This is a genomic window from uncultured Candidatus Puniceispirillum sp. (genome assembly GCF_963979125.1).
Taxonomy (GTDB): Bacteria; Pseudomonadota; Alphaproteobacteria; order Puniceispirillales; family Puniceispirillaceae; genus Puniceispirillum.
In genome coordinates this window covers 1-57,671 of sequence record NZ_CAXBVX010000003.1, presented here as the reverse complement: position 1 = coordinate 57,671, position 57,671 = coordinate 1, and the positions used below count along the sequence as shown (strand labels likewise).

Sequence of the window (57,671 nt, the reverse complement as noted above, 5' to 3'; positions counted from 1 at the left end):
TTTGCGTGAGGATTCCGAGCGTGAGCGGTTTGGTGTGATACCCGATTCAATCCATATTCCCTATGGACAGCTTGAAATGCAACTTGTGACATTGGCGCAGACTGATGGTCGGCCTGTCGTGTTTTATTGTGCGGTTGGTGAACGTTCGGCGATGGCGACGCGCCTTGCCCATGCAAATGGTGTTGATCATTGTGCGCATGTGCCAGGTGGGTTCCAAGCATGGCAGTCTGTTGGTGGCGCCATCAAAGAGATTTCGTAATTAAAAGCCAAGCATGACAATATGGCATGTTACAGAATGGCATGTTACAGACGAAGTCATGTCTGCGATAAAGGGAGTGATCAATGGCAAAAAAGATAGCCGTTATAGGAGGAGGCATCGTTGGTGTCTGTTCGGCGCTTGACCTGCAACAGGCCGGACATGACGTGACACTTATTGATCGAAAACAGCCCGGGCGTGAGACATCATATGGAAATGCGGGCGTTCTATCGGAATCTTCGGTGCTGGTGATTAATAATCCGGTCTTGTTACGGCGGTTGCCAGGTTTGATGCTCAACCAGAGCACAGGGCTTCGTTATAACCCTCTGTTCCTGCTAAAACGTTTGCCATGGGTGCTCAAATTTCTGTCCTATTGCACCAAGTCACATGCCCAGCATGCGTCAAAGGCTTTGCGTGCTTTGATGTTGATTTCGATCGGTCAGCATAAATCATGGATAAACGAAGCCAAGGTCAGTCATTTGCTTCGTTATGCGGGCTGGATGAAGCTGTTCCGCACGCAGAAAGGCTTTGACGGGTTTTCAGCCGAAATAGAGACAATGGCGGAGACAGGTGTAAAATTCACAATTTATGACCGCGAACAGATACGTCAACTTGAGCCAGGATTAGCCCCAATTTATGAAAAAGCGGTTTTGATGGATGAAACATGTGGTGTGTCTAGCCCAGCCGAACTCACCGACGCCTATATAGCCATGTTTATTGCTGCAGGCGGCACAGTATTAAAGACTGATGTAACTGGGCTGAAACCACTGGATAAAGGCTTTGACGTGATCCATGCCGACGGTGCTTTGGCATTTGAAGAGGTTGTTGTGGCGGCAGGCCCGTGGTCGGCGGATGTGGCAAAATGGGTTGGTTATGATGTGCCGATGGGCTGGGAGCGGGGATATCATATGCATCTTGAACCTGATGACGTGCCACAGCTTGGCCGCGCCGCGCATGATGTTGAGGGTGGCTTTGCTATCGCGCCAATGCGTCAAGGTGTGCGGATTACGTCAGGTGTTGAATTAGAGCATCGTGATGCCCCGCCCAATTATACGCAGATAAAAAAGGCTGTCGCTGAAGCCCGCAAAATTCATAAGATGAAAGGCGAAATAGATGCTGAGCCATGGATGGGCCGTCGCCCGACATTAATCGATTCATTACCTATAGTGGGGCCAGCACCACGGCATAAGGGATTGTGGTTTAATTTTGGGCATCAGCATATCGGATTGTCGATGGCACCCGGATCTGCCAAATTGATAACATCGATGATCGACGGTAAAGCCGCCCCTATTGATGCAAGCCCCTATCGGGCTGATCGCTTTCCAATTTAGATCAGGGCTAGATTTATGAGTGTAGCAAAAACAGTAAATGCTGGATCTGCTCAATTCGCTAATCTGCCACGCAAATCCAGCTATGATGTAATCATCATTGGTGGTGCAATGATGGGGTCGTCGGTAGCCTGGTTTCTATCGCAAAATTCCGATTTCAACGGGTCGGTGCTGGTTATTGAAAAAGATGCCAGCTATTCAATGTGTTCTACCGCGCACACTAATAGCTGTATGCGACAGCAATTTTCCACCGAACTCAATATCCGCATTTCACAGTTTGGCGCCAATTTTGTGCGTAATTTCCGAAGCTATATGGGGGATGACCCGGATATCCCCGACTTACATTTTCAGCCATTCGGATATATGTATCTGGCAGATAATGAAACTTTTGCTGATACATTGCGCGCCAGTCAGAAAATTCAGCAGGCATGTGGTGCGGGCACCAAAATCATGACTCCTGATGCGATTAGCGAAGCCTATCCGTTTTATAATCTGGATGACATTATCCTTGGCAGTCATAACCTTGTTGATGAAGGCTATTTTGATGGTCATTCACTTTTTGACTGGTGGAAACGCAAAGCGCGTAAAAACGGTGTTGAATATATCGAGAATGAAGTGGTCAGTATTGATGTTGCGGGTGACAAGGTTACGCGTGTGATGTTGAGCTCAGGTGAGCAGATCAATGCTGGATATATTGTCAATGCGTCTGGTCCACGCGCTGTTTTAACAGCGCGGATGGCGGGGCTTGATCTGCCAGTTGAACCGCGCCGTCGTTATAGCTTTGTTTTTGATGCTGAAACACGCCTTGACCGCGATTTGCCCCTAACCATCGATCCGTCAGGCGTGCATATGCGATCTGACGGTATCTATTATATGGCTGGTTGCCCGCCCGAAAATGACGTTGATGTTGATTATGATGATTTCGAAATGGATCACGCCATCTGGCTTGATAAAGCATGGCCAGCAATAGCAACGCGTGTACCAGCATTTGAAGCCATTAAGCTTATAAACAGCTGGGTTGGGCATTATGCTTATAACAAGCTCGATCAGAATGCGATTATCGGTGCGCATCCGGAGCGCCCGAACTTCATGTTCATCAATGGATTTTCCGGACATGGGCTTCAGCAATCACCAGCAATGGGGCGGGCAATGTCCGAATTGCTGACCCATGGTGAATATCGCAGTCTTGATCTCAGCCCTCTTGGATATGAACGTGTCATGCGGAATGAGCCATTATTAGAAAAGGCAGTTATTTAACTACTTGGCCTGCGCTGTGACATACTCAGAGGTATCACGTAATCCCACGTCACAAACGAATCAGTGAAATTATTCTGACAAATTTCACCATTTCCAAAATTATCTTGGGGATGTGTAGATTTTTCATTTGTGCAAAATTTTTTCACGATCCTATTTTATCAGCTTTGAGTGATATTCGATCAAAAAATGAAAAAGTAAAGTGGCGGTTTTATGCCGTTTTTTGCGATGTTCTGAGGAATGGGAATTAAACTGATAAACTTTATTGCCAAAAACGTCACAATTACTTTCAAAATAAGTAATTGATTCGTTTTTCGCGACAAGTAAACTCATCACAACAATTAAAATAATTCAAATGATACATAGGAGGAGTCACATGAGCGATAGTCGTAGAACATTCCTGACTGGTGCAGCTGTTGTAGGCGCGGCGGCGGTAGGTTATGCAGTCGGTGTCGGAGGGAAGGGCGGAAAAAAAGCTACGCCATCCGCACCTGCTATCAACAAAAATGAAGCTGTCAGCCTTAAGATGCAAGCATCTTGGGGTGGCGGTATATTCTTGGAAAACGCCAAGTCATATGTTGACCGCGTGCATGCCATGGCAGGTAAAGATCTGAAAATCGACCTGCTTGCAGTTAATGCCGTTGTTAAAACTAGCCAGATGCAGGATGCGGTTCATCGCGGCGTTCTGGACGCAGCGCATTACGTGCCAGCTTACTGGTATTCAAAGTCAAAATCAGCTTCATTGTTTGGAACAGGCCCTTGCTTTGGCTGGTCTTCGCAGGAAGTTCTTGGCTGGGCGCATTATGGTGGCGGTATGGAGCTGTTCAATGAATTGATGGAAAGCCTAGGCTTGAACGTTGTTTCATTCTTTAACAGCCCGATGCCAGCACAGCCACTTGGTTGGTTCAAAGAAGAAATCAAAGACGCCTCACAGATGGATGGTCTGAAATATCGTACAGTCGGATTGGCAGCTGATGTTCTCATGGAAATGGGTATGTCTGTTGTGCAGCTTCCAGGTGGTGAAATTCAGCCAGCCATGAAGTCTGGTCTGATTGATGCGGCTGAGTTTAACAACCCAACATCTGACCGTGACTTTGGTATGCAGGATGTGTCTAAGGACTATCATTTGGCATCATTCCACCAGTCACAGGAATTCTTTGAAGTGACCTTCAACAAAAAGAAGTTTAACGCGCTTCCATCTGAGCTTCAGGCTATTCTGCGGCACGCATCAGAAGCCGAAAGTTCAAACTTCTACTGGCACAACACAAAGCGTTATGCCGATGACCTAGTTCGTTTGCAGAACGAAAGTGGTGTTAAAGTTCACCGGACTCCTGACTCAGTGATGGCCGCCCAGTTGAAAGCCTGGGACGTTGTTGTTGACCGTATTTCGGCTGAAGACCCGTTCTTTGCGAAAGTCATCGAATCACAGAAGGCATATGCCAAAGATGTGATGAACTATCTGAATCTGAACCAGCCTGACTATAAGCTGGCTTACAATCACCACTTTGGCTAGGTTGTAATTTTCGAAGATTATTTGTCAGGAGACCCTTTGGTCTCCTGACTTTTATTTATTTTAGAATTATTAGCGGAGCATGCCATGACGCAGTTCATCTATGCTATCGAAAGTCTGAGTGTCTGGGTAGGGCGCGCCTTTGGGTGGTGCATTCTGGTGCTTACTTTCTCGGTATCTTACGAGGTGTTTGTGCGCTACGCACTGAATTCACCAACTGTCTGGGCCTTTGATATGATGGTGCAGATGTATGGTGCGTTATTCCTTATGGCTGGTCCCTATGCCCTGGCACAAGATACGCATGTTCGCGGTGATGTTTTGTACAGGTTATTTTCGGTCAGATGGCAGGCACGGGTCGATTTTATCCTTTATCTGCTGTTTTTCTTCCCCGGTATCCTGGCACTGTTTTGGTTCGGTTGGGAAATTGCTGCTGATAGCTGGCGCTACAAGGAAGTGAGTTGGAATTCACCTGCTCGCATCCAGATTTACTTTTTCAAGACTTTGATTCCGCTGGCTGGTTTTCTCTTAATTTTGCAGGGATTCGCCGAATTGGCGCGATGCTGGCGGGCGATGCAATCGGGTGTCTGGATGGACCGTCTTGCTGATGTCAAGGAAACCGAAGACATGCTGATGGAACAATCTAACTAGTAGATTACGTTAGTGTCAGTCACGTTACATTTTGCCTGAATGGCACAATTATTTGAAAGTTAACTAGAAATGACCGATCCACAAGTTGCCATTTTAATGTTGTGCCTGTTTATTCTGTTGGTACTACTTGGTTTTCCGATTGCGTTCACCTTGTTGGCCATGGGTGTTGGTTTTGGTTACTACGCCTATTATCAGGGCGGTATCGAAACGTTTGGTGATCTGTTCAGCAACAATATTTTCTATCTGCTGAACCAGAATACCTATTCGGTCATGGAAAATGATACGCTTGTTGCTATACCTCTGTTCCTGTTCATGGGCTATGTGGTCGAACGTGCGAATATTGTGAACAGATTATTCTATTCACTACAGATGGCCGCTCGGAATTTGCCGGGTTCAATGGCGATTGCGGCTCTTATTACATGTGCGGTATTTTCAACCGCGTCAGGTATCGTTGGTGCGGTGGTAACCTTGATGGGACTTCTCGCCTTTCCGGCGATGGCAACTGCCGGATATGACAAGAAGTTTGCCTCAGGGGTGATCTGTGCGGGTGGTACGCTGGGTATTCTTATTCCGCCATCGATCATGCTGATTGTATATGCTGCAATTGCCGAACTATCGCCTTTACGTCTCTATGCTGCGGCTATGTTCCCGGGTCTTTTGCTTGCGGGTCTCTATATCGTTTATGTGATTGTCCGGGTGATGTCGCAACCAAGTCTGGCGCCAAAGCCACGCGATGAGGACGTTCCGCCTGCGCGCAAGATCTATTGGGACTTGATGGTATCTTTCGTGCCGTTGACAGCATTAATCGGTACGGTGCTTGGGTCAATTCTAGGTGGTCTCGCAACGCCTGCCGAAGCGGCTGCTATGGGTGCGCTTGGCGGTCTGTTTCTTGCGCTTCTATATCGTTCGCTCAGCTGGGAAAAGGTTAAGGAGTCTGTGTTTCTGACGGCAAAGGCCACAGCTATGGTATGCTGGCTGTTTATCGGTTCGTGGACATTTGCGTCGGTGTTCTCATATCTTGGTGGCCATGATGTGATCGAACATTGGGTGCTGTCATTTGATCTGGAACCGTGGCAGTTCCTGGTGCTTGTGCAGATCATCATCTTTGTACTTGGTTGGCCACTCGAATGGTCCGAGATTTTGATTATTTTTGTACCGATCTTCCTGCCGATGCTGGATAATTTTGGTGTTAATCCTTATTTCTTTGCGATGCTTGTGGCGCTTAATTTGCAGACGTCCTTCCTGACGCCGCCAATGGCGATGTCGGCCTATTATCTGAAAGGCGTTCTGAAAAATCAGATCGAGCTGATGGATATTTTCAAAGGCATCCTGCCTTATCTGGCAATCGTTATCTTCTCGATGGTCTTGCTCTATCAATTCCCGGGTATCGCCCTATGGCTTCCGGACTATCTGTTCGGTGTATATGTTCAATAAAGCTGGTATAGGTTCGTTTTTTTAGAAATGGAAACGGTATGACATCTGCTTTGGAAATGGTACGCATGGTGCGTGACGGGCAGGTAACATCAGTCCAGCTTGTTACAGCCTGTTTTGACAAGATTGAAGAGGAAAATGACCAGCTAAAGGCATGGGCGCATATTGACCGCGATGCCGCACTGGCACGAGCCAGCGAGATGGATGCTATCCGCTTATCGGGCCGCCCTATGGGCGCGTTGCATGGTGTGCCTGTCGGGGTCAAGGACATTGTCGATACAATCGGGTTCCCAACCGAATTTGGCACACCAGTTATGGCTGGCCGCCAGCCAGTGAAAGATGCCCGTATTATTGCACAACTTATGGATGCGGGTGCGATCATCATAGGCAAAACGGTTACAACGCCATTTGCCTTTCTTGATCCATCAGAAACGCGCAACCCCCATAATCTGGACTTTTCGCCCGGAGGGTCGTCATCTGGTTCGGCAGTTGCTGTCGCGGCTGGGCATGTGCCAATTGCGATTGGTTCACAAACGAATGGTTCAGTTATCAGACCAGCGTCTTTTTGTGGAGTTTATGGGTTCAAACCAACGTCGGGTATTTTGCCGCGTACAGGTGTTCTGCAAACATCACAAACGTTGGATCAATTGGGCGTGTTTTCGCTATATCTTGAAGATGCTGCCTTGCTTGCTGATGTTCTGGCAATATACGAGCCTGCCGATAATGCATCATATCCTCGACCACGCCCTCAAATGTTGTCTGGTGCCCAAGCTGACGCCCCGATCGAACCTAATTTTGTCTGGCTTGAAATGCCATATTTCGGAAAGCTTGACGATGGTGCCCGTGAAGGGATGGACGAAGTTATCGACGCCCTTGGTGGACAAATTGAGAGAATTGACGCTGCGCAGTCTTTCAAGGACATGCCTGAAGCACACAAAATCATTCAGGATTATGAAATTTCACGTAATCTTGACTGGGCACTTCGTGATCATGAAGATCAGCTTTTTGACAAGTTTGCCGATATGCTACGCCGTGGTGCAAAAATCAGTACCGAAGATTATCAGGAAGCAATCGAATTTCGTATGGCGATGATGGGGTATTTCACTTCATTTTTCAAAGATTATGACGCGATCCTGACGCCAAGTTCAACGGGTCAGGCAACCAAGTTTGATGCAGGTACCGGCGACCCGATCTTTTGTACCTATTGGACGTTATGCGGTCTGCCATGCCTTACCTTGCCTATTTTAGGTTCTGTTGAGAATATGCCGATAGGTGTGCAACTTGTTGGCAATCGTGAAGAAGATGACCGTCTTATGCGTTCAGCGCGCTGGATGTTAAACAAATTATCTGCGCCACTTGACGAAGATGAAGACGCCAGTGAAAATGACTAAGGGAGTAAATAAATGATTTCGAGAACAACCAAATTGATATCAGCTTTTATTGCAACCGCGCTGGTTATGACCTTTGTGTTTGGTCTTGCCGAAAGCATAAGTTCGGGTTTTGCCGGATTTTATGGTGGGCTTCCATTCTGGGTTATTGCGATTGCGGTTATGTGCATGGCGTTTTACGACATGTATGACGAAGCCTTTAAAAAGAAGTAGGTTTCAGGCTTTAGCCTATTCGAGACTTTTATAAATATTTAACTCGTTCCAGTATTTTTCGGTAAGAATATTTGTATCTTTCAAGCGAAGCGAAAGGCTTCGTATGATAGCAATGATAACTGGGTCACTATCCTTTAGTTTTTGACGAATTTGCGCGCTGGCAATGATATTTATAATACAATTGGTCTTGGCAACGACGGTTGCTGACCGCGCCGAGTTGGTAACAGGAGCGCTTTCCCCAAAAATTTCACCAGGTCCAAGAATGGATAGCTGTAATCCGTTTTTGCTGACAATTTCCACATTGCCGCTATGGATGAGATATAATTCGTCTCCCGCATCACCTACGCTATAAATCACGTCGCCTTTTTTGAACGGACGAGACTGGTATTTGCGTGATGTTGGGCTCATAAGCCTGTCCCCATATAAGTTGATGTTAGTCATGCCAAGCACGACATTATTCAGGTGCGTTCGGCAATATTTGAAAATAGCATATTACAATAAATTAATACACAGAATGAAACGCTAATTTCATAATCTTGTCTGGTTATTCAACCCATGTACGGCTTCTGCGCGGTCCCAGATCACGGCTCATCCACTCGCTCATGGCATCAGCCAGATTTTTGGCACGTTGTCGGTTTTTCTTTAGATCCACATCAAGTGGTATGACAATGTCACCGTCAAGACGAACACGCGGTGGCGTATAGTCAGGGAATTTTTTTAGCAAATCCATCAATGCTTCCATAAGCGCAGATTCTTGCGTAGCCTGATCACTGGTTGTGTCATCAAAATCAGCATCAGGCAACAAAGCGTCGGTGGCGCGGCGGCTTTCAAATGTCATAATATCTCCTGTCTTTAATTGGTCGTTCTGCACAAAAATAGTCTATGGTAATCAGATAAGATTATTAAGAGACATTGAATTTTGCCGCCTGCGTCATATCTGTAGGTCATCACTCAGTCATGGTGCATGCAAAAAATGATCCAAATCTATTTTGATGGAAAATGTGGGCTTTGTAGCAAAGAAATCCTGTATTATCAGCACATAGCCCCAGCAGATGTTTTCGTCTGGCATGATATTGCAACTGATCCGTCCCCATTGGTGCCGCTTGACGTTGAACAAGCCGATGCATTGCGCCGTTTACATGCCAAAGACAGCATGGGCAATATGCATATTGGTGTTGATGCGTTTATTTTAATCTGGCGTCATTTACCACGGTGGCGTTTGCTGGCAGCGTTAGTGTCACTGCCCGGGATTAAACATGTAGCCCGTTTTGCCTATACACGCTTTGCCGATTATCGGTTTAAGCGGCTACCGCATTGCCAAATAGCATAGAGTCTAAAGCGCCTAGGCTAGGCAATATTCGCCAGATCGTTTATTGCCAACATGTTTTATGAGTGACTTTTCGGTCAAGGTGCGAAGACAGCGAAACAAAGTTGCACGTGGGATTAATCGTATATCAGTTTTTGATAACGTTAAATCAGCTAAGGATGTGTGAGAATTATTTGTTAATTCGTTATTGGCAATGGCCAGCAAGATGGCTGTTTCTGATGCTGTTAGATGCTTTATTCCAAGACGAATATTCAAGCTATCCAGCGATCTAATAAGATCAATATATTCAACTATTTCCTTACTAGCCACCATGATTTTGATTTCCAGTATGACTCACTATATCTACAGATTTTAAAAATAATGCAAAAGGCGACAATGCGCTAAAGAAAATGTACCAAATTCGTTAATTTTCAACATTTATGAGTTTTTAATTGTCATATTTTGCATGATTACATGAATTCGGAGCTAAGTATCAAAAGCTTGTATCGGCTCATTACATATGTTTGGATTTTCTCATGACAAATAAAGACTGGCTTCGCATTGTCGTTCTTGGCTTTTTATGGGGAAGTAGCTTTCTTTATGCCGAAATTCTCCTAGGCTATTTAAACCCACTTATGATCGTGTTTTTGCGTGTTAGTTTGGCGGGCTTGATCCTGCTCTTGATATGTTTGAAAAAACGCGCGCCAATAAAGCTGACAGGTAACGATATATTCAACATCAGCGTAATGGCGGCGTTGAATAATGTTATTCCCTTTAGCCTGATTGTGTGGGGGCAACAAACCACTACAGGCGGATTTGCATCAATCATTAATGCATCCACGGCATTTTTTTCTATCTTACTGGCTGCACTTTTCATTCCTCAGGAACGTCTTACGTGGAATCGAATTGGTGGGGTGATAATTGGTGTGGCTGGCGTTGCCATTGCGGTTGGCCCCGGCACTATATTTCAGTTTTCCAAAAACAATATTGGCGTATATTTGATTTTAATGGCGACAGTTTCTTATGCTTTTGCAGGTGTCTGGGCCAAGCTAAAGATGCAGAATCTACCGTCATTGGTGTCTGCCACAGGCATGCTTGTGGCCAGCGCGGTCATGATGATTCCCTTGCTATTTCTGACGGATAGTTTTGCGTTCACGCCAATTGATTTTTATGTGTTTTCGTTAGCATTGCAATTTGCTGTCATATGTTCGGTGCTCGCTTATCTCTTATATTTCAAAATTCTGGAGACGACAGGTGCGGGTAATTTGCTGATTTGTACGATCATTGTTCCGCCATCAGCTATTCTGCTTGAAATATTGGTGCTTGATGAAGTGATAGGCGTGAATGAGCTAGCTGGCCTGCTCATAGTGAGCGTCGGCATGGTTGTGCTGGATGGACGTTTATTGCGCCGTAGATAATTTTCAAAAAAGCGGACAATGCAATATTATTGCATTGATGAAAATATTGATAATACTGTAAACTTCATGTATGAATAAGCATCGAAAGGTTCTTATGAAACACCAAGTCAAAGACATTGCGCTGAAAAGCTGTATGAGTGCTGGTGCCGCGCTTACGCCAAGCAGATTGGTCATTTTTGAAATGATCGCGTCTCATGAGAAACCGGTTACGGCTTATGAATTGCAGTCCTATTTAAGCGCTGGAGGCAAGGCCTTCAATATTGCGACCATTTATCGTGTGCTTGATTTCTGGTGCAATATTGGCGTTGTGCATAAGATTGCCTCATTGAATAAATTCCGAATCTGTCAGGACCCAGATGAGGCGCATACGCATATCATGAATGTGTGTACGCAATGCGAAACTGTTATTGAAAGTTGTAATGAACGTATGGGACTAGATCTGAATAAAGGTTCGGCAGCCATTGGCATGACCATTCCTGCAAACTCCCATGTTGAAATACCTGTTATCTGTGCGGAGTGTCGTTAAGAATGGAACATATTTTAGAGCATTATCTTTTTGCCGAAAATGCAAATCTACGAGGCTTTGTGTTTGGCTTTGTCCATGTTGGAATCATGCTGATTGGCTATTATTCGGGATGGAGCATTAACCGTTTTATCAAAATAGCGTCTAATGGATATATTGCGGGTGTTTTTGGCGCCGCTTTATCACATATCATTGCTGATCTGATCGCTAGCTATATTGATCCGCATGTTCGTAGCATGGTTGTTGGTATCGTTGTTGGCGGTATAATCCCGCTTGCCTTTGTGCCCTTGCTTGAACGGTATGTTGTTAAAAGCAAACATCATATCGTTGTAGGCGATCATGAAGATATTGAACAGGATCTGAAATCACATTGATTTGAGCCGCAGATTGCCTGAGGATGACGTGCCTTGCTTCCAGTCAGGCATGAAACACGCGCTAGGTTACAAGCTTGAGCGTTGTGCATGTCACCATCTTTTTGCGTGGCAAGCAGTAGGTGTCTTCGTTACCTGTTTCTTTGAAGCCAAGTTTTCCCAGGACGTGCGCTGATGCATCATTGCCGTTGATATAGCTGGCTTTGATATGCTTGGCGTCATATGTGCATTTTACAACGTTAAGAAAGGCATGTGCAGCTTCGATCACATAGCCATGCCCCCAATGTGACGCGCCAAGCCAATAGCCCAATTCATAAGATTGCTCGGCGGTATCCTCGGCCAGTAGCACACCGCCAATTAACGTATGATGCCTGAAAATACTAAGATTGAAGGGGTGATCTTTTGTCATGTGCAGAAATTCATCGGCGTGACTTTCTGTATAAGGGTAGGGAACCCGCGTGAGCCATTTGGCAACGTCCCATGTGCCGATTTGTTCAATAAGAGCATGTTTGTCACTATGTGCTGGCTTGCGCAAAACGAGGCGCTGTGTGGAGATAACGGTCATGATTCAGCTGAGTTTAACAGCGTTGTGAGTTTCTATATCAATAGACATGTCGATTTACACTATTATATCTAGAGAGATAACAACAATAGGTGAGGCTATAATGTTTAAAAACCCAAAATATCTTGAATGGTTTGGCGTAATTACCGCGATTATCTATTCGATGTTGGTAGCCCTTAATATAGGTGCAGAATTTGTTGGCTTCACGCTGTTATTTGTGTCCGCAATTTCAATTGGACTTTGGGCATATGCTGGCAAGCATAGAGGCATTTTGTTTCTGCAGTTTTTCTATGCTACGGCTGGCATTGTCGGCATGCTCAGATGGTTCTAGGTGATGTCCTGAATATAAGATCAAGAGGGCTTGTGCCAAGCAGATAGCCAATAAACAGCTTTGCTAAAGAGGCGATGCCGTGACACAATATTGCAATATCTAAGGGCTATTGTCTTTCGATCACGTTACTTACTATAGGACATTTACAATGTATTTTTTAACATCAAAATCGATCGCTACTGCGGGACTGACTGCAATTGCAGGTATAATGACTGTAACCGCCGCGATGGCAGATTATTCGCTGACCATCCTGCATACCAACGATTTCCATGCGCGGTTTCAGCCGATAAGCAAATATGACAATGCTTGTGGTGCAGACGCAAACGCCGAAGGCAAATGCTTTGGTGGGTCTGCCCGTCTGGTAAGCGCTGTTTCAGATGCCAGAGCACGTGCTGGCAACTCTATTCTTGTAGATGGTGGTGACCAGTTCCAGGGTTCGCTATTCTATACCTATTATAAAGGCAAAGTCGCCGCCGAGATGATGAATAAGCTTGGATATGACGCGATGACAGTTGGCAATCATGAATTTGATGATGGCCCCAAAGTGCTACGTGAATTTATCGATAATGTGAAATTTCCGGTATTGATGTCGAATGCCGATATTACGCGTGAGCCGCTTCTGGCTTCATCTTTGCCTAAGTCGGTGGTAATTGAACGTGGTGGTGAAAAGCTTGGTCTGATTGGTCTGACCCCGATCGACACGCATGAGCTGGCCAGCCCAGGCAACAATATCACCTTCACCGATCCGGCCAAGGCCGTACAGCAGGAAGTAGATAAGCTGACCGCCAATGGTATCAACAAGATTATTGTGTTGTCCCATTCAAGCTATATGGTTGACCAGCATGTAGCCGCGCGTACGACAGGCGTTGATGTGATTGTTGGGGGACATTCAAACACATATTTATCAAATGTCAGTGACCGCGCTACGGGACCTTATCCGACAATGGTAGGTGATACGGCGATTGTACAGGCCTATGCTTATGGCAAGTTTTTGGGCGAATTGAATGTGATATTTGACGATGCTGGCAAGATTAAATCTGCCTCGGGTGAGCCTCTGACCCTTGATAAGGAGGTGCAGGAAGACGCACCGACTAAGACGCGCATTGCCACACTGGCTAAGCCGTTGGTGGAAATCGAACAGAAAATCGTTGCTAGTGCGGATGCAAAGATTATTGGCGACCGAGATGTTTGCCGCGTTCAGGAATGCGCGATGGGTAACCTTGTTGCCGATGCGATGCTGGCAGAAGTCGCCGATCAGGGCGTGACAATCGCAATTCAGAATTCGGGCGGTCTGCGTGCCTCAATCGATGCTGGTGACGTCAGCATGGGTGAAGTTTATTCGGTATTACCGTTCCAGAACACATTATCGACATTTAAGGTAACAGGCGCCACGCTGGTTGCGGCATTGGAAAATGGTGTCAGCCAGATTGAAGATGTGAAAGGCCGTTTTCCACAGGTGGCGGGCATGAAATTCACCTTTGATGCGTCGGTTGCTCCGAATGAAGGCCGCATAACGTCGGTGATGGTAAAGGCTGATGGTGGTTGGGAAAGCATCGATAAAGATGCGCTCTATTACGTTGTGTCAAACAATTATGTCCGCGGCGGCGGCGATGGTTATAAAATGTTCCGCGCGGCACAGGATGTCTATGATTATGGTCCTGATCTAGCCGATGTGGTCGCAGCCTATATGGCGACTCATGCCCCATATAAGCCGTTCACCGAAGGACGGATTGTCCAGCAATAGGGTATCGCCCCCGGATAAAGATAATTACCGCGCACTGCGATTATGGGTGCGTCTGACACGACAGAAAAGCAGGGGCGCAAGTCCCTGTTTTTTGGTTTGGTGGAATCAAGTGTCGATGTTTCTTAATTAGAGTACAATATTACTCGGTGCAACAACTACTCATTGGTAATATATGTTCGGACATGTAGAAGGTGTCAGTATAGGGCAAATTTTTGATTCAAGAGCAGCACTAGCTGAAGCTGGTGTCCATACTCCATCACAAGCAAGTATTTGGGGTGCGGCGGAGGGTGCTTATTCAATCGTGCTTTCTGGTGGTTACGAAGATGATGTCGATGAGTTGGATTATATTTTATTTACCGGTCAAGGTGGACGAGATCCATATACCGGCCATCAAGTAGCCGATCAAGAATTTATAAGAGGGAACAAAGGCCTTAAATTGAGTTGCGAATATAACTTGCCTGTTAGGGTTACTCGCGGACATCAAATTGAAGGCGGTCCTGAAAGCGGATACCGATATGATGGTCTCTATTATGTTAAAAAATACGAAAGAGTTAGAGGCTCAAGCAATTTTTTAATTTGCCGATTCCATCTAGCAAGTCAACAAAGTTGGGAAGATGTAGAAGAAAAGTTAGAGGGAACTTTTAAGAACATATATCAAAAAGTTGATCGCAATTTATCCTTGGTGTCCCGATTGAAACGTGACGTTAAGTTGAGCGAAAAACTTAAAACTATGTATGACCACACTTGTCAGGTATGTGGTGTGAAGCTTGATTCTCCTTTTGGGCCAATAGCAATTGGTGCCCATATAAAAGCGTTAGGTTATCCTCATAATGGTCCTGATATTATTCAAAATATGCTTTGCTTATGTCCAAACCATCATGAGCAATTTGATGCTTTAACTTATTATATAGACCCCAAACAATTTTTAATAAAAAATTTAATCGATCTTCATGGGCAGAGAATATATGTGCATGAGAACCACAAAATTTCCACTGAATTTCTTGATTGTCATCTGCTTCAATATAAAAAATCTTATTAAAACAGATACTTTTAGCCTCTTATACATTTAAATTGCGAGTAAAATTAACGTGAGGGTGTTCAAGTCCAAACTTTTTTCTATGCATAAAACGCACTTTAGCTTTGTTGCATCAAACGTTAGCATATTTATCAGGTAGGCTGGTTTGAAACTGGCTTGCCATGTCAAAATGCCTATTTAGATCGTCATGCAGGAAAACAGATGCCAAAAGACAATATCCCAGATCACAATGTTCCAGATCACATTATTCGCAACGGACTGGTGATTGATGGGACTGGTAATGCAGGTATCAAGGCCGATATTGGCATTTTGAATGACCGGATTGTGGCTATTGGTGATCTGTCTCATATCGATGCCAGGCAGGTGACTGATGCAACTGGTTTGGTGGTCGCGCCCGGTTTCATTGATGTGCATACGCATGATGATGCCGCGCTGATTATTCGCCCAGATATGGAAGCTAAGCTTAGTCAGGGTGTGACAACGGTGATTTGTGGTAATTGCGGTATCAGCGGTGCGCCCTATGATCTGAATAGAGAGCCCCCCGGCTTGCTTCGTCTGGTGTTCAAATCAGAAGAATTTGTCGCGCCTGATCTTGCTAGCTATATGGCCAAGGTCGATGCCGCCCAGCCATCGGTCAATAGTGCGTTTCTGACGGGGCATACCACATTGCGAATGAATGCGATGGGCGATGATCTTGATCGTGCGGCAACGTCTGATGAAATTGACTATATGAAAGGCCAGCTTGAACAGGCGATGCGGGATGGCTCCATTGGCCTGTCAACAGGGCTGTTCTATGATCCAGCGCATGCGGCACCCACCGAAGAGGTTGTCGCGTTGGCCAGCGTTCTGGCAGATTATGATGGCATCTATACAACGCATATGCGTGACGAAGCTGACCACGTTGTCGAAAGCGTTGAAGAATCCATACAGATTGGCGCTAGGGCAAATGTGCCAGTGATAATTTCGCATCATAAATGCCAAGGAAAGCAGAATTTTGGGCGTAGCGCCGAAACGCTGAAAATCATGGCTGCGGCGCGTAAAACCCAGCCGGTGGCGCTGGATATTTATCCCTATGACGCCTGTTCGACTGTGTTGAACAAAACCAATGTCATGGGTGCGTTACGTACGATGGTGACATGGTCGGATCCACATCCTGAAATGTCTGGTCGTGATCTTGACGATATTGCAGATGAACTTGGCATCAGCCCGCTAGAGGCGATGGAAAAGCTGATGCCGGGCGGGGCTATTTATTTCATGATGGATGAAGCTGATATTGACCGGATCATGACATCGGAAAATGCGATGATCGGATCGGATGGCTTGCCTGAGGATGCACATCCGCATCCCCGATTATGGGGCACATTTCCACGGGTGCTTGGGCATTATGTACGCGAAAAAAAGCTTATGCCTTTAAATGAGGCGGTGCATCGTATGACGGGCCTGTCGGCGGGCAACTTCATGCTCAAAGACCGTGGCCTGATCCGACAAGGTTATTATGCCGACATCACAATTTTTAATGCGGATACAGTGATTGATAAAGCCACCTATGAAAAGCCAAAGCAATATGCGTTGGGAATTGAGACGGTTATCGTCAATGGCCAGATCGCGTGGCAAAACGGTGGCGCATCAGGCGCACGCGTTGGCAAAGTGTTGAAACGGACAGGCACCTGATTGGCTTGTCTATCATTTCCGCGTGATTAAAAAGGTATAATCATCTTTAACCTCGCGGGTGGCGATGGCATGGGTGGCGCCAAAACGGGCGCTTGCCTTGGCAATAAAATCAGCGCGGTTCACGTAAAAAATCTGATTGCTGATTTTTGTTTCAGGCGCGCATAAAAGATTAAGTGCCATGCCCATGCGGCTGTTCTGCCAGCAGGAATCCAGACAGGCAAACATATAGGCTTCCCAGCGTTTGGTATCGTCGATATGGCATAGATTAAAGGTGCCCGAAAACACACTGAAATCGACAGGTGAAACAGGCTTTTTGCCAATTTTGAACAAATGCGCTGCGGTCGGGAAATTATCCTGACATGCGGCGATCATCGCTGGGTTTATATCCAGCCCCATATAGCGCAGATGGGTAAATTGGGGGCGTGCGCGAATGAATTCCAGCATGGCTCCGTATCCGCAACCGATATCAGCGATGCTAAGGGTGCGGGGTTTTGGCTTTGTCCAGGCAACATGGCCTGTCACGCGTGATAAAAGTGCGGCAAAGCGAACCATCTGGTTTTGCCGTGAATTCCAGAACACGCCCTGAGGTGTACTGCCGCGTTCTTCCAGCCGTTCGGCATAAGCCTTATTCAAACTACGTTCGATGATTGTGCTAGTGATATTGTGAAAAAAAGTGCTTAGCATTAGGTGCCTAATTTGATGTCAGCGCCAGACCATAATCATCAAGGCGGTCTTTGAGGAATGCATATTCGCGGCGCGCATCATGCATCATGCCTTTATTGATGGTTACAAATCTAAAATCTTCCTGTATTTCCGCAAAACGAATAGGTGTGATGGTGTCATCCATCCATGGCCAGCAGAAAAGCGAATTACCATAGTCTTTGCCTGCGCGATTAAGCGACATAAAAAATACCTGATTTTCAAGGGCGCGCGTTGTCGCAAAGGCATGCCAAGATTGAAATGACGGATCACGGAAATAGGCACCACTATGCAAGATGACATCAACTCCATGATTCACCACCAAAGTTCGCGTCAGTTCGGGCATACGAATGTCGTAGCAGATGATGGGTGCAAGGCAGAATTCTTTGACCGTGAAGGTGAATAAATGGGACCCGCGTTTGAAATAGTCCTTTTCCATCGACGCGCCATAATGTGCCAGATGAAGCTTGTCATAATGCCCGACCAATTTGCCATCTGGATTGACAACGGCAACGCAAATGAAATAGCCGTTCTGATCCTGTCGTGCAAAGCTGTAGCTGATAAATACATTATATTCACAGGCTACATCGCGCCATATTTCAAAAGATGCGCCATTCAGTGGCTCGGCAATCTCATCTAAACAGTCAAAGGTTGCGCGCGCGTAATCAATGCTTGAAAGCTCAGGTAAAACGACAAGATCAGCATGATGATGCGATAATTGCTGGCGTATCTTTGCGGCCATAACCGCCAAATGCGCATCACGTTCCCTTAATGATGTCATGGTTGGGATGTCTATTTGGCATCCCAATAAGGTCATTGTGTCTGTCGCTGTCATATCCAGTGCCCTCAAACTTGACAGGCCACTATGTTTTGGCGGCAATAACAGTCACTTCGACAAGCAATTCTTCAGATGCCATTTCGACACGACCACAGGCACGCGCTGGCGCGGTGCCATCGGGAACCCATGCTTCCCAGACTTTGTTCATGGCATCAAAATCATCCATCGATTTTAGCCATATGACAGTCTGTAGAAGATGCTCCTTTGAACTCCCTGCCTCAGCCAGTAACGCATCTACACGTGATAAAGCTTCGGTGGTTTGCGCTTCGATTGATTCGCCACGATTGCCGACCTGACCACATAAATAGATAGTGTCGTTATGCGTTACAATTTTACTCATACGTTGGCTGGTATGCATACGTTCAATGGTCATAATGTGGACTCCTATGAAGGGTGATTGCTATTCATGGTAAAAGGCAAAGCCTATCAATGTCAAAGATCGACATAGCTAGACATATGTATCAGATAGGCTAGTCTTATTAGACTAAATTCCAGCCAAAGCCGCGTCCAGATCAGCAATGATGTCTTCTGCGTTTTCGATGCCAATGGAAAGCCGTAACAGATTGTCGCCTACGCTTGCCGCTAGGCGTTGTTCTTCGGAAAGCTGGCGATGGGTTGTCGAAGCCGGATGTACGATCAATGTTCGTGTGTCCCCAACATTTGCCAGATGTGAAATCAGATTACAGCGATGTACAACATTTTTGGCTACTTCATAGTCACCTTTGATCGAAACTGTAAAAACCGAACCAAAGCCGAATTTGAAATATTTTTTGGCTAACGCGTTATAAGGGCTGGTGGACAGGCCGGCCCATGAAACGCTTTCAACCTTTTTATGGTTATTCAGGAAATTAGCCACGGTTGCGGCGTTATCCATATGTTTTTGCATGCGAAGCGGAAGGGTTTCCATGCCCATCAATGTCAGAAAGGCATTATGCGGTGACATGGTTGGCCCCAAATCACGAAGCGCATTGGCATGGCAATATGTGATATAGCCCAGATTTCCAAACGTTTCGGCAAATGTGATACCGTGATAGGCGGAATCTGGTTCGGCCAGCGCTGGATAACCGCGTCCACCTAGCCAGTCAAAGTTCCCTGTGTCAACAATCGCGCCACCCATTGCATTCCCATGTCCAGACAGAAATTTGGTCGTTGAATAGATCACCAGATCAGCACCATAGGCACCAGGCTGGCACAAAATAGGTGTCGCCATGGTATTATCGATGATGAGAGGGATGCCAGCGTCATGAGCAATATCAGCCAATGTTTCAATATCGGAAATATTACCATCGGGGTTGGCAAGACTTTCGGCAAACAAGGCTGCAACGGTGTCGTCAGCTACCGCGGCACGCACCGCATCCATATCACGTACATCGACAAAAGTAGCGTCCCAGCCAAAATTCTTAAAAGTTGTGCCAAATTGTGTGATTGATCCGCCATAAAGACGGTTGCTAGCGATGATTTTGCGGCCAGGTGCCATCAATGGAAATAGACCAACCATTTGCGCGGCATGTCCAGATGCCACACAACAGGCACCAATAGCGTTATCGAGTGCAGCTATGCGCTGTTCAAGTGCCGCAGTGGTCGGGTTTGAAAGGCGTGCATAGATATTGCCCGGCTCTTGTAGATTATAGAGGCCACTAGCGTGATCTGTATCATCAAAAACAAAAGCAGTTGTCTGGTGAATAGGTTGAATGCGCGATCCAGACGCTGGATCGGGACGTGTTCCTGCATGTACAGCCAAAGTATCAAGATTATTTGTTTTAAACAGGCCACCATCTCGTGCTGGCGGCGGCGGCGGTGATACTGGCGCACGGTGCGATGATAAAAAGCCTGAATAGAAACCACCTAACCCCAGCAAACCTGATAAACGTGAATGTTCGATCTTGGTGCAACGGTTCATAATTGCGGTCATGCCAGCGGCCTCTGCGGCGGCGGCGGCTTTAACGTTTTCAACGCCGATCTGCATCCAAACATTTTTTGCACCAACCGCAATGGCTTCGTTAACAATCGACTCACACCGTGCGGATTGTTGAAAAATATCCACTAAATCTATTGATTCAGGAATGTCTGCTAGCGTGGCATAGCAAAGCTCACCCAAAATGTTCTGACCGGCTGAACCTGGATTTACTGGAATGATACGGTATCCATGTTTTTGTAGATAGCGCATGACAAAATAGGAAGGCCGTTTCCAATTACGGCTAGCACCCACCATAGCGATGGTTTTTGTATATGCCAGAATTTCAGCAATTTTGAAATCATTATCCGTTACAGAATGATCTGGACTCATCACGGGCTCCTTGGCTATGCGCCATTTGGAATGTTTTCTAAGGGGTATAGCAAAGTCATCATCAATAGACAGATGTGCTTTTATGGCAATTGCTAATCCATATTTAAAATATATTTCAATAATGTGGCGGCGGCACATCCTCATCGGGGCTAAGTATGCCGCTATCGGTTGGAACGTTTTGAAGCTTGCTTGATAGATTTCCAATCGCGTTGCGTAACTGCTCAATTTCTCTTTGTTGCGCATAAAGTTCGTCACTCATCTGCGAAAGCTCGGCTTGCAGAATGGCGGTTTGTTCTTCGAGTTTTTTGATTTTGCTGTCCATAGCCCTTTTTAGCATTGTTCAGCGTCTGCGCAAGGTGTGACATGCCGACTGATGCGCTTGATAGCAATGCGTTTTCTGCGTGACTTTACTGTGTACATAGCCATATGGTTTCAGTGATAACGCCGGATAGTCGGTGACTTTGACAGGAAATTCATATGGACTGGCGCACCAAGCTACTTGACCCAACCCCACAAGCACGTAACGACTTTAACGCTTTGACCACACCTGTTTATCGTGGCTCAACGGTTGTTTTCGAAAGTCAGGAAAAGGTGAGTGATGACTGGCAACATGCCGAGAATGGCTATTCCTATGGGCTGTACGGTACGCCAACAACGCTTGAGCTTGCCACGCGTATTACCACTATCGAGGGCGCGCATCGCACCTTTATCGTACCAGGCGGCCAGGCGGCTATAGCGCTTGTTTATATGGCGTTTTGCAAAGCAGGTAGCCATGCGCTTGTGCCTTTTTCAGCCTATGGCCCTAATCGGGAAATGGCCGAGGGGATGTTACGTGACTTTGGCGTAGATGTTGAGGCCTATGATCCGCTCATTGGGGCGGACATCAGCACGTTGATACGTGATAATACCACCCTTATATGGTGCGAAAGCCCCGGTTCGGTAACGATGGAAGTTCAGGATGTGCCAGCAATTGTTGCCGCCGCCCATAGCCGAAATGTTTCGGTGGCACTTGATAACACATATGCTGCAGGTGTGCTGTTTGATGCCTTTGCGCATGAGGTTGATGTCAGCATTCAGGCATTGACCAAATATGTTGGGGGGCATAGCGACCTTCTTTTAGGGTCTGTATCAACTCGTGATGCACAGGCCTATAACGCGCTTGGTTCGGTTTATCGTCAACTTGGCTTGGCAGTGTCACCTGATGATTGTTCATTGGCGTTGCGCGGCTTACAAACATTGGCAGTGCGCCTTGATCACCTTGAAAAATCAACATTGATGGTAGCGCAATGGCTTGCTGGACATGCGAAGATTGCCAGTGTATTTCATCCGGCCTTACCCTCTTGCCCTGGACACGCCAACTGGCAGCGTGATTTTACTGGCTCGGCAAGCGTGTTTTCATTTCTGTTCAATGACGATGTTGCCCCAGAACAGGTAGTGGCTTTTTTGAACGCGTTGAACATATTCAAAATTGGTCTGAGCTGGGGCGGTGTAACAAGTCTTGCGGTTGTTTATCCCGATCTTGATCGACCAGGACAAGATTTTGGTGGCCGTCTGGTCAGATTAAATATTGGCCTTGAAAATACAGATGATCTGATTGCTGATCTGGAACAGGCCATTACTGGTTAAACGATCAGCCTTACCAAAAATGCTATTTGGTAGTTGATTGAAATTTATGGATATATGGCTAGCTGGATTTTGATCCTTTGAGTCGGTTGATTAATATGGGCAGACTCATAAAGACTAGTATTGTTCTTAAGGTGTGATGAAATGCAACGAAAGCCACGTCAAACCCAAAAACAAGTGCCAGCAACGTCACTTCATATAGACCGCCTGGCACAAAAGCGAGCCAGATGGAAAGGAAGCTGACATGGCTGATATGGGCAATAATGATCGCCACAGTCACATAGCCACTAAGGATTATCATAACATTTACGGTTGCGTCTTTCAGATAGCCGAAAACGTCACGAAACGGCACTTTTGCCAGTCTTGAACCAATGGCACCCCCAATTACTAACTGCGCCAGAATAACGAATTCATTGACGCGTGGCAGTTCTGCCCAGCCAGTGAGATGGGCAAGGCTGGATAGGCCTATTGGCCCCAGCATATGTGGCATCGGAATGCGGCATAATCGCGCCACAAGATAACCAACAGTAGCCAGCCCGATAAATAGACTAATTTGGTGCATATTAAGATCAAAAATGCTTGGCATCACCTGCAAGATTGTATTTGACCGTTCAACAGCCTCATGACCTTCGATAACAGCTAGCAGGAAAGGTGTTGAAATAAAAATGATAACAACGCGAACCAGATGAAACAGTGCGACAACATAGTCTTTATCGACCATTTCACGCGCCATTGTGATGGCCTCTACCTGCCCACCGGGGATGCAACATAAAAGGGCAAGGCGCGGTTCATAACCTCGTCGTTTGTGCAGAAACAGATACCCAAGCAATGTAACAATACCTGTTACCACTATCATAGCTGTCATGGTGAGCCACCAAGCGCTTACCTGTGATATTGTTTCTTGTCGGAAAGTGGCACCAATTAAAACGCCTAGCCCGACGACAATAGGGACGTGAAACCAGCGTGCAACGCCCAGATATTGCCTTAAAGGGGGCAGGACGGCTCCAGAAATCCATACGCCGAATAACGCCCCCATCAGATAGGGTGCTGGCATACCAATCTGCAAAAATATCCACCCCACTGAAAGGGCGACAGTAAACGTAAAAAGGATGTTTCGTATATCTTGGAAAAGCCTGAAACCAGTATTTGATGCTATCATTTTTGGTTATATATCCAGCATTAGCTGAAGCAGGTTTTCATCTTGTTCAACGGAATTTGTTATCATTAAAGCGCCAAGCATGGTTGGTCACGGACAGCAAAAATTGATATATCGGGCTTCGCTAAAAATCCTTTGCCACAATATGATACAACCCTGAACGAACCGAGCCGACTTTTTGGATGAACCCATTATTGATAAGCGTTTGAAATGACCGGTACAATGTGGGGCTGGGAATAGAATTTGTCAGATCGTGATTACGAATATCATCTAGATGTACAGGCTGATCTTTATCGCCAGTGAGCAACACTAATGTTGACATAACTTTCTTGTCAATTTCTGTCAGTGAAGAAATCTTAAGATCATGCTCCATCTCGGCAAGTAGCTGCCGTAAATTTGCATAGTGGCTGAGTGAAGACATTATAATCTCCTCATCTATTTTCGAAAAATCTACCATAGCGAAATAGTATGATGAGGACAAACATTGAAATGAGTAGTCCTAGAATATCACCTATTATAAATCTAAAAATAATTTCAAATAGTTCGCGGGTACTTAAAAAAATTCCCATAAAATAAGCGTTGCCAAGTGAATTAAAAAATGATGCCAAGCAGCCAGCGAAAATGACGTTGCGCCAGCTCGTCATCATTTCACCTGTCGGATAAACATTCATTTTCATTAACTTTAAAAATTCAAATGCAATCACCGCAGATGCCGAGCTAAGTAGGCAACTTAGATAAAAAAACAGCCCATTATCAATTGTAGTGCCAAAAATATATCCAGTTATTACAGAGGCAGGGAAAAGTGCCAAAATGGCTTTTGGGCCAAGTAACCACGCCGAAATCACCCTAATAGAATGCGGCAGAAAAAGCAGGCTGGCATATGCCGTTAATTCACCAAAATAAATCTTTTCAATCGGCCATATAAAATTGAATTGAACATAGAACAAACCAATATAACCCAACATGACAACGCCAAACCAATGTGTGCCAATCGTCGTGAGTGTATTTTTGACCAAATTATGTGAAGCTTTAAAGGTAAAATTCATCCGATAAATATCAACATTATATAAAGTATTATTTAAGGTACATTTAATATTAAAGTCCTGATTTGGCATGTCAACTATGAGAATGCCTGTCCTCGATGCATCTGGTTTGCAAATTAGTCTAATTTTGGATCAATGCAGCATTCCATTCACGCAGAAAATGCGTCTTTTTCAACCGGTCAAGAAACACCAATAAACCTGCGTCAAGGCGGATAGGTTTGCGATTGGCAAGCTTGTCTATGACTGAATTATTCAAAGCGGGCAATTTGGCTTCACTATCAAGAATCGATTGCCCATCAGGGCTTACCAGAAAATTCAGAAAACGGATGCCACCAGCTGGGCTTTGTGATGTTATGGGTACAATAGCCGTACGAAGAAGAATATGCGTATAGTCTTCAAACGCGATGATCTGCGCATTGCTGTTGGCGGGCAAAATGGCGTTGGCGTAACTGCCTAGAAGGTTATAAGCAAGCGCAAGATCCCCCTTATCAACAGCTTCGATCATTTTGCTGGTGCAGCAATAAAGCTTGGCATTTAACCGCCCCATCACCTCGGCTAACCGCCAAAATGTATCTGACTGGCGGGCATCCTGTGTTGAAAATAGATAGCCAGCTCCTGACGTTTCGGGATTGTAGGTGCCAATCCGATCTTTAAAAACACTGGAATTGTTTCTTATGAGTGCCAGCATTTCATGACGTGTGCGCGGCACAGTTAGGTTTGCAAAATCCTTTTTGGAAATGAGCATAACAACAGGCTCAAGAGCAAAGCCGAATACTTCGGTGCGCCAGCGCGCCCATCCCGGGACAGCTTTGGTTTCAACTGTATCAACCGCCTGTGTGAAGCCATCATTGGCAAGCTTCATCTGCAAATCCATAGCTGAAGAAATCACCAGATCAAAAGGCTGTTTTTCAACAGCAATAGCTGTGTATATTTCAGCCGTTGACGCGGTGACATAATGCACACCAAGGTCTGGATTACGCGCAATGAAACCAGTAATTACAGGCTTGAAACGGTCACTATCGGTTGATGACAATATACGCACAATCGAGGCCGCATCAGCGGCACCAAAATGCTCTTCATACTCTATTTCAAAAGCCTTTGCTGGCTGGGCACCGCCCAGCAAGTATAACAGACTTGATAGACCTAACAGATTGGCAAATACAGAATTGCGCATGCACCATCCCCCTTGTTGTTTTTTAGAGTGAATGTGCCACTCAATGCGGAGCATATTTCCCAGACAATCGCAAGTCCAAGGCCAGAGCCGATTACATCATCGACATTGCTGCCACGTTCAAAGCGCTGTTTAAGTCCTCTTTGATTGATGCCTTCAAGGCCGCGCCCCTGATCCCTTATGCTGATTTTGGCCATATTTTTGACCACGCCTAACGTTACATGAATAGTCTGATCGGGTTGTGAATATTTGATTGCATTATCAAGCATATTACGCAGCGCCACCTCGACAAGCACCCTGTCAGCCAAGATGAAAACGGAAGAATTGGTGTCTAAATCGGATACAATATTAATATCTTTCAGACTAGCTGCGGGCTGAATATTTTCCACTAAACTTTTTATGACAATGCTTAGATCAAGGCGCAATTCATCGGACTGTTCGGTGCGGTACAGGACAATGGCATGGTCCAACAACTGACTGGCAGATCGGCTGCTTTGGTCAACTGCCTGAATGATGTTGCGCAGATGTTCTCGATTATGAGCATTGGTTGATTTGCTCAAGGCAAGCTGGCCTTCTGATTTAACCAGTGATAGCGGGGTACGGATATGGTGTGCCGCTTCGGCGATAAAGGTTTCGGTTTGTCGCAAGGTTGTTCTTAAGCGCGCTATAAAACCATTCAATGATAAAACTAGCGGCGTCAATTCTTCAGGTGTCGGATGTTTAACAGGACGCAAATCATTGGGTCCACGTCGGCTGACAGCGTCGGCAAGTAATTTGATTGGGCGCAGAAATGATGTGGTGACTAAAAGTGCCATGAAGATAGCAAAGCCAAAAAAGCTGATGCCAATGATGCTGGCACTTCGCGAAATATCCCGGATAATTGTTTCTTGAAATAGTTGTGTCTGGGCGATTGTGATACGCACAAATTTGATTTTTCCGCGCACCACAAAGCCGCGATGGATTGTTGCTTGCCTTAGCTTGCTGTTGCGGAAATCGGTCGTGCTGAAAACAGGTCGGTCTTCCTGCGGTGGTATGATATTAGGAGCCAAATCTTCGTAGCCAGTCAGAAATGTGCCATCAAGATCAATCCGGTAATAGACTTTGTCTTCGCTGGTTGCCCCTAGCATGGTGAAAATATTATAGGGTAAATCGACCTCTACATCATCTTCGATAGTGCGCGTTTGTTCGAGAATCGACAAGGCGGCAGTTTCCAATAGCGCATCCTGTGTCGCCTGGACAGCGTGTGTTGTCACATTACGCATGGTGAAAAACAGCAAAGCCGAAATAACGATAGCGGTCACCACCAATGGCACCAAAAGCCGCCAGCGTAGGGAAACAGGCTTGCGGCCAGTTGTTTTGATGTCTGTTGATCTCATGCCAGATGGTTTCATAATTGTGTCAGCTTATAACCAATACCGCGCATGGTCTGGATGTGAACATCACAGCCAATAAGCTTTTTGCGGATGCGGCCAATATAGACCTCAATCGTGTTTTCGCTGATTGATTCGGAAATATTGAAAATACGATCCGTCAATTGCTCTTTTGTGAACAGAATATCAGGTGCATTCATGAAAATTTCCAGCAAGCGCAATTCACGGTTGCGCAGGGTATGGTTGGTTTCGGGTGTCTGCAATTCGGCTGTCAACGGATTAAGCGCGATATTGCCAAAGACAAGCTGTGTTTGCGTGCTGCCAGTATGTCGCCGCAGAACTGCCCGACACCGTGCTTCCAACTCGGCAAAGTCGAATGGTTTGATGATGTAATCATCAGCGCCAATATCCAGCAGATCTACTCTGTCGGATACTTCTGAACGCGCGGTCATGACAATGATAGGCACTGATATTTTCTGCAACCGCAGTGACCGCAGAAATGTGCGCCCGTCTCCATCGGGAAGCATAATGTCAAGAAGCATGATATCGTAATGCGAAAGCGATAAAAGTTCTTCGGCAAGTTTGACCGTTCCCACTATGTCGGCGTTATGGCCTTGAAGTGTGAAATGATCGGCAAGTGATTTTGCCAGTTTTGACGTGTCTTCAACAATTAATATTTTCAAATCTAATTTGTTTCGTGTCAGGTTTATGTCAGCTTCGTAGTGAATAGTATTTAAGAGTCCTAATTTGTCAAAATAAATTAGGCTATTTTTAGTGGAGGGATAACTTATGAAAATAATTTCAAAAATGGCTTTGGCGGCTGTATTCAGCGTCGGTCTTGTTGGGCAGTCATACGCTGCCGAATGTATTGCGCCAGCTAATCCTGGTGGTGGTTGGGATTTTACCTGCCGTAGTATTACCAAGATTATGCATGACATTGGTGCCGTTGACGACCCAATTCAGGTAACAAATATGGCTGGCGGTGGTGGTGGTCTCGCCTTTACGCATGTTGTGAACGAGCGTAATACGGATGATGCCCTGATTGTTGCTGCATCTACCGCAACAGCTACACGTCTGGCACAGAACGCCTATTCAGGCATGACATCTGATCAGGTTCGTTTTCTTGGTGCCATTGGTGCTGATCCGGGTGTGATCGTTGTAGCCAAGGACTCACCATATAAGAATCTGAATGATCTGCTGGATGCGGTTATTGCCGATCCGTCAAAACATGCTTTTGCTGGTGGATCAGCCGCAGGTGGTTATGACCATCTTAAAGTGCTTATGGCTCTGAAGCGTAAAGGTTTTACCGATATTAAAAAGGTAAAATATATTGGTGTTGATGGTGACGCTGATGCGATCACCCAGACAGTTGGTGGCTTTACTGCGGCAATGACTGGTGACATTTCAGGTGTTGTTGGTTTTATCAAGTCAGGTGATGTGCGTGTACTTGCTTCCTTTACGGATGAGCGCATTCCGGGCTTTGAGAGCATTCCAACTGCCAAGGAGCAGGGCATCGATGTGGTTGCCGTGAACTGGCGTGGTCTTTACACCCCAAAAGGGGCATCTGACGCATCTTACAATAAGTGGACAGAAGCGCTTCGTAAGGTTGGAGCCTCGGCTGAGTGGAAAGAAGCCATGATGGCGAATGGTCTTGCCCCGTTCAATAAAGTTGGCGGCGACTTCCAGTCATATGTTGACGGCGTCATCGGCGAAGTTCGTGCTATGTCAACTGAATTGGGTGTCATGAAGTAATGTCCGACCGTATAACCGGACTTATTGTTGCTGTGCTAGCGCTTGCATTTTTTGCAGGCGCTAGTCAGCTTGAGTCACCTTTTTTTGCTGATCCTGTTGGCCCTAAGACCTTTCCGTATATTATTGCGGCAATTGCTTTTATTTCGGGCGTGACGATGGTGGTGTTACCTGACCCTGAACCGCAATGGCCGGGCTTGGTGATGCTTGGCAGGATTTTGATTGCGGTCGTCGTTCTGGTTTTCTATGCCTACGCCCTAAAGCCACTTGGTTTCTTGCTGCCCACTGCATTAGCGGCTGGCGCACTTTCCTATCAAATTGTCCCAAACCGTACTGCGGCGACATTGATAGGCATAAGCCTGTCGGGTGGTTTGTTCATTATTTTTAAATTTGCGCTGGGTCTTGGGTTGTTTGCCTTGCCGCGTTGGTTGTGGAGCTAGAGGCATATGGATCTACTTGCAAATCTTGCGCTTGGTTTTTCGGTTGCGCTGACCCCAACAACGCTGGCTTTGGCGGTGGCAGGTTGTATTCTAGGCACGATGATTGGTGCTTTGCCGGGGCTTGGCCCGTCAAATGGCGTTGCCATTTTGATTCCGCTATCATTTTCTTTTGGGCTGGATGCGACACAGGCGCTGGTATTGATGACGGCGGTGTATTACGGCGCCATGTATGGGGGACGTATTTCTTCGATCCTACTGAACATTCCGGGTGACGAACCGGCAATGATGACGACATTAGATGGCTATCCAATGGCCAAACAAGGCCGCGCTGGGGATGCGCTTGTTCTGTCTGGTGTTGCGTCCTTTGTTGGTGCCTTGTTAGCAACAATCGGGTTGATGCTACTTGCCCCCATTCTGGCGCGTGTGGCTTTTCTGTTTGGGCCAGCTGAATATTTCGCCCTGTATTTGCTGGCTTTTTGCACGTTAGGCGGGATTGGGTCAAAAAATCAGGCCAAGGCGGCGATTGCGGTTTGTCTTGGTCTTGGCATTGCCATGATCGGTGTAGATAGCTCAACAGGCCTGACGCGGTTTACCGGTGACAGCCTGCATCTGTTTGATGGTGTTGACTTTCTGGTTGCCATTGTTGGGTTGTTTGCGGTGGCCGAAGTGTTTGTCTTTATTGAAAGCCATGGCAAGGATTCGGCGATTGGTGTTCAGCTTGAAAAAGTTACAATTCCTGTTCGTGACATCATTGCCACGCGCTGGACGATGCTACGTTCGACCATTATTGGCTTTGTTGCAGGTCTATTGCCAGGTGCTGGTGCGTCACTAGGCAGTTTCCTTGCCTATATGAGTGAAAAAGCCATTTCTTCCGATAAAAGTAAATTTGGCAAGGGTGATCCACGTGGTGTTGCGGCACCCGAAGCAGGCAATAATGCGGCGGCTGGTGGTGCTTTGGTGCCGATGCTGACATTGGGTGTTCCTGGATCGGGCACGACCGCCGTTTTGCTGGCTTTGCTGATGACACTGAACATAACGCCAGGGCCACTGCTGTTTACCGAGCGTCCAGAAGTTGTCTGGGGACTGATTGCGTCACTATTGATTGCCAATTTTGTTCTGCTGGTTCTCAATGTTCCCCTTGTCAAAATGTTCAGTCGCATTCTGCAAGTCCCGGCGGCAGTCTTGCTCCCCGCAGTGACAATGATTTCCTTTGTTGGTATTTTCTCGCTTTCTGGAAGCCATTTTGACCTTTTGTTGATGATCGGTTTTGGTTTGCTTGGTTATGCCTTGCGCAAATTATCAATTCCTGCTGTGCCAGTCATTCTTGGCATTCTGCTTGGTGGCCATATGGAGGTCAGTCTGCGACGCGCCATGGTGCTGTCGGATGGTGATTGGGTCTATCTGTTTTCATCGCCAATTTCGATTGGCCTATGGGTAGCGGCGTTTTTAGGTTTTATTGCGCCACTATTTCTGCGTTCCTATCTGAAAGCCCCAAAGCCACCCGGGGATAAAATCTGATGCCAACGCGCGTGCTGGTTCCATCAGGTGTTCTGGGACTAGGATTTGACGTTGCGGCATTGGAGCGGGGTATTGCTGCCCGCCCAGATATTATCTGTATTGATGGTGGTTCGACCGATAGTGGTCCCTATTATCTGGGGACGGGAACGTCAAAATATGCCCGTGATGTTTGCAAGGCTGAATGGCGTCATTTAATGCGTGCCCGCGCTCAGGCTGGTGTGCCTCTGGTGATTGGATCATGCGGCACATGTGGCACCAATAGTGCGGTTGACTGGATGTATGACATTACCACCGAACTGGCAGGTGAGCTTGGTCAATCCTTGTCTGTTGCACGGCTTTATGCAGATCAGCCGCCAAGCCAGATAGCCGAAGCCTTTGTCGCTGGACGCATGACACCACTCGTGCCAGCACCCAAGATTGATGACGATAGCATTCGTGGCTTTAGCAATATTGTCGCCCTGGCTGGTGCTGAGGCCATTTCGGTAGCCCTGGCAAGCGGGGCTGATATTGTCCTGGCCGGACGCACCACCGATACGGCGGTGATTTCGGCTTTGCCTATACAGAATGGCGATAATGCTGGTGGTGCGTGGCATGGTGCGAAAATTGCCGAATGCGGTGCCTTTTGTTCGACCAATCCGGGCAGTGGTGTGATCCTTGTCGAATTTGACGAAAATGGATTTACCGTCGAGGCGATGGCCGAGGATGCGATTTGCACGCCACATTCGGTATCGGCGCATATGCTTTATGAAAATGTTGATCCCTATATTCTATATGAACCAGGTGGACATCTTGATGTGACAGCTGCGACCTATAGTGCCCAAAGCAACCGACGCGTGCGTGTTGAAGGGTCAGCATGGGTGCCGTCAGATACATATACGGTCAAGCTTGAGGCAGCACATATTGCTGGTTATCAAACAACAATGATGGCGATTATTCGTGACGCACATTATGTCAAAAATAGCCTGCTGTGGATTGAACGCCTGACCCGCTTTTTGCACGATAAGATTGCCGATTGTACGAATCTGGGGATTAATGATTATACGCTGGAATTTCGTTTGATCGGGGTAAATGCGGCGCTTGGCAGGCATGAAAACCGCCAGCCAACATCCGATAGCATGCCTGTTGAGGTGGGTGTTCTATTGATTATCACAGCTTCTGACCAGACTATAGCAACTGACTTGTCAAAGCTGATCAACCCGTTTTTGCTGCATTTCCCTTTGAGTGAACAGGAAGATTTACCAACCTTTGCCTTTCCCTATTCGCCAGCCCATTCAGATCGTGGGGCGTTGTATGAATTTGCCCTTAACCATGTTCTGACGCTGGATCAGCCGATGGATGCCTTTAGCCTTAAATTGTCACAAATACCCGAGGTGAGGCATGGCTAATCTTGGCTCTTTGGTGACAAAGATACGGTCAAAGAATGCTGGCCCCTTCTGGATCACCGTCGATATTTTTTGCGGATCAGATGCTGTCTTTGAAAAGGTATGCCACCGCATGACGCCGGCTGTGGTGGCGTCGCTGACAGGACTTGATGCGGCCGCCATCAGGCGCTTTGAAATGCGTGATCTATTGGTACTGAAACTCAGCTTTGCACGACACCATGTGCAGGGAAGTCGCTTCGACCGCGATATGCATGGTGCGCAAATCGCCACGCTTTTTGCCGAATGGGATATTCTTTAATCCCCATAAAAACCTGAACAGTTATTGCAATCGCCAGAACAAAATGAGACCTTCTATACAACGCCTTATAGAGATGGCAAGTCGTGAGCGTGTCGTATGGATATTACATTTTTTGGGGTACGCGGATCGACGCCGGTATCGGGCAAGGATTATGTCGAATTTGGCGGTAGTACGACCTCGCTAGACGTTATCACTTCGCAATGTCAGATTATCTTTGATACGGGGAGCGGTTTTCGTAATATCAAACTACGCGAAGATATGCCGGTATTTATTATATATAGTCATTTTCATCATGACCATATTCAAGGCCTAGCTTTCAATCCAGACCTGTTCCGTGATCGGCAGAATATTTATGTCTGTAGCGCGCTGACAGACAAGAATAGTCTCAAGGATATAATGCGCACCTATTTTGGTGGAAGTTTTTTTCCGCTGGATGTGGTCGCCGCACTTGATCATCTTGCATTTATTGATTTTGCCGCGCTGGATGCTTTGTTGCCAGCTGGACATATGATTGCGTCAATTCCGCTTAACCATCCTGGCGGCGCCAGTGGTTATCGGTTAACAGCTGATGGTAGCAGTTTATGTTTCTTTCAGGATCATGAATATGAAGCTTCCGAACATGGGGCGTTACGTGAATTTGCATCACATGCTGATCTGGTTGTATGGGACGGGATGTTCACTGATGCTGAACTGCCAGGCAAACGGGGCTGGGGACATTCGTCGGTTGAACAAGGGGTGCAATTTGCAGCTGACGTTGCTTGCAAAAGGCTGGCGATAGCGCATCACGCGCCCATACGAACTGATGCGGACATTCACGCGTTTCAGGCTGAATATGAAAATGAGATTGTGTTTTTTGCGCGTGAGGATATGGCGCTGTCTATTTAGGAATTAAAGGTAGGTAACGATGCGTAAAATCGAATTACGAGCATTGCAAAGTGTGTTCAAGGCAGGTGATTTGTCGGAAGATATATTTTTTCTAACTAAAGGTGAGGTGGGTATTTTTCTGCCGGATAATAATACCAAGGAACCAAATTTCATCATTGGCGAAAATGAGATTTTTGGTGAAATGGGAGTTATTGAAGATGAGCTCCGCATGGGTGAGGCGCGTTGTATGACAGCATGTGAAGTACTTGCGGTTTCCAAAAAGGAATTTGACGATAAGGTAGCGCAATCAGACCTGTTCGTTCGTGGCGTGTTGCGCATCCTGTCCTATCGGTTACGAACACTTCAAAAGACGCGGTAGGCCTAGATAGAACGCGCGTTTGGTAACATTGGGCGATTGCCACATCAAATAAGCTGCATAATTGACGATAAAAGCCAATATAGCCTATGGTTTTATAGCAGATTGACTGGTTGCTTCTTTCCTATGTTGCCACCTGAATAGATGCTCTGGTCTTTCAACATTCAAAGGTGGGCAAAATGGAAGTCACTGTCATTGCCGTGGTTTTGCTGGCGGCCTTTTTGCATGCATTCTGGAATTTTCAAGTACGTGGTAGCGATGACAAGGCGCTTGGTATTGGCGCGATCATGATAGGGCATCTGCCTCTTGCTTTTGTGGGACTCATGATTGTTGGTTTGCCACCCTTTTCCAGTTGGCCTTTTTTGATGGCAAGTGCGGTTTTCCATCTTGGCTATCAGATATTTTTGATGAATGCCTATCGGCATGGTGAACTGACGCAAATTTATCCAATTGCGCGCGGTGTTGCGCCATTACTTATTACCCTTATCAGCATGATTGTGATTAAGAGTGATTTCTCAGGACAACAGATTGTCGGTATTCTGATGGTGTCAGGCGGTATTATTCTGCATGGCATTTTCCAGTTTCATCGTACGCAAACCCCGCTGACAGGAATGGTTCTGGCGCTGATTACCGGTTGCTTTATTGCGGGTTATTCGTTGGTGGATGGGTATGGCACGCGCCATGCTGGAAGTGCACTTAGTTTTTACGGTGCGGTTACGGCCATCAATGGTGCCGTTTTTATGATTTATCTGCGGGTATTCCATCCGGGTGTTCTTAGCCGCATTACAACTGATGGCCGAAAAATCCTGCTGATTGGCGGAAATTTATCCTATATCGCCTATGTGTTGGTGTTATGGGCATGTTTGTCAGCGCCTATCGCCGTTGTATCCGCTTTGCGTGAGACCTCGGTGATTTTTGCTCTGTTGCTTGGCACAACGTTGCTAAAGGAAAAGCTGACGGTGATGAAAATTGTTGTGACAATAATCATTCTTGCGGGTGTCATCATTTTGCGCCTTGCCTGAGTTATGAATGATGATCCTCTATGTTATCAATATGACGTTTATCTAGATGGGCTGAATAAAAATGATATTGCGACTCATTATCATTTTTATTATTGACAATACTTTTTGAATTATTTAAGAATTAAGAATAATAATCATTCTCATTACCATTCTTAATGTGGTGAAAGATGATTTAGGATCTTCCGTTGGCTTGGGGTGCGCTACACCGATAACAAGTCATCGGGTGATCGATTCATATCTGGGGCTCCATATAGTAAATGCTGGTGCCGCTATCACGCCAGCTTGGGCGGTACTACTGACTAGGAATAATAAAGGAAAATCGTCGTGAAAACATATTTATCAAGATTTATCATCAAGCTTGCCATGATGGGCGTTATCGTCTTTGGGCATGCCGCGTCGTACGCATCGGAGCTGAATATCTACTCGCATCGTCAGGCTTTTTTGATCACACCATTTCTGGATGCGTTTACGGCTGAGACAGGTATCAAAACCAATGTCGTCTTTGCATCAAAAGGTTTGGCGCAACGGCTTGCGACAGAAGGTGCCAATAGCCCGGCTGATCTTGTGTTAACGGTCGATATTGCCCGCCTGAGCGTATATGCTGAAAAAGGTCTTTTTGCACCTGTGCAATCAGATGTTCTTCATCAGGTGATTCCGGAGCATTTGCGAAGCAAGGATGGCACATGGTTTGGCTTGTCAAAGCGTAGTCGGATTGTCGGTGTGTCAAAAGCTCGGGTTGCTGATGGTGCCGTGCTTCGTATTGAGGATCTGGCTGATACAAAATGGCGGGGCAAAATTTGTTCGCGTCCCGGCTCGCATGTATATAACCGTGCGCTGGTGGCTTCGATGATTGCTGCTCATGGCGAAGTAAAGGCCGAAGCCTGGGCACGAAATCTTGTTGCCAATTTTGCCCGCCGCCCACAGGGTAATGACCGCGCCCAAGTCAAAGCTATCTTTGAAGGCCAATGCGACATCGCAATTCTGAATCACTATTATTTCGGAAAGTTGCTCAATTCCGATGATGCGGCGCATCGCGAATGGGCTGACTCAATCAATCTTGTGTTTCCTAATCAGGGCGAAGATGATCGCGGGGCGCATGTAAATATTTCAGGTGGTGGCATCGCCATCCATTCCAAAAACAAAGCCAATGCGCAACGACTTCTGGAATTTCTGGTATCTGAAAAGGCACAAAGTCTCTATGCCAAGATCAATTATGAATATCCTGTAAATGAAAGCCTTGAACTGCCTGAAGATTTGAAACTCTGGGGTACGTTCAAAGAAGATCAGACATCAGTGTCCGAGATTGCCAGATTGTCTGTAACAGCACAGAAAATTATTGATCGGGTTGGCTGGTAAAGCAGTTAATTGAATTTTACCCACTGATGTTTTGGTTATGATAGTGTCACGGGCTACAGAGTAACGTGACGCTTTCTTGCCTAGCTTTGTTTGCGGCGGTACCAGAATAGCAGATTTAGCATAAGCGCCAGAAGCGGCCCCGCGACAATATTGACTATGGTCGCTTGCTGGAACAGATGTTCAACATCTTGCCGCATTGATCGCCTTATTTGCCGCAATTTCTGGCGCAGGGGCAAAAGCATGGTTTGCAGGTCACGTATCTGATTTTGCAAATTGGTTGGAAGTTCATCAACTGATTTGGCACCTGTGATGCTCAGAACTTCGGTAATGCTACCTTCGACTTTGGCAATTTGGTTGATGAAATTGGCTTCGGTATCTTTATACACTTGCTGGGCATCGCGCATCATAGTCTCAACAAGCGTGAAAGATCGTACCAGATTGCCGCGTGACCGGATACCAAGCAGGCGACTATCACCTGCAAGAAACTCAACCATATTCACCATAAAGGCAAAGTTATCATTCAGAGGGCGCAAAAATTCAGCCCCGCCTTCGCCTGACCCTTGCAAACTCATGGGATCATAAATCCAATCCGTATCAGCTATTGCAAAAACAGACGCAGAAACAGCCCTAGAATCGCCACCAAAGGCCGTTGGCAACGAGCCAGCAATGTGGATGGCAACAGATCGCGCGCCGCCTTCATCAGCCTTGAAACTAGCAGCAAGCTGGTCGGGAGCAGATGTACGAAATACTTTGCGGTCTTGTGATCCACTATCGATACTGGTGGTTATCAGACTTGATATTGTCAGATCGCTATTGTCAGGGCGTGACAGAGTGAAATAACCAGCTTCGGCAAAAAGCAGTTCGTTTAAATCGGCGGTGGTGCTGTGGGTGGTAGAAATCGCATCACGCCTTACACGAAGCCAATAAGGATAATTAATCTGATTGCCATCATTCCCCACAACAGTCGCTGCCATGGTGTTATCGCCAATAACCTGACTTTGATCAAAGCGGATGCCATAGGCGGCTAGCAGATCGTTTATTGTAAAGATATTGGTCTGGCTGATTGGTGCTGACTCTAATTTGGCATTTCCACGGTTCAGACGTTGATGCGGATCAACCATGACCATCAAGCCTTTGCCTGCCATCACATGGGCGTCAATCGAGCGTAGCATGTCCGTTTTTAGAACGGGTGTGTCAATAACAAGTAATGCATCCAGATCATTGGGCAAGCTATCCCCAAAATAGGGGATAATGGCAATATCAAACTGATTTTTCAGTTCTTCAAGTATGGCGAGGCCGGGACGTGGCTCTTTAACATTTCGTGGAATGAATAAAGATGACAAGATACCGATTTTGGGTGTTGTCTTGCGTGCCAGATTGCTGACAGCGAGTGCAAGATCATATTCCAGCAATTCAGCGCGGCGTTCATCAAAATAAGATATGGCGGCATGTCTATCGCCAAGCTGAAAGGTTGCCCCAAAATATAGGCTGTCACCAGATGACATGGGCACCCGCTGAATACCATCAAGAATTGCACTTTCTTCGGTTATGGTATCAGGCTCAACAGTGATTTTGCTGATCTTTATACCGCCTTCTGCATAACTCTCGAACTGGTCAAGCAGACTTTCAACACGCCGGACATGCTGTCGAATACGTGCTGGAACAGGCGTTTCATTCTTGTTGTAGAATAATTTGATTTCAATTGGTGTTTTTGAAGCTGATCTGGTCTGTTTGACTATATGTATTGTTTCGGCATGCAGGCTAAAGCTTTTCTGTTGCGTCAGATCAAGTGCAATAGGAACGTTTGTTAGCAGGCCAGACAAGCCCATGATCGCGATAATGCCGCCAGCAACTAAGCTAATGCGGGCGCAGATACTGGCAAGATTCAGCGTCGCATTGCGTCGAAATCGCGCCAATAAAACACTTGTCGCGGCAAGTGAGAGTCCTATTAGGGCCATGAAATAGACCAATCCAGCAAGATCAATTCGTCCATCCGCCATTTCATCAAGCCAATGGCGGGGGCTGGCTAAATACAATGTATCCGCAACCCATTGCAAAGCAGGTGGTAATATCGTCAATTCACCAAGCCCAGAATCAAGCAACATCAGGAGAAGCAAAAAACCTAGACCTAAAACAAAAGCGGCAATCTGTTCTCTACACAAGGCTGCGGCCAGCATTGAAACAGCATAGGCAGATGACAGCAACAAACTGGCGCCAATATAACCAGCGATGACTATGCCCCAGTCAGGTGATCCCAGATAGGCTATGGTCAAAGCAAAGGGTAAGGTCATTGCCAACGTGATCAAAAGGATAAAGCTACCAGTTATCCATTTGCCAACCGTGATGCTGACCGTTGATAGGGGCAAAGACAAGGTTAGTTCCATTGCACCTTCGTTATTCTGACCATGAAAGGCACGCATTGCCAATGCAGGTATAAAGACATTGGCAATCCATGGCAGAAACGTCCATTGTAAATCCATGACCACCAAATCGGTGGTGAAAAAGTCGCCAATCACAAAAATAGCTGTGGCCAGTGTTAGTAAAAATCCAACTTGAAAAATGATTGTCAAAGGCGAATAGGTCAATTGTCGCCATTCATGCCTAGCGGCAGCCATTATCATGGTCATTTGTGATGTTTTTGGCTGGGTAGCGTTCATGACTCAATCTCATTACGGGCATCATCTTTGCCCAAATCATCACTAGTTGGTGCAGTCAAGGCGTGGATTGCGGTTTCAAGTCGGCCATTCTTATCAACAAATTCTGACGTTGAGCCATCAGCAACAAGCTGGCTATCACGCATGACGACCAAACGCGCGCACATATTTTCAGCTTCTTCGAGAATATGCGTGGACATCAGGATTGTTTTGGTTTTGCCAAGAATTTTTAGTTTTTCGCGAAGCTGTGATTTCTGATTGGGGTCCAGCCCGTCGGTTGGCTCGTCAAGGATCAGTACTGGCGGGTTGTGTAACAAAGCTTGCCCAAGCCAACTTCGTTGCCGCCAACCTTTGGACAAGGTGCCTAGAAGCTTATGTCGCACACCGCCAAGGTCAAGCTGGTCGAAAACATTATTGATCAGGGTGCGTTTCTGATGACCCGTAAATCCTCGCGCCTCGGCGGTGAAGGCTAGAAATTCATATACGCTGAGATTATTAAACCCAACTGCAGATTCAGGAAGATAACCAAGCTGATGCTGTGCTTGGCGACGTTGCGTTACAATATCATAACCATTGATAAAGGCTTGTCCTGCGTCCGGCGTTAGCGAGCCGACAAGCATCCGCATTATGGTTGATTTTCCAGCACCATTGCTTCCTAGAAGACCGATAATCGAGCCAGCTGTTGCACTGAATGAAACATTCTTTGCTGCAGGCTTAGATGTATAGGCTTTTGATAGATTTTGGGCTTCAATTAACACGATGATCCTGCTTCGACACTTTATGGCTACTAGTCAGTCTATTCACCCGCGAAGATCGACAATAAACCCAGCGATAATAAACAAAACGACACTTATGGCCATAATGCCATATCCCAATCGGTTAAGCCAACTTCCAAAAGATGATCGAGGCAGATGAGATTCTTTTTTATCGGTGGTGTCCCCAGCACTATGAGCGGGTTTGGCGGTATGATTTGTATTTACCTGACTAGGATCATTACTAGCTTTTTTATCAGTAATGAATTTTTCAATCGCAGCTGAAAATGTTGCGAGAATGGCCCCAATAGTGGCCAGGGTGACAACGACCGGTTTAGCTGAAATCAGAAATAGAAAGTCCAGCATGGTCGTTGCCCTGAAGCGTAGCTGTTAAGCTACGCCTTTAGATGTGTTTGCAAAGCTCTTCATCGCTTCGTCATGCAGAATAGCCATTGTTTCACGCTTATATTCAAACGCTTCGGCAGAGGTCAGCATGCTGTAATTACGCGGACGCGGAAGTTTGATATCAATGATCTTTTCAACTTTTGTAGGCTTGTTGGTCAGAACAATCAGGCTGTCAGCAAGGAAGATAGCTTCGTCAATTTCCGATGTAACAAACACGTTCGTACGACGGTTTTCTTCGAAAAGCTGAAGGAAGAACTCTTGCATTAGGCTACGTGACATTGCATCAAGACCACGGAATGGTTCGTCCATGATCATCACTTTAGGTTCGTTGATAAGCGCACGCGCCAGTTCAGCGCGACGCTGCATTCCACCTGAAAGCTGAAGAGGGAACTTGGTCATGAATTCACCAAGACCAACTTTGATAAGTAGCTTTTTGGCTTCTTCTTCAAGGTCAGCAGTGTTTGAGTCACCACGCAATTTAGGGCCGAAGACAACATTTTCAAATGTTGTCTGCCATGGGATCAGTGCGGTTTCCTGAAACACCACCATCCGGTCTTTACCTGGGCCAGTGATTTCATCACCATCGATTGTGATCTTGCCTGAGTCAGGCTCTTCAAAGCCGGCAAGTAAATTAACCAGAGTTGATTTTCCACAACCTGACGGACCTACAATAACGGTCATTTCCCCTGGCGGAATGGATAAGCTCAGATTATCAAGAATCTGATCTGACATCCATTCTTCACCATATGCCTTGGATACGTTTTTTAGTTCGAGCGTGCTACCTGTTGCTGGCTTTTTTGCCGCTTTTTTTGCTTTGGTAGCGCCGCCAGCAGTAGCCGCGCGGGCGATGGAATTACGATTGGTCAACATTGGTATGCTCCCTGTAACCTTAAATTGTTCTGTTGCCTAGTTTCACAAACGCTGTCTAGAACAGACGACGCCATGGCATGAATAAAATACCTAACTGACGAATTGAACTCGAACAGAGGTAGCCCGCGATTCCGATAGAAATCATGCCGACAACAATATGTTCAAGTGAACCGCCCATATACGAACTCCAGATGAAGAAGCCTAGGCCACCGCCACCCTGAGTGCCACCGCCTGAAATCATCTCGGCAGCAAGCACAACTTCCCATGTGATGCCCATACCCACGGCAGCACCAGTAAAGATTGATGGCAATGTGCCGGGCAAAATGATTCTTGAGAACAAATGCCACTGACTTGCACCCATTGATTGCGCTGCACGCAGATAACGCACATCAATCGCCCGCGCTCCCCCAAGAACGTTAATCACGATGGTGAAGAACGCGCCAAGGAAGGTCACAAACGCAATAGACATTTCGTTTGTAGGCCAGAAAATCAATGAAGCTGGCACCCATGCTAGTGGTGGGATTGGACGCAGGATTTCAAATGGAGGAAAGAAAATTCCCCGGAAATACTTGTTCACAGCCAGCAATAGTCCAAACGGAATACCAACAATCATGGCCACGAGGAACCCAGCTAGAACACGTTGGAAGCTAGATACCCAGCTTTGCCAATAGCCTATATTAGGAATAACGTCACCCCAGGTGATGAGAACATCAATTGGCGGCGGCACAAGGCCGATACCAAGCATGTCATAACCTGTCCAATCGTCAATTAGCGCACCAAACTGCCAAATGACCAAAAACACAAAGATAGCCATGATACCGCGACGCAATTCAGTGCTTCGCAACATTTTCGAAAGTTTAGAACGTTTTTGCACAGTACTATTTCCCATAATTCAATACCTTTCCGATCTTGTGGCCTAAGCCATCTCGCGTTCGCCAGCCTGAAAGGCTTTGACGGCTTCTTCGTGGACCGCTTCATTCACTTCGCTCAGCAAGGCTCGGAAAGCTTCAGATGATTGCGTTTCGTATGAACGAGGACGCGGAATATTTACTTCGACAGTTTTCTTGAGTTGACACGGACGTGTTGTTACCACATGCGCTTTGTCACCAAGGAAAATGGCTTCTTCAAGATCATGCGTGATGAAAAAGATTGTGACCTTAGTTCTGTCATAGGTCTCAAGCAGTGATTCATGCATGATTTGCTTGGTTAATGCGTCCATCGCGCGATACGGCTCATCCAGAAGCAAAACCTTTGGATCATTAATCAAAGCACGCACAATTTCTGCCCGTCGGCTCATGCCTGACGACACTTCGCCAGGGAATTTGTTAATCACGTCACCAAGGCCAGCTTCGGCAAGCATTGTACCCGCTTTGTCCATTGCCTGTGCCTTGTTAAGCGCACCTTGCACCATTGGTCCGTAGGCAACATTTTCGACCAGTGTTTTCCATGGAAACAAAGCACCATTCTGGAATACGACCATACGATCAGCACCTTGATCAGCCTTTTCACGGCCTGGACCACATAGCATTTCGCCGTCAACATCGATCTGGCCTTCGGTAATTGAGTGGAAACCTGCAATTGCGTTCAGCAAAGTAGATTTACCACAGCCAGACGGACCGACAATCATGCAGATTTCACCACCGGCAATTTCCATAGAACAATTATCGACAGCCTTAACATTGACCCCTTCAGGATCATAAATTTTGGTCACGTTGCGAATGCTGATAGCACCCTTTGTGGCAGCCGCACCTTTTTTTGAAGCGTTTTGTTTTGTCATAACCTTAAAATCCTTTTTTAAATCGGTAACGAGGCGCTATTAGCGATCCTGTTGTGCTAGTTCGCGTACCTGCCATTGCATGAGTTTGTCACCGACAATACGCACCATGACTGATGTCACATATCCAATAAAGCCAAGTGTAATCATCCCGATAACCATTGGAACGGTAACATTGTTCATGTAGGCATCGACGATAAGATAGCCCAAGCCAAGGTCACCAGACACCATTTCGGCGGCTACAAGCGAAAACCAAGCAACACCGATCGAAATCTGCAATCCGGTAAAGATGTATGGCAACGCGCCTGGAACAACGACGTTTTTGAACACGTCCCATTTGCTTGATCCAAGGCAACCAGCGGCACGGAAATAATCATCATCGATTGAGTCCACACCAAGCATAGCGTTCAAGGTTGTCACAAACAAAGACGCCAAAGTCGCAAGGAAAATCACCGGGCCTTCAAATCCTGGCAAAAGCAGAATTGATAGCGGTACCCACGCCAGAATAGGGATTGGGCGGAAGATTTCCAAAAGCGGAAAGGCGTAGTCGCGTACTTTTTTAGACCAGCCCATGAACAAACCTAGCGGAACGCCAACACCGGTCGCAATCGCAAAGGCAATGGCGATACGTTGGCAGCTAACATAGATATGCTGGTAATATTCTTGGGTAAAAATCGAAATACCTTGGAATGGTTCTGGTGAGAACCAGTCCTTTGATATAGCAACAGGGCCAGGCAGCTTGGTAAAGCGCCATACTTCAAGCCCTTCACAAAGCACCCAATAGGTAAACAGCCACAATCCTACACCCATGGCCGTAAGATATGGTGTCGGCGTCGATAACGCCTTTACAATTCGATATTGGACCATGTCCAATCCCTTGGGTGCTTCGGTACGCCGTTGACGTCCTGCAACAACTTGTTGTGTGGCCATTTTTGTGAACTCCCAGAATTACATTTTTAAATTCTTCTTAAAACTCGATACAAAATGTCGCACTTTTGCGCGCGCAATCAAAGTGATTCAGTAATAGATTTTTTTTAACAACTAAGTGATGCAATCAATAAAGAATAGTCGATAGTAAATAAATAAATAAATATAATGGGTTATAAAAATCACCCTGAGAAAATAATTCTCAGGGTGACTTAATTTTTAGATATGCATCAGATTACTTAGCGTTGATAACGCCAACTGGTGACGTCATACCGCGTGCACGAAGAACGTCTTCAGCGAACTGTGGCATAACACCGCCTGAGCGGATTGTTGGTGTCGCAGCAGGCTTTTTCTTCAGTGAGTACAAGAACGCTGTAGCATCAGCCATCAGGTTACGTGCGCGATCACTGATAACAAAGTCCAAAGTCAGCTTGTTTGAACCAGCGATTGGGCTGTCATACAAAGACGCTTTCAGGATTGACTTGTCGATCTGCTCAGTCTGAGCCTCAGCCATTGTTGCAACAGCATCTGCGTTAGCTGGATCAGCTACGAAAATCTGCGCGTCAAGCTCGGCGTTCAACCAACCAGTAACTGCATCAGGACGTTGCTCGATCAGATCGTTCAACATAACCATGAAAGCACCGTCAAGTGCACCAAAGTCGATACCTGAAGCGCCGCGACGGGCGATACCTGAAGCAACCATCTTTGAAGCTGTTGGCTCCCAGATAGCGGCTGCATCCAACTTACCAGCGCGGAAGTTAGTAGTGATAACTTCGATGTTCTGGTTCAGATATTTCTTTGGCTTGATGCCAGACTCGGCAAATGCGAGCTGGGCAAAACGGTCAGTACATGCGCCGTGTGGTGCAGATGTAATTTTGCCATCCATCCACTTTACAGCGTCTCTACCGTTAGCGAACTCAGGTGCATCGTTACGAACGAGGAAGATGTTACACTGCTGCATTGAAGTGCCAAGAGCCGCAACAATACGAATGTCTGTGCCGCCACGCTCTGGGATCACTTTAAATGTAGATGCAATCGCTGGCATGTCACCCATGTAACCAATGTGCTGCTTTTCACCAGCCATGGCGTTCACGATAACTGATCCCTGAAGGCCAACCTGAAAATCAGCGGTTGAGCCAGCAGGTAGGTGGTTCTTCCAGAATGCCTTGCCGTTGTTAACAACACCAGTCCATGATTCTGTATAATAAGGCTGATATCCAATTACGAGATCAACTGCTTCGCCGTCATTGCCGAAATCTACAGTTGCCATACCTGTTACTGGGGACATTGCCATTGCGCCAACCGCAATTGCTCCAAGAGTCTTAGATAGCTTGAAAGTCATACTTTCCTCCCATTTTTGAAAAACGGGGAAGACGTGATGTAAACGCACACACATATATTACAGCTATACTAGCTTTAATAATAGGCATAGTACCCATAATCCTTCCCCAATAAACATGCTTTTTATTTTTATTTGCATGATCTTGATTAAAGTAAAGGTTTATAACGCCCAACTATCAAGTCATATCTTTATTGGGTGCTTCGATCAAGTGATAGAACAATGCAATCGATTGTTGGCTACACTGTCATTTTCTTATTTGTTACAGTTAATTTAAAGTTATAAAAAATTTACTGAATACAAAGTAAAACGGGAAGCGGAAGCCATGCCAACAATCAATCATACTCAAGAGGCCGACAATTCATCAGCGCCTCACAGCGACTGGATTGATCAGAAGATTTTTTCGGACAGTAAAATTTCAACTGAAGAACAGCAAAAAATATTTAAAAATGTATGGGTTCCTGTTTGTCACGAATCCGAGCTTCCCGAAGCTTATGATTTCCGTACCTCAAGTATAGGTAACGAAAACATCATCATCCTTAGAGCGGCCGATAACAAGGTTCACGCCTATCTTAATGTGTGCCCGCATCGCGGCATGTTAATTGAGCGCAGACCACAAGGTACGTTTCTGGAAGGACAGGCATCGGGCAATCCAAAGCGAATTACATGTATGTTCCATGCTTGGCAGTTCGATATGAAGGGCAACTGTGTTTATGTTGCGCGAGAAAAAGAAGGTTATCAGGATCGTTTTTCAAAAGAAGAGGCTGGCCTGCGTCGGTTGCGCTGTGAAATAAAATATGGCGGCTTTGTGTGGGTGAATATGAATGACCGACCATCAGTCTCGCTTGATGATTGGGTTGGCGCACCTTTGAAAGTGCTTGCCGACGCCATCGACGATGAGCCATTAGAGGTTTTTCACTATCACAAGGAAATTCTGAACACCAATTTCAAGCTTAACCACGATAGAACAATAAAGTTCCATCAGGATTTTATGAGACAAAGTGGTGATTCGGCGCTGTCTTCAACAAGAAAAGCTGATTTTGAATATGGTCATGCCGTCGCTGGTACCTTTGGTGCAGAAGGCAATGGTCAGGAATCTTTGACCTTTCCAAAGATGAAGCCGGGTCAATGGTTTATGGTTGATCTGTTCCCTGGATTTAATTTCAGTTTACATGGGTCAGCGTTGAGTGTCAGCACAATCACGCCGCTTGGTCCTGATGAAGTGATGGTCGAATATCGTGGCCTTGGCCTCAAAAGCGACAGCGATGAAGTGCGCAATGCCCGCGTAAAGCACCATAATTCAATCTGGAGCCCATTTACCATTGGTGGTTCATATCTTCGTGGTGATGACGCCAGCACATCCGAAGCTCCAGACGAGCAGTCTTTAAAGCAATATTATAACGAGTGGGGACGCTGGATGAAGCGTCATCCTGAGGATCTGAACAAGACTTATGCTGATGCGCCATCGGTTTCTGATACTGATTCAAAAGAAAGCTCTGATAAAACTGGCTATAGTGTTGTGGTTGTAGGGGCAAGTCACGCAGGTATCAATTTTGCCGATAAGATGCGTAAAAGCGGGTTTGAGGGAAGTATAACCATTCTTGATCGTCAAAGTGGGGGGCCAATGGAGCGTCCGCCACTGTCGAAAGCATTTTTGGTTGATGACGAAGAAAAGGTAAATCCAGTTTTTCTTTTGAAGCGGAAAAAATGGTACAAAGATCAAGATGTTGCTCTTAGAACCAAGACCAACGTTCAAAAAATAGATTTAGATAGCAAATATTTGCTGCTGGAAGGTGGCGAGCAGGTTCATTTTGACAAGCTGGTTCTGGCCAGTGGGGCAGTGCCGCGTATGTTGCCTAGTGCTGAGGGCATGCAAAATGCATTTATCCTCAGGCAACCTGCAGATGCGATCGCTATTCGTGACAAGATGAAGGATGCCAAAAGAGCGATCATCATTGGTGGGGGGTATATTGGTCTTGAAGTGGCCGCGTCTTTCCGGAAAAAGGGTATTGAGGTAAACGTTATCGAAGCTGCAGATAGAATTCTTGCGCGCGTTGCTAGTGAACCTACAGCCGAATATTTGTCGGATCTTCATGCCAGCCATGGCGTGACTGTATCGACCGGTATCGGTGTTGAAGATATTATGCAAGACAATGGCGCATTTAGTGGCGTCAAGCTTGCCGACGGAACCGTTTTAACTGGTGACATGCTTATTGTTGGTATTGGTGTCCTGCCTGACAGCAAATTAGCCAATGATGCGGGCATTGAAACACAGCGTGCAGATGGTGGTGCCATTCTTGTTGATAGCCAGATGTATTCTAGCCATCCGGATGTTTTGGCCATTGGCGATGTTGCCTTGCAACGCAGTTCTGCAATAGCTATTGAATCAGTTCACAATGCACAAGAAACCGCTGCCATAGCTGCTTCGACATTGATGCAAGTTGCGCCACCAACAATTCAGACACCATGGTTCTGGTCGGATCAGTACGATGCCAACCTGCAATCAGTTGGCGTTGTTCCAGTGGGAGATAAAGATGTTTATCAGGTCACCAGACTAGGTAGCCGCGAGGGTGGAATTTCTTTCTGGAGCTACAGGCAAAAACAGCTTGTTGCAGTTGAGGTTTTCAACGACCCAGCTACCTACATGATGGCCAAACAATGTATGGATACCAACGTTTCACCAGATCCTGAACTTATTTCTGACGTGTCGTTTTCGCCAATTGATTGATAATTGGCAGGCTATAAATTTTGAAACAGAGATCAGGACAACTTCTAAAAAGGTGTAATTAGGGATCTGCTTAAGCCCTGATTTTAAATAACAAATTGCAAGCTAAGTTTAGAAAAACTTATGATTTCAATGCTCTCGTTTAACGGAGCTTTTAAGACCAAATAACAATATCAAAGAGCCATAATATGGCGAGAGGAGATGCAATGGGACAAGATATGGAAAAGCAGGTAGAGAGAACTATCTACAAGGCAGCACTAGCTTTAGATGAGCTTAATTGGAGTGATTGGTTCGAGCTTTGTGATGATTCGTTTCACTATTCAATAACATCGTTCAGCCCAGAAATTAATAAAGAGATGATTTATTTTTCTGGCGATAAGAAAGAGCTACAAGGTCTTATGGATATGCTACCAAAGCATAATACAGACCACTCACCGCTTCGTCGTCATACATCTGTTTATACAGTTGATATCGCTGATGATGGCAAAACAGCTGAAGCTGTTAGTTCGGTTGTTGTTTATCAAAATATGCTTGATGGCATCAATGCGCATCTTGATTCGGGTGAAAGTCGTTTGTTTGTGGTTGGCAAATATCACGACAAATTCACGATCAAAGATGGTGTGGCAAAATTCGTAAATCGTGAAACAAAGCTTGATAACCGTCGTATGGACAAAGGGTCTCATTGGCCGATCTAGTCGTTGATCCAAGGATGCTTGTGGTGCAAGCCAAAGCGAAAGATTAGGCTAAATTTTGGAAGGAAACCATTACAATGAGCTGGATAAAAGTTTGTGCTACGAGTGAAGTGCCACCAGGTACGATAAAAAAACTTTGGGCAAGTGTTGGTGGTGGAATCCCTCTTGTGGTTGCACACCATAAGGCCGGTTTCACAGCATTGCCGCCAATTTGTCCGCATATGGAAGAGCCTTTAGACGAGTCTGGAACAATTTTGGGTTGCAAGTTAACATGCACAAAGCATTTGTGGTCATGGGATCTTGAAACAATGGAATTACAGGACGAAGCTGAACTGCCGCTTAAAACCTATGACACCAAAGTCGATGGCGACAATATTATGGTTTTTGTGACCGAACAGCTTGAATATGATTTTAATGAAGAAGACGACATCGATGATGACGAATTCTTTGGCGATGACGACAACGATTTTGATTAGGGGTAATGCCACGCTAATCACGGAAAAACATAATGTTATAATCAGGATAATTGATGTAAGGCCATCAGTTTTTATAAACAAAACAGATGATTGTCTGGGTTACATAGAAAGATAATTTTGTATATGTTCTGTGTAGTCGTATAGATAAACATGATGTTTTTGGGGGTTAGTTAAGATGGATGCACCGATTAGTGAAAATAACAGCGACCCTGTTATCGATCTTCAAACGAATCCTGCTGATGAGATTAAAACCACGACCTGCTATATGTGCGCTTGCCGTTGCGGGATCAAAGTTTATCTTAAAGATGGCCAGGTGCGATATATTGAAGGTAATCGTGATCATCCCGTAAATAAAGGCGTTCTGTGTGGCAAGGGTGCTTCGGGAATAATGACCCAAGTATCGCCTGCGCGGTTGACATCACCGCTTAAAAGAGTTGGCCCCCGCGGTTCAGGTGAATTTGCTGAAATTTCATGGGATGAAGCGCTGGATCTGGCGTCAAGCTGGCTTGGCGACGTGCGTGCAAAAGACCCTCGTAAACTTGCCCTATTTACCGGTCGTGACCAAAGTCAGGCGTTAACAGGTTGGTGGGCGTCGCAGTTTGGTACGCCTAATTTTGCCGCACATGGTGGCTTCTGTTCAGTCAATATGGCCGCTGCAGGATTATATACCTTTGGTGGGTCTTTCTGGGAATTTGGTGAGCCTGACTGGGATAAAACTGAATATTTTATGCTATGGGGTGTGGCCGAAGATCACGGTTCTAATCCAATCAAGAAAGCTCTTGGCAAGCTGAAAGAGCGTGGTGTCAAGGTTGTTGCTGTGAATCCGGTTCGTACTGGATATGGCGCTATTGCTGATGAATGGCTGGGGGTAAAGCCTGGAAGTGATGGCCTGTTCGTTTCAGCGTTGATTTATGAACTGATGCAAGCTGGCAAGGTCGATCTTGATTATCTTGTGCGTTACACAAATTCACATTGGCTTGTCATCCAGAATCCAGGTGGTGCTGATGATGGACTGATTGCGCGTGACAAAGATGGCGAGCCGCTGGCCTGGGATAAAAACCAAAACAAGGCTGCTGGTGCCAATACACTTGATATTGATCCAGCTTTGAACGGTTCTTTCACATTAGCGGACGGATCGCAGGCCGTGCCTGTAATGTCACTGATTGCCGAACGGTTTCTAGACAATAAATTTGCACCCGAATCTGTCGCGGATGAAATCGGCATTCCAGCTGATACAATTAAACGGATTGCAAGTGAACTTGCCGAAGCTGCTTTCGAGCGTGAAATCGTTATCGATCAGCCATGGGTTGACTGGGCTGGCCGCAAACATGACAAGATGATCGGACGTCCGGTATCAATGCATGCGATGCGCGGAATTTCGGCGCACTCAAACGGCTTTAATACGTGTCGTTTGATACACCTTCTACAGATTTTGCTGGGATCAATCGATTGCCCAGGTGGCTTTCGTTACAAGCCGCCTTATCCAAAAACGATTCCACCAGGCATTCGTCCTGCGGGTAAAGTTGATCAGGTCAAGCCAAACACCCCTCTTCCGGGACCGCCTCTTGGTTTTGTAAAGGGTCCTGAAGATTTGCTTGTCGATGACAATGGAAAACCATTGCGTATCGACAAAGCTTATTCTTGGGATGCGCCGGTTTCAGCGCATGGTCTTATGCATATGGTCATCAATAATGCGGGTTCGATGGATCCGTATAATATTGATGTGCTGTTTATGTATATGGCCAATATGGGCTGGAATTCGTCGATGAATGTGCCTGATACATTGCGTCACCTGACGGCCAAAAACCCGGATACAGGCGAATATGTCATTCCAAAAATCATTTATTCGGATGCGTTTTATTCGGAAACGGTGCCTTATGCTGACTTGATACTGCCGGATACAACCTATCTTGAAAGATGGGATTGTATTTCAATGCTGGATCGACCGATCTCAGATCCTGATTCTGCTAACGATGCCATTCGCCAGCCTGTCATCGAGCCAGATCGTGATGTGCGTCCGTTCCAAACGGTGATGCTTGATCTTGGCGCTCGCCTTGGTTTGCCAGGGATGACAAATGAAGATGGCACGGCCAAATATCCAGGCGGCTATGCAGATTACATTACCAATCATCAGCGTGCGCCGGGCATTGGCCCTCTTGCTGGATGGCGTGGTGAAGATGGTTCTAAATATGGCGTTGGCGAGCCAAACCAGAATCAGTTGCAGGAATATATTGATAATGGCTGTTTCCACGCGCATGAACTTGAGCCAGAAATGCGCTATTACAAACATGCGAACAAAGCCTATCTGGACTGGGCTAAATCGGTTGGGTTTAATGGCTCAACAGATCAAATCGTCTTTGAACTATATAGTGAAACATTGCAGAAATTCCGTCTTGCAGCGCAAGGTCATGGCGATATCCAGCCTGAAGATTCGCATCGTGAACGGATTATTTCCTTCTTTGATCCTTTGCCGTTCTGGTATCCGACCTTTGAAGGTGAAATGGTCATTAAAGACGATTACCCATTTCATGCGATTACCCAACGACCCATGCATATGTACCATTCATGGGGATCACAGAATGCGTGGCTTCGTCAGATCACCAACGCAAACCGTCTGTACATGAATCGTGAAAAGGCCGAAGGGCTTGATATACACGATGATGACTGGGTGTGGCTTACAAGCCACATTGGTCGTGTCAAATGTCAGGTAAGCCTGATGGAAGGCTGTAACCCTGATACATTGTGGACATGGAATGCGATTGGTAAGCGTGGCGGCGCATGGGGCCTTGATAAGGATGCACCGGAGATGAAGCAGGGCTTCTTGCTTAACCATCTGATTTCGGAATTGTTGCCAGCCCGTGAAGGTGGTTATCGCTATTCAAATAGTGACCCCGTGACGGGACAGGCAGCATGGTACGATTTGCGGGTGAAAATCAGCAAGGCGTTACCTGATGAAGCAGGTACAGCTGAGCCTTATTTTGAGCCGTTCAAGCCGCGGTCTGACGCGCCGTTACCTGATGTGTTGGCGTATGGCACGCAATTTAACAAGGGGTCAAAATCATGACATCGCTTCCTGCTACAACCAAGAAAAAGCTTGGCCTTGTTATCGACCTTGATACTTGCGTTGGCTGTCAGGGCTGTGTGACGTCTTGTAAAGAGTGGAATACCTCAGGTTATTCGGCACCTTTGACCGATATTGATCCTTATGGGCAGGACCCTCAAGGCGCGTGGCTCAACCGTGTGCATGGCTTTGAGCTTGGCGAAGGTCTGGAAAGCCGGACAGTTCATTTTCCTCGTTCATGCCTGCATTGTGAAGAACCAGCCTGTGTGACAGTCTGTCCAACAGGTGCCAGTTATAAACGTGAAGAAGATGGAATCGTTCTGGTTAACCCGGATACCTGTATTGGCTGTAAACTTTGTTCGTGGGCATGCCCTTATGGTGCGCGTGAATATGATCCATCCCATGGTGTAATGAAGAAATGTACATTATGCGTTGACCGTATTTACAACGAAAACCTTGAGCCTGAGGATCGTCAGCCAGCCTGTGTGCGCGCGTGTCCTACAGGTGCCCGTCATTTTGGTGATCTGGGTGATCCAGACAGCGCAGTGTCGCAACTTGTTGCCGAGCGCGAAGGTTTCAACCTACTCGAAGAATTTGGCTATAAGCCTGTGAATAAATATTTGCCACCACGTAAACGCCGTGATGCGGTGACGTCAACACCCGTAGCATTGAAGGAAACAGTCAGCGCCAGTGATGGTAGCAAGACCGAAAAATTCTTTGCCTGGGCTGACCGCAAGCTCAGCCGATAAGAGGACAAAAAGATGCATCCCGCTTATTCTGTTATTCTATTTACCACAGCATCAGGTGCCGGCTATGGGCTGTTGATGCTGATTTCGCTAGCTTGTTTTATGGGCGTTTTGCCCGAAAGCCCGGTTTATGGCTTTGTCAGCATGGCGCTTTCGCTAGGGTTAATCACCATAGGCTTGCTGTCGTCAATGGCGCATCTTGGCCATCCTGAGCGCTCTTGGCGTGCTGTTTCGCAATGGCGGACATCATGGTTGTCGCGCGAAGGCGTTTTTGCCATCTTAACTTATGTGCCAGCTGGCATATTTGGCATTTCATGGGTTTTCTTTGGCAAACTTGATGGCTTTGTGCCTTATGTTGCCTTGCTCACTGGTATCCTGTCAGTTGTAACCGTGTATTGCACAGGTATGATCTATGCTTCTTTGCGCACAATCAGTGCGTGGAACCAAAAGATGACAGCGCCTAATTACATTATCATTGCCCTTGCTAGTGGGGCGATCTTACAAGTTTTGCTATTGACGATTTTTAAACAGGTTAACAGCTCGGCACTTGGTCTTGCCTTGATGCTGGCAGCCACAGCAATGGTGGCTAAATGGCTTTATTGGGTCAAGATCGATAGAACGCCGATCGGCTATACAGTTGAACAGGCTATTGGCTTAAAAGGTCAGGGTAAAATCCGTCAGATTGAACCTGCGCATACGCAACCGAACTATGTCATGCGGGAAATGGGTTATGCTGTGGCTCGTAAACATAGCCGCCAGATGCGGATGCTATCTACATTGCTATGCTTTATCGTGCCAGCCGTTTGCATGGTGCTGAGCCTTGGAATGACTGAACCATTATTCTTTGCCTCAATTGCGACCGCCAGCCTTGCTGTCGGGCTTGTGATGGAAAGATGGCTGTTCTTTGCCGAAGCTGTCCATGTTGTGACCTTGTATTACGGCAATTCGCAATAATACTAGTCGCGTCGTCCTGAACCATTTGTGCTGAAAATTTATCATTTTTTTTGTGGAGAATCGCTTGACCTATAACTGGCCAGATATCGCAACATTTACCAGCCCAGATTATAAAAAAGCGCGGTATGAGGCACATAATGCGGTGTTTTGGATGGCTAGGGGTGCACATAGTTATCTCGATACGCTACCCCAAAACAAGCATTTAGACATGCACTGGCAACGTGATCGTGAGACGCTTTGCACGCAGGTTTTTGATGGTGATCTTCAAATTGGTCTCAGCATTCCCAAGCTGGAAATCTATTTTTGTGAGAATGGTGAAAAGGTTAGGCATAGTTTTTGGTTTGATGACCGCACACCAGCCTATGCTGAAGCGTGGTATCTTGTTGAACTTTTACACCGCGACCGTGACCGTTCCAAATTTACGATTGAACTTCCATTTGAATCGAAAGACTTTTTTCTAGGTGATACAGATGAGCATGACGCCCCAGCTGTAGCTAATGAGCTAAAAGCGATGCATGATTGTTTAGTCATTGCCGAAAGTATCTTGTCGCAGGTGCAAAAAAATCTAGCTGATAGTGATGATGCTATTTCAGAAATAGGGGCGATATCCTGCAAACCAGAGAATTTTACGCTGAGTTTTGAGATTTTGACTAAGCCGGCAGAACAAGCAAATATTCTGGTTGGTATGAGCCTTGGCGATGATCTGCGGCCAGCACCTTTTTTCTTTGTTAGCAAAAACTATCCAGAATCATCAAAAAACAAGCATGTACTTGATTTTGAAGCGGCGAATTTATTGTCTTTGAATAAAATGTCTGAGAATAATATGGATGACGCTGCTGTCATTAATCAGTTGCTACAGGATGCAAAATCTTGTCTTTCGTAGCAAGGCTAGACCAAAAGTGATGTGACCTCTGGATTAGAGGTATTATTGCGCTTTGGAAAAATATGTTTTTCATAGCCTCTGGCTATTAGACAATTCTCAAATATAAGAACGAAATTGTTGACACTTCATGCTCAAAAGCCCGAAAGTATCTGCAGTTAAATATATTACCAGTCGTTGATGGAGGGTTTAATGCCACCAAGAAATCATAAGAAATGGTTAGCCACACCAAAAATTGAGTATATCTCAAGTGAATGTTACAATAACTATGAGATTTATGAGCAGGAAATCGAGCACATCTTTGCCAAAGTTTGGGTGCCAATGTGTCACAAAAGCGAAATGGCAAATAAAGGCGATTTCAGAACCAGCCAGATTGCTTTCCAAAACGTTGTTGCCGTAAATCATGGTGATGGGATCAAAGCCTATCTTTGCCCACAAATGGACAGGTTGACAGGTAATGGCATTTCAGTCGATGGCCTGACTGAATTGCATAGTGCCGTGCAGCATGGCGGTATGGTCTGGGTAACACTAGATCCAAACCCATCGCAGAGCATTGATGAGTGGACATGTGGTGCATTTGATTGCATCGCTGAAGCGATTGATACCGAAGAAATGGAAGTTTTCCATTATCATAAGTCAATCATTGATACGAACTACAAGCTATGGCACGACACCAATAGTGAGTTCTATCATGACTTCATGCACTACCATAACCGTGTAACAGGCTTCAACGATGCGTATTTCGCACGTAAAAACATTCCATTTGATAATGGGCATGTGAATGTAAGCAGCTTTACCGTGCAGTATGAAGAATATGAAGGCTTTGAAGATAGAGGCGAATTGTCATTCCCGAATCTGCCACCTAACCAGTGGTACATGGTTGACCTGTTCCCAGGCTTTAACTTCAACCTGAGAGGCAGTGCCTATCGCAGTGACTCAGTAACACCACTTGGTCCAAACAAAGTTTTGATCGAATTCCGTGGTTATGGTTTGAAGAAAGACACCCCTGAAGAGCGTGCGACTAGAATTGAGCATCATAATTCAATCTGGGGTCCGTTTGGACGTAACTTGCATGAAGATTTGATTGGCGTTGCTGGTCAGGGAACAACCATGCGTGAAGGTACTGAAGCACGCAGAATTCTGCATGGCCGTCATGAAGGTGGAACAATTCATGATGAAGTCGGTATGCGGCATTATTACGCCGAATGGGGAAAGCATCTGGGTGTAAGCCCGGAAAACCCACTTGGGCATGCGGTTGAAGAAGACATGGTTGTTGCTGCTGAATAGCACTAATATCCGACATATATAAAAAAGGGCTGGTGCTTTCGAACACCAGCCCTTTTTTGTGGGTAACAAGCTTGAATAATTGATTGGTAACTAGGCTTCAGATAATAGCTTAGTTAGATTTGGCGACAGGATAATGTTCAAGAACATGACAGTCATGCGAGCCGAAATGACAGGCTGTGATCCCATTTTCGATAAACAGGTCTAGCAAAATTAGTATAGAGCCATGTTGGAAGATGTGAGCTGGCTAGTCCAGTCCGGCAGCTTCCTTGATCGCGGCATAACCATCGGATTGATTATCCTCGTCATCACCAACCATGAATTGTTTTGGACCATACAGGAAGTTATGTAATTCACCTGAGTCGCTAAGCTCCTTTGAAATCTCAACAGCAATTCGTGACATTGGCATTTCGGTTTCGGCTTTAACCCAGAAAAGCCCAACTTCTTTACGAACAACAGGATCCTTCAGCAATAGCACCTTGGTACCTTCATGCAATCCGGGCATACGCGTAAAGTGATATGGGATAACGGTACATAATTCTGTATATTGCGTCTGAAACATAAGATGAAGAATGGATTCTGACTCAATTTTTGGCACAACTTCGCACCCAGCCAGCGAAAAGGTACTGTCAATGATCCGGCGTTCGTGCATTGATTGGCGCAACAGGGCGAAAGGCAGCTTTGCTGCATCTTTCCAGGTGATTTCTTCTACATCCTCAAACTCAAATGAGTCAGGAACCAATAGTCCCCATGTTTCGGTAAAGACAGGCAATACGTTACACCAGCCAAGCGCGTCGGCGTCGTCAACATAGGTGATAGCGCAGTCCAATGAATAATTATCGAGTCCGATCTTGATTTCATCATTGCCGACAAAACGTACATCCACAGACAAGCCGGGATATGCCTTGCGAATGCGCTGAAGAATAATAGGCAGAACAGGCGACATGGATGGCATTGCGCCAATCGATAATTTGCCATGCAGGTTGCCTTGCATTTCAGCAATCGAATTACTAAGCGCAGAGAAATTGGCAATTATAAGACGTCCCCATGAGGCAACCTTTTCACCTTCGGCGGTAATGCCGTAAAGACGTTGGCCACGGCCACGTTTAAAAAGGGTTACACCAAGTTCAAGTTCTAGTTGCTTAATACCGTTTGAAAGGCTCGGCTGTGTGACATTACAGCGGGCTGCTGCGCGCCCAAAATGATTTTCTTCGATGACGGCAACAAGATATTCCAGTTGTTTTAAAAACATTAGACACCCCTCCATAACTCTAACTGGTTTGACGCTATCTATTAATAAGACGCTTTAACAAAACCGTTCTCTATATTTTTTCACCGTATACCTGTTTTTTTATAGATCAAAGCTAAAAGTAAATGTTTTATTTATAGCCGTTGTGAATTTATTAATAGAGGCAAGTATTCTTTCTTGCATAAACCGCAGTATAAGCAGGACTTGTCCTTGGTCTGGTGGTAGCGTTAAGCATCAAAAAGTGGCAATAGATTAGGCTTTTTAAACTGTCAAACCGGTGGGTTAAATATTCCTTGTTCTAGATTTTGGCGTTAGGTTTGAGGACAACACGTGGAACTTGAAACAACCTTATTGTCAGTTGTTACGATGTATCTTGCCTGTGGTTTCGTTGCAGGCGCGCTTATTGGTTGTATAGGTATCGGCGGGGTCGTGCTGGTACCGCTTTTGGTATATTTTGGTGGTGTTGATATCAAGCTGGCGATTTCTGCCGCCATGTTTGCCTATATTATATCGGGTCTTGTTGGCACCTTTGTTTATGCCCAAAGCAAATCAATTCAATGGTCGATGGCATTTATATTGTTTATTGGGGCGGCTCCTGGTGCTTTGCTAGGAAGCTGGCTTGTTGCGATTGTTCATGGTGATTACCTAAAAGCCTTGATCGGTGTCCTAGCCGTGCTGTCTGGGGCGCAAACACTCCGCGG

Annotated in this window: 58 protein-coding genes (1 of these 58 running past the window's edge); 35 read left to right on the top strand and 23 right to left on the bottom strand. The window is 46.1% G+C overall.

Annotated elements, in window-relative coordinates:
• The 8 genes from ABNT28_RS00975 to ABNT28_RS00940 form a co-directional block, all read left to right on the top strand.
• On the top strand, positions 1–259 hold the final stretch of the coding sequence (locus ABNT28_RS00975) for an MBL fold metallo-hydrolase (protein WP_332923670.1). 761 nt of this gene lie to the left of the window's left edge; only the last 259 of its 1,020 coding nucleotides appear in the window; its start codon lies off the left edge, out of view; it ends in the stop codon at positions 257–259.
• Positions 260–342: 83 nt separating this feature from the next.
• Positions 343–1,587: an FAD-dependent oxidoreductase gene (locus tag ABNT28_RS00970; RefSeq protein WP_348720861.1), complete on the top strand. Its 1,245-nt coding sequence runs from the start codon at positions 343–345 to the stop codon at positions 1,585–1,587.
• A gap of 15 nt (positions 1,588–1,602) precedes the next feature.
• Entirely contained in the window at positions 1,603–2,841 is a 1,239-nt protein-coding gene (locus ABNT28_RS00965) for an FAD-binding oxidoreductase (protein WP_348720860.1), read from the top strand.
• A 373-nt stretch (positions 2,842–3,214) separates the two neighbouring features.
• Complete coding sequence (locus tag ABNT28_RS00960; RefSeq protein WP_332923227.1) at positions 3,215–4,351, top strand: TRAP transporter substrate-binding protein; 1,137 nt, start codon at positions 3,215–3,217, stop codon at positions 4,349–4,351.
• 84 nt (positions 4,352–4,435) lie between these two features.
• Positions 4,436–4,996, top strand: coding sequence for a TRAP transporter small permease subunit (locus tag ABNT28_RS00955; RefSeq protein WP_348720859.1), 561 nt, complete (start codon positions 4,436–4,438; stop codon positions 4,994–4,996).
• A 69-nt stretch (positions 4,997–5,065) separates the two neighbouring features.
• Entirely contained in the window at positions 5,066–6,430 is a 1,365-nt protein-coding gene (locus ABNT28_RS00950; protein ID WP_332923520.1) for a TRAP transporter large permease subunit, read from the top strand.
• A 38-nt stretch (positions 6,431–6,468) separates the two neighbouring features.
• The gene (locus tag ABNT28_RS00945) at positions 6,469–7,818 is read left to right on the top strand and encodes an amidase (protein WP_332923519.1); all 1,350 of its coding nucleotides are present in this window, start codon (positions 6,469–6,471) and stop codon (positions 7,816–7,818) included.
• Positions 7,819–7,830: 12 nt separating this feature from the next.
• Complete coding sequence (locus tag ABNT28_RS00940; RefSeq protein ID WP_332923518.1) at positions 7,831–8,028, top strand: hypothetical protein; 198 nt, start codon at positions 7,831–7,833, stop codon at positions 8,026–8,028.
• A gap of 15 nt (positions 8,029–8,043) precedes the next feature.
• Here ABNT28_RS00940 and ABNT28_RS00935 read toward each other — a convergent pair whose 3' ends face one another.
• Both ABNT28_RS00935 and ABNT28_RS00930 read right to left on the bottom strand, forming a co-directional pair.
• Positions 8,044–8,436 carry a cyclic nucleotide-binding domain-containing protein gene (locus ABNT28_RS00935; RefSeq protein WP_332923517.1) on the bottom strand — a complete coding sequence of 131 codons (393 nt, stop codon included), beginning with the start codon at positions 8,434–8,436 and terminating at the stop codon, positions 8,044–8,046.
• A gap of 136 nt (positions 8,437–8,572) precedes the next feature.
• Complete coding sequence (locus ABNT28_RS00930; RefSeq protein ID WP_332923516.1) at positions 8,573–8,866, bottom strand: hypothetical protein; 294 nt, start codon at positions 8,864–8,866, stop codon at positions 8,573–8,575.
• Between the two features lie 135 nt (positions 8,867–9,001).
• Here ABNT28_RS00930 and ABNT28_RS00925 point away from each other — a divergent pair, with 135 nt between their 5' ends.
• The 4 genes from ABNT28_RS00925 to ABNT28_RS00910 all read left to right on the top strand — a co-directional run bounded on the left by ABNT28_RS00925 (position 9,002) and on the right by ABNT28_RS00910 (position 11,649).
• Positions 9,002–9,358 (top strand): DUF393 domain-containing protein, encoded by a 357-nt coding sequence (locus tag ABNT28_RS00925; RefSeq protein ID WP_332923515.1) that lies wholly within the window; start codon positions 9,002–9,004, stop codon positions 9,356–9,358.
• A 512-nt stretch (positions 9,359–9,870) separates the two neighbouring features.
• Positions 9,871–10,752, top strand: a complete 882-nt coding sequence (locus ABNT28_RS00920) for a DMT family transporter (RefSeq protein ID WP_332923514.1) — start codon at positions 9,871–9,873, stop codon at positions 10,750–10,752.
• Positions 10,753–10,846: 94 nt separating this feature from the next.
• Positions 10,847–11,278: a transcriptional repressor gene (locus ABNT28_RS00915; RefSeq protein ID WP_332923513.1), complete on the top strand. Its 432-nt coding sequence runs from the start codon at positions 10,847–10,849 to the stop codon at positions 11,276–11,278.
• A 2-nt stretch (positions 11,279–11,280) separates the two neighbouring features.
• A complete protein-coding gene (locus ABNT28_RS00910) occupies positions 11,281–11,649 on the top strand; it encodes a hypothetical protein (RefSeq protein ID WP_332923512.1) in 369 nt (122 codons plus the stop codon).
• Between the two features lie 61 nt (positions 11,650–11,710).
• Here the strand turns inward: ABNT28_RS00910 and ABNT28_RS00905 are convergent, their stop codons facing one another.
• Entirely contained in the window at positions 11,711–12,211 is a 501-nt protein-coding gene (locus ABNT28_RS00905; RefSeq protein ID WP_332923511.1) for a GNAT family N-acetyltransferase, read from the bottom strand.
• Positions 12,212–12,311: 100 nt separating this feature from the next.
• Here ABNT28_RS00905 and ABNT28_RS00900 point away from each other — a divergent pair, with 100 nt between their 5' ends.
• The 4 genes from ABNT28_RS00900 (at position 12,312) to ABNT28_RS00885 (ending at position 16,990) form a co-directional block, all read left to right on the top strand.
• On the top strand, positions 12,312–12,539 hold the full coding sequence (locus ABNT28_RS00900; RefSeq protein WP_332923510.1) for a hypothetical protein: 228 nt from the start codon (positions 12,312–12,314) through the stop codon (positions 12,537–12,539).
• 148 nt (positions 12,540–12,687) lie between these two features.
• Positions 12,688–14,283, top strand: a complete 1,596-nt coding sequence (locus tag ABNT28_RS00895; protein ID WP_332923509.1) for a bifunctional metallophosphatase/5'-nucleotidase — start codon at positions 12,688–12,690, stop codon at positions 14,281–14,283.
• 172 nt (positions 14,284–14,455) lie between these two features.
• On the top strand, positions 14,456–15,322 hold the full coding sequence (locus ABNT28_RS00890; RefSeq protein ID WP_348720858.1) for a YDG/SRA domain-containing protein: 867 nt from the start codon (positions 14,456–14,458) through the stop codon (positions 15,320–15,322).
• 198 nt (positions 15,323–15,520) lie between these two features.
• A complete protein-coding gene (locus ABNT28_RS00885) occupies positions 15,521–16,990 on the top strand; it encodes a D-aminoacylase (protein ID WP_348720857.1) in 1,470 nt (489 codons plus the stop codon).
• Between the two features lie 12 nt (positions 16,991–17,002).
• On the opposite strand, the gene ABNT28_RS00880 is transcribed toward ABNT28_RS00885, so the two are convergent.
• The 5 genes from ABNT28_RS00880 to ABNT28_RS00860 all read right to left on the bottom strand — a co-directional run bounded on the left by ABNT28_RS00880 (position 17,003) and on the right by ABNT28_RS00860 (position 21,136).
• Entirely contained in the window at positions 17,003–17,674 is a 672-nt protein-coding gene (locus ABNT28_RS00880) for a class I SAM-dependent methyltransferase (protein WP_332923505.1), read from the bottom strand.
• A 7-nt stretch (positions 17,675–17,681) separates the two neighbouring features.
• Positions 17,682–18,524: a carbon-nitrogen hydrolase family protein gene (locus tag ABNT28_RS00875; protein ID WP_348720856.1), complete on the bottom strand. Its 843-nt coding sequence runs from the start codon at positions 18,522–18,524 to the stop codon at positions 17,682–17,684.
• A 28-nt stretch (positions 18,525–18,552) separates the two neighbouring features.
• A complete protein-coding gene (locus tag ABNT28_RS00870; RefSeq protein WP_332923503.1) occupies positions 18,553–18,900 on the bottom strand; it encodes a RidA family protein in 348 nt (115 codons plus the stop codon).
• A 111-nt stretch (positions 18,901–19,011) separates the two neighbouring features.
• A complete protein-coding gene (locus tag ABNT28_RS00865) occupies positions 19,012–20,814 on the bottom strand; it encodes an aminotransferase class I/II-fold pyridoxal phosphate-dependent enzyme (protein ID WP_332923502.1) in 1,803 nt (600 codons plus the stop codon).
• Positions 20,815–20,929: 115 nt separating this feature from the next.
• On the bottom strand, positions 20,930–21,136 hold the full coding sequence (locus ABNT28_RS00860) for a SlyX family protein (protein WP_332923501.1): 207 nt from the start codon (positions 21,134–21,136) through the stop codon (positions 20,930–20,932).
• A 155-nt stretch (positions 21,137–21,291) separates the two neighbouring features.
• Here ABNT28_RS00860 and ABNT28_RS00855 point away from each other — a divergent pair, with 155 nt between their 5' ends.
• Positions 21,292–22,440, top strand: coding sequence for a cystathionine beta-lyase (locus ABNT28_RS00855; RefSeq protein ID WP_332923500.1), 1,149 nt, complete (start codon positions 21,292–21,294; stop codon positions 22,438–22,440).
• A 58-nt stretch (positions 22,441–22,498) separates the two neighbouring features.
• Here the strand turns inward: ABNT28_RS00855 and ABNT28_RS00850 are convergent, their stop codons facing one another.
• The 6 genes from ABNT28_RS00850 to ABNT28_RS00825 all read right to left on the bottom strand — a co-directional run bounded on the left by ABNT28_RS00850 (position 22,499) and on the right by ABNT28_RS00825 (position 27,860).
• Positions 22,499–23,491, bottom strand: a complete 993-nt coding sequence (locus tag ABNT28_RS00850) for an AbrB family transcriptional regulator (protein WP_348720854.1) — start codon at positions 23,489–23,491, stop codon at positions 22,499–22,501.
• Positions 23,492–23,717: 226 nt separating this feature from the next.
• Positions 23,718–24,014: a hypothetical protein gene (locus ABNT28_RS00845; protein ID WP_332923498.1), complete on the bottom strand. Its 297-nt coding sequence runs from the start codon at positions 24,012–24,014 to the stop codon at positions 23,718–23,720.
• 10 nt (positions 24,015–24,024) lie between these two features.
• Positions 24,025–24,708 (bottom strand): hypothetical protein, encoded by a 684-nt coding sequence (locus ABNT28_RS00840; RefSeq protein WP_332923497.1) that lies wholly within the window; start codon positions 24,706–24,708, stop codon positions 24,025–24,027.
• Between the two features lie 49 nt (positions 24,709–24,757).
• Positions 24,758–25,810 carry an extracellular solute-binding protein gene (locus ABNT28_RS00835; protein WP_332923496.1) on the bottom strand — a complete coding sequence of 351 codons (1,053 nt, stop codon included), beginning with the start codon at positions 25,808–25,810 and terminating at the stop codon, positions 24,758–24,760.
• The gene (locus ABNT28_RS00830; RefSeq protein ID WP_332923495.1) at positions 25,780–27,183 is read right to left on the bottom strand and encodes a sensor histidine kinase; all 1,404 of its coding nucleotides are present in this window, start codon (positions 27,181–27,183) and stop codon (positions 25,780–25,782) included. The genes ABNT28_RS00835 and ABNT28_RS00830 overlap by 31 nt, the downstream gene beginning before the upstream one ends.
• A gap of 11 nt (positions 27,184–27,194) precedes the next feature.
• Entirely contained in the window at positions 27,195–27,860 is a 666-nt protein-coding gene (locus ABNT28_RS00825) for a response regulator transcription factor (RefSeq protein WP_332923494.1), read from the bottom strand.
• A gap of 106 nt (positions 27,861–27,966) precedes the next feature.
• On the opposite strand from ABNT28_RS00825, the gene ABNT28_RS00820 reads away from it, so the two are divergent.
• The 9 genes from ABNT28_RS00820 (at position 27,967) to ABNT28_RS00780 (ending at position 36,182) form a co-directional block, all read left to right on the top strand.
• On the top strand, positions 27,967–28,929 hold the full coding sequence (locus tag ABNT28_RS00820; RefSeq protein WP_332923493.1) for a tripartite tricarboxylate transporter substrate-binding protein: 963 nt from the start codon (positions 27,967–27,969) through the stop codon (positions 28,927–28,929).
• Positions 28,929–29,366, top strand: a complete 438-nt coding sequence (locus ABNT28_RS00815) for a tripartite tricarboxylate transporter TctB family protein (protein WP_332923492.1) — start codon at positions 28,929–28,931, stop codon at positions 29,364–29,366. Before ABNT28_RS00820 ends, ABNT28_RS00815 begins: the two co-directional genes overlap by 1 nt.
• Before the next feature lie 6 nt (positions 29,367–29,372).
• Positions 29,373–30,884 carry a tripartite tricarboxylate transporter permease gene (locus ABNT28_RS00810; RefSeq protein ID WP_332923491.1) on the top strand — a complete coding sequence of 504 codons (1,512 nt, stop codon included), beginning with the start codon at positions 29,373–29,375 and terminating at the stop codon, positions 30,882–30,884.
• Positions 30,884–32,269, top strand: coding sequence for an acyclic terpene utilization AtuA family protein (locus ABNT28_RS00805; RefSeq protein ID WP_348720852.1), 1,386 nt, complete (start codon positions 30,884–30,886; stop codon positions 32,267–32,269). Before ABNT28_RS00810 ends, ABNT28_RS00805 begins: the two co-directional genes overlap by 1 nt.
• A complete protein-coding gene (locus ABNT28_RS00800) occupies positions 32,262–32,564 on the top strand; it encodes a DUF4387 family protein (protein ID WP_332923489.1) in 303 nt (100 codons plus the stop codon). Before ABNT28_RS00805 ends, ABNT28_RS00800 begins: the two co-directional genes overlap by 8 nt.
• A 96-nt stretch (positions 32,565–32,660) precedes the next feature.
• Positions 32,661–33,449 carry an MBL fold metallo-hydrolase gene (locus ABNT28_RS00795; RefSeq protein WP_332923488.1) on the top strand — a complete coding sequence of 263 codons (789 nt, stop codon included), beginning with the start codon at positions 32,661–32,663 and terminating at the stop codon, positions 33,447–33,449.
• 19 nt (positions 33,450–33,468) lie between these two features.
• Positions 33,469–33,807 carry a cyclic nucleotide-binding domain-containing protein gene (locus ABNT28_RS00790; RefSeq protein ID WP_332923487.1) on the top strand — a complete coding sequence of 113 codons (339 nt, stop codon included), beginning with the start codon at positions 33,469–33,471 and terminating at the stop codon, positions 33,805–33,807.
• 176 nt (positions 33,808–33,983) lie between these two features.
• Complete coding sequence (locus ABNT28_RS00785; RefSeq protein ID WP_332923486.1) at positions 33,984–34,826, top strand: EamA family transporter; 843 nt, start codon at positions 33,984–33,986, stop codon at positions 34,824–34,826.
• A 324-nt stretch (positions 34,827–35,150) separates the two neighbouring features.
• Positions 35,151–36,182, top strand: a complete 1,032-nt coding sequence (locus ABNT28_RS00780) for a Fe(3+) ABC transporter substrate-binding protein (RefSeq protein WP_332923485.1) — start codon at positions 35,151–35,153, stop codon at positions 36,180–36,182.
• Between the two features lie 80 nt (positions 36,183–36,262).
• Here ABNT28_RS00780 and ABNT28_RS00775 read toward each other — a convergent pair whose 3' ends face one another.
• From ABNT28_RS00775 to ABNT28_RS00740, 8 genes are all read right to left on the bottom strand, one after another.
• Positions 36,263–38,839, bottom strand: a complete 2,577-nt coding sequence (locus tag ABNT28_RS00775; RefSeq protein WP_348720851.1) for a Gldg family protein — start codon at positions 38,837–38,839, stop codon at positions 36,263–36,265.
• Positions 38,836–39,594, bottom strand: coding sequence for an ABC transporter ATP-binding protein (locus ABNT28_RS00770; RefSeq protein WP_332923483.1), 759 nt, complete (start codon positions 39,592–39,594; stop codon positions 38,836–38,838). The genes ABNT28_RS00775 and ABNT28_RS00770 overlap by 4 nt, the downstream gene beginning before the upstream one ends.
• Positions 39,595–39,636: 42 nt before the next feature.
• The gene (locus tag ABNT28_RS00765) at positions 39,637–39,954 is read right to left on the bottom strand and encodes a hypothetical protein (RefSeq protein WP_332923482.1); all 318 of its coding nucleotides are present in this window, start codon (positions 39,952–39,954) and stop codon (positions 39,637–39,639) included.
• A gap of 24 nt (positions 39,955–39,978) precedes the next feature.
• Positions 39,979–40,863, bottom strand: coding sequence for an ABC transporter ATP-binding protein (locus ABNT28_RS00760; protein WP_332923481.1), 885 nt, complete (start codon positions 40,861–40,863; stop codon positions 39,979–39,981).
• A 55-nt stretch (positions 40,864–40,918) separates the two neighbouring features.
• Complete coding sequence (locus tag ABNT28_RS00755; RefSeq protein ID WP_348720850.1) at positions 40,919–41,752, bottom strand: ABC transporter permease; 834 nt, start codon at positions 41,750–41,752, stop codon at positions 40,919–40,921.
• 27 nt (positions 41,753–41,779) lie between these two features.
• Positions 41,780–42,640: an ABC transporter ATP-binding protein gene (locus ABNT28_RS00750; RefSeq protein WP_332923480.1), complete on the bottom strand. Its 861-nt coding sequence runs from the start codon at positions 42,638–42,640 to the stop codon at positions 41,780–41,782.
• A gap of 39 nt (positions 42,641–42,679) precedes the next feature.
• The gene (locus ABNT28_RS00745) at positions 42,680–43,567 is read right to left on the bottom strand and encodes an ABC transporter permease (protein WP_332923479.1); all 888 of its coding nucleotides are present in this window, start codon (positions 43,565–43,567) and stop codon (positions 42,680–42,682) included.
• Positions 43,568–43,799: 232 nt separating this feature from the next.
• Positions 43,800–44,906, bottom strand: a complete 1,107-nt coding sequence (locus ABNT28_RS00740; protein WP_332923478.1) for an ABC transporter substrate-binding protein — start codon at positions 44,904–44,906, stop codon at positions 43,800–43,802.
• Between the two features lie 322 nt (positions 44,907–45,228).
• On the opposite strand from ABNT28_RS00740, the gene ABNT28_RS00735 reads away from it, so the two are divergent.
• The 8 genes from ABNT28_RS00735 (at position 45,229) to ABNT28_RS00700 (ending at position 55,724) form a co-directional block, all read left to right on the top strand.
• Entirely contained in the window at positions 45,229–47,631 is a 2,403-nt protein-coding gene (locus tag ABNT28_RS00735) for an FAD-dependent oxidoreductase (RefSeq protein WP_332923477.1), read from the top strand.
• Positions 47,632–47,834: 203 nt separating this feature from the next.
• Positions 47,835–48,323, top strand: coding sequence for an aromatic-ring-hydroxylating dioxygenase subunit beta (locus tag ABNT28_RS00730; RefSeq protein ID WP_332923476.1), 489 nt, complete (start codon positions 47,835–47,837; stop codon positions 48,321–48,323).
• Between the two features lie 74 nt (positions 48,324–48,397).
• Positions 48,398–48,796, top strand: coding sequence for a Rieske 2Fe-2S domain-containing protein (locus ABNT28_RS00725; RefSeq protein WP_332923475.1), 399 nt, complete (start codon positions 48,398–48,400; stop codon positions 48,794–48,796).
• A 175-nt stretch (positions 48,797–48,971) separates the two neighbouring features.
• Positions 48,972–51,860 carry a molybdopterin oxidoreductase family protein gene (locus ABNT28_RS00720; RefSeq protein WP_332923474.1) on the top strand — a complete coding sequence of 963 codons (2,889 nt, stop codon included), beginning with the start codon at positions 48,972–48,974 and terminating at the stop codon, positions 51,858–51,860.
• Entirely contained in the window at positions 51,857–52,606 is a 750-nt protein-coding gene (locus ABNT28_RS00715) for a 4Fe-4S dicluster domain-containing protein (protein WP_332923473.1), read from the top strand. Before ABNT28_RS00720 ends, ABNT28_RS00715 begins: the two co-directional genes overlap by 4 nt.
• A gap of 12 nt (positions 52,607–52,618) precedes the next feature.
• Complete coding sequence (locus tag ABNT28_RS00710) at positions 52,619–53,557, top strand: DmsC/YnfH family molybdoenzyme membrane anchor subunit (RefSeq protein ID WP_348720849.1); 939 nt, start codon at positions 52,619–52,621, stop codon at positions 53,555–53,557.
• Positions 53,558–53,621: 64 nt separating this feature from the next.
• Positions 53,622–54,440, top strand: coding sequence for a hypothetical protein (locus ABNT28_RS00705; RefSeq protein ID WP_332923471.1), 819 nt, complete (start codon positions 53,622–53,624; stop codon positions 54,438–54,440).
• A gap of 189 nt (positions 54,441–54,629) precedes the next feature.
• Positions 54,630–55,724 carry an SRPBCC family protein gene (locus tag ABNT28_RS00700; protein WP_332923470.1) on the top strand — a complete coding sequence of 365 codons (1,095 nt, stop codon included), beginning with the start codon at positions 54,630–54,632 and terminating at the stop codon, positions 55,722–55,724.
• Between the two features lie 244 nt (positions 55,725–55,968).
• Here the strand turns inward: ABNT28_RS00700 and ABNT28_RS00695 are convergent, their stop codons facing one another.
• The gene (locus ABNT28_RS00695; RefSeq protein WP_332923469.1) at positions 55,969–56,973 is read right to left on the bottom strand and encodes a LysR family transcriptional regulator; all 1,005 of its coding nucleotides are present in this window, start codon (positions 56,971–56,973) and stop codon (positions 55,969–55,971) included.
• Between the two features lie 327 nt (positions 56,974–57,300).
• Between ABNT28_RS00695 and ABNT28_RS00690 the strand changes: the two genes are divergently transcribed.
• Positions 57,301–57,671: sulfite exporter TauE/SafE family protein (locus ABNT28_RS00690; protein WP_332923468.1), on the top strand; the 371-nt coding region annotated here is incomplete at its 3' end.

Bases quoted from the DNA above. Each gene is read 5' to 3' on its own strand.
- ABNT28_RS00970 (WP_348720861.1), top strand. From the start codon at position 343: ATGGCAAAAAAGATAGCCGTTATAGGAGGAGGCATCGTTGGTGTCTGT.
- ABNT28_RS00965 (WP_348720860.1), top strand. From the start codon at position 1,603: ATGAGTGTAGCAAAAACAGTAAATGCTGGATCTGCTCAATTCGCTAAT.
- ABNT28_RS00960 (WP_332923227.1), top strand. From the start codon at position 3,215: ATGAGCGATAGTCGTAGAACATTCCTGACTGGTGCAGCTGTTGTAGGC.
- ABNT28_RS00955 (WP_348720859.1), top strand. From the start codon at position 4,436: ATGACGCAGTTCATCTATGCTATCGAAAGTCTGAGTGTCTGGGTAGGG.
- ABNT28_RS00950 (WP_332923520.1), top strand. From the start codon at position 5,066: ATGACCGATCCACAAGTTGCCATTTTAATGTTGTGCCTGTTTATTCTG.
- ABNT28_RS00945 (WP_332923519.1), top strand. From the start codon at position 6,469: ATGACATCTGCTTTGGAAATGGTACGCATGGTGCGTGACGGGCAGGTA.
- ABNT28_RS00940 (WP_332923518.1), top strand. From the start codon at position 7,831: ATGATTTCGAGAACAACCAAATTGATATCAGCTTTTATTGCAACCGCG.
- ABNT28_RS00935 (WP_332923517.1), bottom strand. From the start codon at position 8,436: ATGAGCCCAACATCACGCAAATACCAGTCTCGTCCGTTCAAAAAAGGC.
- ABNT28_RS00930 (WP_332923516.1), bottom strand. From the start codon at position 8,866: ATGACATTTGAAAGCCGCCGCGCCACCGACGCTTTGTTGCCTGATGCT.
- ABNT28_RS00925 (WP_332923515.1), top strand. From the start codon at position 9,002: ATGATCCAAATCTATTTTGATGGAAAATGTGGGCTTTGTAGCAAAGAA.
- ABNT28_RS00920 (WP_332923514.1), top strand. From the start codon at position 9,871: ATGACAAATAAAGACTGGCTTCGCATTGTCGTTCTTGGCTTTTTATGG.
- ABNT28_RS00915 (WP_332923513.1), top strand. From the start codon at position 10,847: ATGAAACACCAAGTCAAAGACATTGCGCTGAAAAGCTGTATGAGTGCT.
- ABNT28_RS00910 (WP_332923512.1), top strand. From the start codon at position 11,281: ATGGAACATATTTTAGAGCATTATCTTTTTGCCGAAAATGCAAATCTA.
- ABNT28_RS00905 (WP_332923511.1), bottom strand. From the start codon at position 12,211: ATGACCGTTATCTCCACACAGCGCCTCGTTTTGCGCAAGCCAGCACAT.
- ABNT28_RS00900 (WP_332923510.1), top strand. From the start codon at position 12,312: ATGTTTAAAAACCCAAAATATCTTGAATGGTTTGGCGTAATTACCGCG.
- ABNT28_RS00895 (WP_332923509.1), top strand. From the start codon at position 12,688: ATGTATTTTTTAACATCAAAATCGATCGCTACTGCGGGACTGACTGCA.
- ABNT28_RS00890 (WP_348720858.1), top strand. From the start codon at position 14,456: ATGTTCGGACATGTAGAAGGTGTCAGTATAGGGCAAATTTTTGATTCA.
- ABNT28_RS00885 (WP_348720857.1), top strand. From the start codon at position 15,521: ATGCCAAAAGACAATATCCCAGATCACAATGTTCCAGATCACATTATT.
- ABNT28_RS00880 (WP_332923505.1), bottom strand. From the start codon at position 17,674: ATGCTAAGCACTTTTTTTCACAATATCACTAGCACAATCATCGAACGT.
- ABNT28_RS00875 (WP_348720856.1), bottom strand. From the start codon at position 18,524: ATGACAGCGACAGACACAATGACCTTATTGGGATGCCAAATAGACATC.
- ABNT28_RS00870 (WP_332923503.1), bottom strand. From the start codon at position 18,900: ATGACCATTGAACGTATGCATACCAGCCAACGTATGAGTAAAATTGTA.
- ABNT28_RS00865 (WP_332923502.1), bottom strand. From the start codon at position 20,814: ATGAGTCCAGATCATTCTGTAACGGATAATGATTTCAAAATTGCTGAA.
- ABNT28_RS00860 (WP_332923501.1), bottom strand. From the start codon at position 21,136: ATGGACAGCAAAATCAAAAAACTCGAAGAACAAACCGCCATTCTGCAA.
- ABNT28_RS00855 (WP_332923500.1), top strand. From the start codon at position 21,292: ATGGACTGGCGCACCAAGCTACTTGACCCAACCCCACAAGCACGTAAC.
- ABNT28_RS00850 (WP_348720854.1), bottom strand. From the start codon at position 23,491: ATGCCAGCACCCTATCTGATGGGGGCGTTATTCGGCGTATGGATTTCT.
- ABNT28_RS00845 (WP_332923498.1), bottom strand. From the start codon at position 24,014: ATGTCTTCACTCAGCCACTATGCAAATTTACGGCAGCTACTTGCCGAG.
- ABNT28_RS00840 (WP_332923497.1), bottom strand. From the start codon at position 24,708: ATGCCAAATCAGGACTTTAATATTAAATGTACCTTAAATAATACTTTA.
- ABNT28_RS00835 (WP_332923496.1), bottom strand. From the start codon at position 25,810: ATGCGCAATTCTGTATTTGCCAATCTGTTAGGTCTATCAAGTCTGTTA.
- ABNT28_RS00830 (WP_332923495.1), bottom strand. From the start codon at position 27,183: ATGAGATCAACAGACATCAAAACAACTGGCCGCAAGCCTGTTTCCCTA.
- ABNT28_RS00820 (WP_332923493.1), top strand. From the start codon at position 27,967: ATGAAAATAATTTCAAAAATGGCTTTGGCGGCTGTATTCAGCGTCGGT.
- ABNT28_RS00815 (WP_332923492.1), top strand. From the start codon at position 28,929: ATGTCCGACCGTATAACCGGACTTATTGTTGCTGTGCTAGCGCTTGCA.
- ABNT28_RS00810 (WP_332923491.1), top strand. From the start codon at position 29,373: ATGGATCTACTTGCAAATCTTGCGCTTGGTTTTTCGGTTGCGCTGACC.
- ABNT28_RS00805 (WP_348720852.1), top strand. From the start codon at position 30,884: ATGCCAACGCGCGTGCTGGTTCCATCAGGTGTTCTGGGACTAGGATTT.
- ABNT28_RS00800 (WP_332923489.1), top strand. From the start codon at position 32,262: ATGGCTAATCTTGGCTCTTTGGTGACAAAGATACGGTCAAAGAATGCT.
- ABNT28_RS00795 (WP_332923488.1), top strand. From the start codon at position 32,661: ATGGATATTACATTTTTTGGGGTACGCGGATCGACGCCGGTATCGGGC.
- ABNT28_RS00790 (WP_332923487.1), top strand. From the start codon at position 33,469: ATGCGTAAAATCGAATTACGAGCATTGCAAAGTGTGTTCAAGGCAGGT.
- ABNT28_RS00785 (WP_332923486.1), top strand. From the start codon at position 33,984: ATGGAAGTCACTGTCATTGCCGTGGTTTTGCTGGCGGCCTTTTTGCAT.
- ABNT28_RS00775 (WP_348720851.1), bottom strand. From the start codon at position 38,839: ATGAACGCTACCCAGCCAAAAACATCACAAATGACCATGATAATGGCT.
- ABNT28_RS00765 (WP_332923482.1), bottom strand. From the start codon at position 39,954: ATGCTGGACTTTCTATTTCTGATTTCAGCTAAACCGGTCGTTGTCACC.
- ABNT28_RS00760 (WP_332923481.1), bottom strand. From the start codon at position 40,863: ATGTTGACCAATCGTAATTCCATCGCCCGCGCGGCTACTGCTGGCGGC.
- ABNT28_RS00755 (WP_348720850.1), bottom strand. From the start codon at position 41,752: ATGGGAAATAGTACTGTGCAAAAACGTTCTAAACTTTCGAAAATGTTG.
- ABNT28_RS00750 (WP_332923480.1), bottom strand. From the start codon at position 42,640: ATGACAAAACAAAACGCTTCAAAAAAAGGTGCGGCTGCCACAAAGGGT.
- ABNT28_RS00745 (WP_332923479.1), bottom strand. From the start codon at position 43,567: ATGGCCACACAACAAGTTGTTGCAGGACGTCAACGGCGTACCGAAGCA.
- ABNT28_RS00740 (WP_332923478.1), bottom strand. From the start codon at position 44,906: ATGACTTTCAAGCTATCTAAGACTCTTGGAGCAATTGCGGTTGGCGCA.
- ABNT28_RS00735 (WP_332923477.1), top strand. From the start codon at position 45,229: ATGCCAACAATCAATCATACTCAAGAGGCCGACAATTCATCAGCGCCT.
- ABNT28_RS00730 (WP_332923476.1), top strand. From the start codon at position 47,835: ATGGGACAAGATATGGAAAAGCAGGTAGAGAGAACTATCTACAAGGCA.
- ABNT28_RS00725 (WP_332923475.1), top strand. From the start codon at position 48,398: ATGAGCTGGATAAAAGTTTGTGCTACGAGTGAAGTGCCACCAGGTACG.
- ABNT28_RS00720 (WP_332923474.1), top strand. From the start codon at position 48,972: ATGGATGCACCGATTAGTGAAAATAACAGCGACCCTGTTATCGATCTT.
- ABNT28_RS00715 (WP_332923473.1), top strand. From the start codon at position 51,857: ATGACATCGCTTCCTGCTACAACCAAGAAAAAGCTTGGCCTTGTTATC.
- ABNT28_RS00710 (WP_348720849.1), top strand. From the start codon at position 52,619: ATGCATCCCGCTTATTCTGTTATTCTATTTACCACAGCATCAGGTGCC.
- ABNT28_RS00700 (WP_332923470.1), top strand. From the start codon at position 54,630: ATGCCACCAAGAAATCATAAGAAATGGTTAGCCACACCAAAAATTGAG.
- ABNT28_RS00695 (WP_332923469.1), bottom strand. From the start codon at position 56,973: ATGTTTTTAAAACAACTGGAATATCTTGTTGCCGTCATCGAAGAAAAT.